Origin of the sequence: Allobosea sp., assembly GCF_051860145.1 — a bacterium.
Taxonomy (GTDB): domain Bacteria; phylum Pseudomonadota; class Alphaproteobacteria; order Rhizobiales; family Beijerinckiaceae; genus Allobosea.
In genome coordinates this window covers 1-54,487 of the sequence record NZ_JBHYEM010000009.1, presented here as the reverse complement: position 1 = coordinate 54,487, position 54,487 = coordinate 1, and the positions used below count along the sequence as shown (strand labels likewise).

The 54,487-nt window shown below is 67.2% G+C and carries 58 protein-coding genes (1 of these 58 cut by a window edge); 19 read left to right on the top strand and 39 right to left on the bottom strand.

Annotated elements, in window-relative coordinates:
- From ACTIF2_RS16165 to ACTIF2_RS16135, 7 genes are all read right to left on the bottom strand, one after another.
- Nucleotides 1-237: the beginning of a FecR family protein gene (locus ACTIF2_RS16165; protein WP_439498116.1), read on the bottom strand. It extends 717 nt beyond the left edge of the window; only the first 237 of its 954 coding nucleotides appear in the window; its start codon is at nucleotides 235-237; its stop codon lies beyond the left edge, outside the window.
- 137 nt (nucleotides 238-374) lie between these two features.
- The gene (locus tag ACTIF2_RS16160) at nucleotides 375-896 is read right to left on the bottom strand and encodes an RNA polymerase sigma factor (RefSeq protein ID WP_439498115.1); all 522 of its coding nucleotides are present in this window, start codon (nucleotides 894-896) and stop codon (nucleotides 375-377) included.
- A gap of 245 nt (nucleotides 897-1,141) precedes the next feature.
- Entirely contained in the window at nucleotides 1,142-3,175 is a 2,034-nt protein-coding gene (locus ACTIF2_RS16155; RefSeq protein WP_439498114.1) for a M10 family metallopeptidase, read from the bottom strand.
- 392 nt (nucleotides 3,176-3,567) lie between these two features.
- Complete coding sequence (locus tag ACTIF2_RS16150) at nucleotides 3,568-3,987, bottom strand: MerR family transcriptional regulator (protein WP_439498248.1); 420 nt, start codon at nucleotides 3,985-3,987, stop codon at nucleotides 3,568-3,570.
- A gap of 189 nt (nucleotides 3,988-4,176) precedes the next feature.
- On the bottom strand, nucleotides 4,177-7,362 hold the full coding sequence (locus ACTIF2_RS16145) for an efflux RND transporter permease subunit (RefSeq protein WP_439498113.1): 3,186 nt from the start codon (nucleotides 7,360-7,362) through the stop codon (nucleotides 4,177-4,179).
- Between the two features lie 94 nt (nucleotides 7,363-7,456).
- Nucleotides 7,457-8,698: an efflux RND transporter periplasmic adaptor subunit gene (locus tag ACTIF2_RS16140; protein ID WP_439498112.1), complete on the bottom strand. Its 1,242-nt coding sequence runs from the start codon at nucleotides 8,696-8,698 to the stop codon at nucleotides 7,457-7,459.
- A gap of 53 nt (nucleotides 8,699-8,751) precedes the next feature.
- On the bottom strand, nucleotides 8,752-9,588 hold the full coding sequence (locus tag ACTIF2_RS16135; RefSeq protein WP_439498111.1) for an alpha/beta hydrolase fold domain-containing protein: 837 nt from the start codon (nucleotides 9,586-9,588) through the stop codon (nucleotides 8,752-8,754).
- A gap of 125 nt (nucleotides 9,589-9,713) precedes the next feature.
- On the opposite strand from ACTIF2_RS16135, the gene ACTIF2_RS16130 reads away from it, so the two are divergent.
- A complete protein-coding gene (locus ACTIF2_RS16130) occupies nucleotides 9,714-10,655 on the top strand; it encodes a LysR family transcriptional regulator (RefSeq protein ID WP_439498110.1) in 942 nt (313 codons plus the stop codon).
- Between the two features lie 14 nt (nucleotides 10,656-10,669).
- On the opposite strand, the gene ACTIF2_RS16125 is transcribed toward ACTIF2_RS16130, so the two are convergent.
- From ACTIF2_RS16125 to ACTIF2_RS16110, 4 genes are all read right to left on the bottom strand, one after another.
- Complete coding sequence (locus ACTIF2_RS16125; RefSeq protein WP_439498109.1) at nucleotides 10,670-11,971, bottom strand: NAD(P)/FAD-dependent oxidoreductase; 1,302 nt, start codon at nucleotides 11,969-11,971, stop codon at nucleotides 10,670-10,672.
- A gap of 12 nt (nucleotides 11,972-11,983) precedes the next feature.
- Nucleotides 11,984-12,715 (bottom strand): amino acid ABC transporter ATP-binding protein, encoded by a 732-nt coding sequence (locus tag ACTIF2_RS16120; RefSeq protein WP_439498108.1) that lies wholly within the window; start codon nucleotides 12,713-12,715, stop codon nucleotides 11,984-11,986.
- Between the two features lie 8 nt (nucleotides 12,716-12,723).
- On the bottom strand, nucleotides 12,724-13,386 hold the full coding sequence (locus tag ACTIF2_RS16115) for an amino acid ABC transporter permease (RefSeq protein WP_439498107.1): 663 nt from the start codon (nucleotides 13,384-13,386) through the stop codon (nucleotides 12,724-12,726).
- Nucleotides 13,387-13,469: 83 nt separating this feature from the next.
- A complete protein-coding gene (locus ACTIF2_RS16110) occupies nucleotides 13,470-14,225 on the bottom strand; it encodes an ABC transporter substrate-binding protein (RefSeq protein WP_439498106.1) in 756 nt (251 codons plus the stop codon).
- A gap of 139 nt (nucleotides 14,226-14,364) precedes the next feature.
- Between ACTIF2_RS16110 and ACTIF2_RS16105 the strand changes: the two genes are divergently transcribed.
- Complete coding sequence (locus ACTIF2_RS16105; RefSeq protein ID WP_439498105.1) at nucleotides 14,365-14,952, top strand: helix-turn-helix domain-containing protein; 588 nt, start codon at nucleotides 14,365-14,367, stop codon at nucleotides 14,950-14,952.
- A gap of 17 nt (nucleotides 14,953-14,969) precedes the next feature.
- Here ACTIF2_RS16105 and ACTIF2_RS16100 read toward each other — a convergent pair whose 3' ends face one another.
- The gene (locus tag ACTIF2_RS16100) at nucleotides 14,970-15,698 is read right to left on the bottom strand and encodes a CerR family C-terminal domain-containing protein (RefSeq protein WP_439498104.1); all 729 of its coding nucleotides are present in this window, start codon (nucleotides 15,696-15,698) and stop codon (nucleotides 14,970-14,972) included.
- Between the two features lie 89 nt (nucleotides 15,699-15,787).
- On the opposite strand from ACTIF2_RS16100, the gene ACTIF2_RS16095 reads away from it, so the two are divergent.
- Genes ACTIF2_RS16095 through ACTIF2_RS16080 form a run of 4 tightly spaced genes read left to right on the top strand, consistent with a single transcriptional unit; the run spans nucleotide 15,788 to nucleotide 20,851 of the window.
- Nucleotides 15,788-16,819, top strand: coding sequence for an HlyD family secretion protein (locus ACTIF2_RS16095; protein ID WP_439498103.1), 1,032 nt, complete (start codon nucleotides 15,788-15,790; stop codon nucleotides 16,817-16,819).
- Entirely contained in the window at nucleotides 16,816-18,588 is a 1,773-nt protein-coding gene (locus tag ACTIF2_RS16090) for an ATP-binding cassette domain-containing protein (protein WP_439498102.1), read from the top strand. The genes ACTIF2_RS16095 and ACTIF2_RS16090 overlap by 4 nt, the downstream gene beginning before the upstream one ends.
- Nucleotides 18,585-19,724 carry an ABC transporter permease gene (locus ACTIF2_RS16085; protein WP_439498101.1) on the top strand — a complete coding sequence of 380 codons (1,140 nt, stop codon included), beginning with the start codon at nucleotides 18,585-18,587 and terminating at the stop codon, nucleotides 19,722-19,724. The genes ACTIF2_RS16090 and ACTIF2_RS16085 overlap by 4 nt, the downstream gene beginning before the upstream one ends.
- Nucleotides 19,725-19,732: 8 nt before the next feature.
- Nucleotides 19,733-20,851, top strand: a complete 1,119-nt coding sequence (locus ACTIF2_RS16080) for an ABC transporter permease (RefSeq protein ID WP_439498100.1) — start codon at nucleotides 19,733-19,735, stop codon at nucleotides 20,849-20,851.
- 96 nt (nucleotides 20,852-20,947) lie between these two features.
- On the opposite strand, the gene nagA is transcribed toward ACTIF2_RS16080, so the two are convergent.
- From nagA to ACTIF2_RS16060, 4 genes are all read right to left on the bottom strand, one after another.
- Nucleotides 20,948-22,063: an N-acetylglucosamine-6-phosphate deacetylase gene (gene nagA, locus ACTIF2_RS16075; RefSeq protein ID WP_439498099.1), complete on the bottom strand. Its 1,116-nt coding sequence runs from the start codon at nucleotides 22,061-22,063 to the stop codon at nucleotides 20,948-20,950.
- A complete protein-coding gene (locus tag ACTIF2_RS16070; protein ID WP_439498098.1) occupies nucleotides 22,060-22,884 on the bottom strand; it encodes a GntR family transcriptional regulator in 825 nt (274 codons plus the stop codon). The genes nagA and ACTIF2_RS16070 overlap by 4 nt, the downstream gene beginning before the upstream one ends.
- On the bottom strand, nucleotides 22,881-23,795 hold the full coding sequence (locus tag ACTIF2_RS16065; protein WP_439498097.1) for an N-acetylmuramic acid 6-phosphate etherase: 915 nt from the start codon (nucleotides 23,793-23,795) through the stop codon (nucleotides 22,881-22,883). The genes ACTIF2_RS16070 and ACTIF2_RS16065 overlap by 4 nt, the downstream gene beginning before the upstream one ends.
- Nucleotides 23,796-23,865: 70 nt before the next feature.
- Nucleotides 23,866-24,972, bottom strand: a complete 1,107-nt coding sequence (locus ACTIF2_RS16060; RefSeq protein WP_439498096.1) for an anhydro-N-acetylmuramic acid kinase — start codon at nucleotides 24,970-24,972, stop codon at nucleotides 23,866-23,868.
- Nucleotides 24,973-25,130: 158 nt separating this feature from the next.
- On the opposite strand from ACTIF2_RS16060, the gene ACTIF2_RS16055 reads away from it, so the two are divergent.
- From ACTIF2_RS16055 to ACTIF2_RS16030, 6 genes are read left to right on the top strand one after another with little or no spacing between them, the layout of a single operon-like run.
- Nucleotides 25,131-26,660 (top strand): ABC transporter substrate-binding protein, encoded by a 1,530-nt coding sequence (locus ACTIF2_RS16055; RefSeq protein ID WP_439498095.1) that lies wholly within the window; start codon nucleotides 25,131-25,133, stop codon nucleotides 26,658-26,660.
- A gap of 17 nt (nucleotides 26,661-26,677) precedes the next feature.
- Nucleotides 26,678-27,628, top strand: coding sequence for an ABC transporter permease (locus tag ACTIF2_RS16050; RefSeq protein WP_439498094.1), 951 nt, complete (start codon nucleotides 26,678-26,680; stop codon nucleotides 27,626-27,628).
- Entirely contained in the window at nucleotides 27,628-28,446 is an 819-nt protein-coding gene (locus ACTIF2_RS16045) for an ABC transporter permease (protein ID WP_439498093.1), read from the top strand. The genes ACTIF2_RS16050 and ACTIF2_RS16045 overlap by 1 nt, the downstream gene beginning before the upstream one ends.
- Nucleotides 28,443-28,892, top strand: a complete 450-nt coding sequence (locus ACTIF2_RS16040; RefSeq protein ID WP_439498092.1) for a GNAT family N-acetyltransferase — start codon at nucleotides 28,443-28,445, stop codon at nucleotides 28,890-28,892. Before ACTIF2_RS16045 ends, ACTIF2_RS16040 begins: the two co-directional genes overlap by 4 nt.
- Entirely contained in the window at nucleotides 28,892-30,151 is a 1,260-nt protein-coding gene (gene murA, locus ACTIF2_RS16035) for a UDP-N-acetylglucosamine 1-carboxyvinyltransferase (RefSeq protein WP_439498091.1), read from the top strand. Before ACTIF2_RS16040 ends, murA begins: the two co-directional genes overlap by 1 nt.
- A gap of 2 nt (nucleotides 30,152-30,153) precedes the next feature.
- Nucleotides 30,154-31,041: a glucosamine kinase nucleotide-binding domain-containing protein gene (locus ACTIF2_RS16030; protein WP_439498090.1), complete on the top strand. Its 888-nt coding sequence runs from the start codon at nucleotides 30,154-30,156 to the stop codon at nucleotides 31,039-31,041.
- Here the strand turns inward: ACTIF2_RS16030 and ACTIF2_RS16025 are convergent.
- From ACTIF2_RS16025 to ACTIF2_RS15980, 10 genes are all read right to left on the bottom strand, one after another.
- Entirely contained in the window at nucleotides 31,014-31,322 is a 309-nt protein-coding gene (locus tag ACTIF2_RS16025; RefSeq protein WP_439498089.1) for a DUF1330 domain-containing protein, read from the bottom strand. The genes ACTIF2_RS16030 and ACTIF2_RS16025 overlap by 28 nt on opposite strands.
- 3 nt (nucleotides 31,323-31,325) lie before the next feature.
- Complete coding sequence (locus ACTIF2_RS16020; protein WP_439498088.1) at nucleotides 31,326-31,613, bottom strand: DUF1330 domain-containing protein; 288 nt, start codon at nucleotides 31,611-31,613, stop codon at nucleotides 31,326-31,328.
- Between the two features lie 39 nt (nucleotides 31,614-31,652).
- Nucleotides 31,653-32,357 carry an orotidine-5'-phosphate decarboxylase gene (gene pyrF, locus ACTIF2_RS16015; protein ID WP_439498247.1) on the bottom strand — a complete coding sequence of 235 codons (705 nt, stop codon included), beginning with the start codon at nucleotides 32,355-32,357 and terminating at the stop codon, nucleotides 31,653-31,655.
- Between the two features lie 5 nt (nucleotides 32,358-32,362).
- Nucleotides 32,363-32,947: a histidine phosphatase family protein gene (locus tag ACTIF2_RS16010; RefSeq protein WP_439498087.1), complete on the bottom strand. Its 585-nt coding sequence runs from the start codon at nucleotides 32,945-32,947 to the stop codon at nucleotides 32,363-32,365.
- A gap of 18 nt (nucleotides 32,948-32,965) precedes the next feature.
- Nucleotides 32,966-33,673: a hypothetical protein gene (locus ACTIF2_RS16005; RefSeq protein WP_439498086.1), complete on the bottom strand. Its 708-nt coding sequence runs from the start codon at nucleotides 33,671-33,673 to the stop codon at nucleotides 32,966-32,968.
- Between the two features lie 112 nt (nucleotides 33,674-33,785).
- Complete coding sequence (locus ACTIF2_RS16000; protein WP_439498085.1) at nucleotides 33,786-34,439, bottom strand: DsbA family oxidoreductase; 654 nt, start codon at nucleotides 34,437-34,439, stop codon at nucleotides 33,786-33,788.
- 31 nt (nucleotides 34,440-34,470) lie between these two features.
- A complete protein-coding gene (locus tag ACTIF2_RS15995) occupies nucleotides 34,471-35,523 on the bottom strand; it encodes a lysine-2,3-aminomutase-like protein (protein WP_439498084.1) in 1,053 nt (350 codons plus the stop codon).
- Nucleotides 35,520-36,584: an EF-P lysine aminoacylase EpmA gene (epmA, locus tag ACTIF2_RS15990; protein WP_439498083.1), complete on the bottom strand. Its 1,065-nt coding sequence runs from the start codon at nucleotides 36,582-36,584 to the stop codon at nucleotides 35,520-35,522. Before epmA ends, ACTIF2_RS15995 begins: the two co-directional genes overlap by 4 nt.
- Before the next feature lie 10 nt (nucleotides 36,585-36,594).
- A complete protein-coding gene (locus ACTIF2_RS15985) occupies nucleotides 36,595-36,906 on the bottom strand; it encodes a BrnA antitoxin family protein (protein WP_439498082.1) in 312 nt (103 codons plus the stop codon).
- Entirely contained in the window at nucleotides 36,866-37,141 is a 276-nt protein-coding gene (locus ACTIF2_RS15980; protein ID WP_439498081.1) for a BrnT family toxin, read from the bottom strand. The genes ACTIF2_RS15985 and ACTIF2_RS15980 overlap by 41 nt, the downstream gene beginning before the upstream one ends.
- Before the next feature lie 99 nt (nucleotides 37,142-37,240).
- Here ACTIF2_RS15980 and efp point away from each other — a divergent pair, with 99 nt between their 5' ends.
- The 3 genes from efp (at nucleotide 37,241) to ACTIF2_RS15965 (ending at nucleotide 38,934) form a co-directional block, all read left to right on the top strand.
- Entirely contained in the window at nucleotides 37,241-37,849 is a 609-nt protein-coding gene (gene efp / locus ACTIF2_RS15975) for an elongation factor P (RefSeq protein ID WP_439498080.1), read from the top strand.
- Nucleotides 37,850-37,942: 93 nt separating this feature from the next.
- Nucleotides 37,943-38,458, top strand: coding sequence for a DUF1993 domain-containing protein (locus ACTIF2_RS15970; protein ID WP_439498079.1), 516 nt, complete (start codon nucleotides 37,943-37,945; stop codon nucleotides 38,456-38,458).
- Entirely contained in the window at nucleotides 38,455-38,934 is a 480-nt protein-coding gene (locus ACTIF2_RS15965) for a GNAT family N-acetyltransferase (protein ID WP_439498078.1), read from the top strand. Before ACTIF2_RS15970 ends, ACTIF2_RS15965 begins: the two co-directional genes overlap by 4 nt.
- A 256-nt stretch (nucleotides 38,935-39,190) precedes the next feature.
- Here ACTIF2_RS15965 and ACTIF2_RS15960 read toward each other — a convergent pair whose 3' ends face one another.
- The 10 genes from ACTIF2_RS15960 to ACTIF2_RS15915 all read right to left on the bottom strand — a co-directional run bounded on the left by ACTIF2_RS15960 (nucleotide 39,191) and on the right by ACTIF2_RS15915 (nucleotide 48,214).
- Nucleotides 39,191-39,847: an MBL fold metallo-hydrolase gene (locus ACTIF2_RS15960; protein WP_439498077.1), complete on the bottom strand. Its 657-nt coding sequence runs from the start codon at nucleotides 39,845-39,847 to the stop codon at nucleotides 39,191-39,193.
- Between the two features lie 34 nt (nucleotides 39,848-39,881).
- On the bottom strand, nucleotides 39,882-40,223 hold the full coding sequence (locus tag ACTIF2_RS15955; protein ID WP_439498076.1) for a hypothetical protein: 342 nt from the start codon (nucleotides 40,221-40,223) through the stop codon (nucleotides 39,882-39,884).
- Complete coding sequence (locus ACTIF2_RS15950; RefSeq protein ID WP_439498075.1) at nucleotides 40,220-41,848, bottom strand: fumarate hydratase; 1,629 nt, start codon at nucleotides 41,846-41,848, stop codon at nucleotides 40,220-40,222. Before ACTIF2_RS15950 ends, ACTIF2_RS15955 begins: the two co-directional genes overlap by 4 nt.
- Before the next feature lie 116 nt (nucleotides 41,849-41,964).
- Nucleotides 41,965-42,426 carry a PTS IIA-like nitrogen regulatory protein PtsN gene (gene ptsN, locus ACTIF2_RS15945; RefSeq protein WP_439498074.1) on the bottom strand — a complete coding sequence of 154 codons (462 nt, stop codon included), beginning with the start codon at nucleotides 42,424-42,426 and terminating at the stop codon, nucleotides 41,965-41,967.
- An 87-nt stretch (nucleotides 42,427-42,513) separates the two neighbouring features.
- On the bottom strand, nucleotides 42,514-43,101 hold the full coding sequence (gene hpf / locus ACTIF2_RS15940; RefSeq protein WP_439498073.1) for a ribosome hibernation-promoting factor, HPF/YfiA family: 588 nt from the start codon (nucleotides 43,099-43,101) through the stop codon (nucleotides 42,514-42,516).
- Between the two features lie 155 nt (nucleotides 43,102-43,256).
- Nucleotides 43,257-44,786, bottom strand: coding sequence for an RNA polymerase factor sigma-54 (gene rpoN / locus ACTIF2_RS15935; RefSeq protein WP_439498072.1), 1,530 nt, complete (start codon nucleotides 44,784-44,786; stop codon nucleotides 43,257-43,259).
- Between the two features lie 164 nt (nucleotides 44,787-44,950).
- On the bottom strand, nucleotides 44,951-45,799 hold the full coding sequence (gene lptB / locus ACTIF2_RS15930; protein WP_439498071.1) for an LPS export ABC transporter ATP-binding protein: 849 nt from the start codon (nucleotides 45,797-45,799) through the stop codon (nucleotides 44,951-44,953).
- 110 nt (nucleotides 45,800-45,909) lie between these two features.
- Nucleotides 45,910-46,683, bottom strand: coding sequence for an LptA/OstA family protein (locus ACTIF2_RS15925; protein ID WP_439498070.1), 774 nt, complete (start codon nucleotides 46,681-46,683; stop codon nucleotides 45,910-45,912).
- Between the two features lies 1 nt (nucleotide 46,684).
- Nucleotides 46,685-47,476: an LPS export ABC transporter periplasmic protein LptC gene (locus ACTIF2_RS15920; protein WP_439498069.1), complete on the bottom strand. Its 792-nt coding sequence runs from the start codon at nucleotides 47,474-47,476 to the stop codon at nucleotides 46,685-46,687.
- Nucleotides 47,477-47,599: 123 nt separating this feature from the next.
- Nucleotides 47,600-48,214 (bottom strand): ribonuclease D, encoded by a 615-nt coding sequence (locus ACTIF2_RS15915; RefSeq protein WP_439498068.1) that lies wholly within the window; start codon nucleotides 48,212-48,214, stop codon nucleotides 47,600-47,602.
- 184 nt (nucleotides 48,215-48,398) lie between these two features.
- Between ACTIF2_RS15915 and ACTIF2_RS15910 the strand changes: the two genes are divergently transcribed.
- From ACTIF2_RS15910 to ACTIF2_RS15900, 3 genes are all read left to right on the top strand, one after another.
- Nucleotides 48,399-48,830: a DUF805 domain-containing protein gene (locus tag ACTIF2_RS15910; RefSeq protein ID WP_439498067.1), complete on the top strand. Its 432-nt coding sequence runs from the start codon at nucleotides 48,399-48,401 to the stop codon at nucleotides 48,828-48,830.
- The gene (dapE, locus tag ACTIF2_RS15905; RefSeq protein ID WP_439498066.1) at nucleotides 48,827-50,032 is read left to right on the top strand and encodes a succinyl-diaminopimelate desuccinylase; all 1,206 of its coding nucleotides are present in this window, start codon (nucleotides 48,827-48,829) and stop codon (nucleotides 50,030-50,032) included. Before ACTIF2_RS15910 ends, dapE begins: the two co-directional genes overlap by 4 nt.
- A gap of 69 nt (nucleotides 50,033-50,101) precedes the next feature.
- Nucleotides 50,102-50,689, top strand: coding sequence for a hypothetical protein (locus ACTIF2_RS15900; RefSeq protein WP_439498065.1), 588 nt, complete (start codon nucleotides 50,102-50,104; stop codon nucleotides 50,687-50,689).
- A 132-nt stretch (nucleotides 50,690-50,821) separates the two neighbouring features.
- Here ACTIF2_RS15900 and truA read toward each other — a convergent pair whose 3' ends face one another.
- The 3 genes from truA to ACTIF2_RS15885 are packed head-to-tail and all read right to left on the bottom strand — an operon-like array spanning nucleotide 50,822 to nucleotide 53,042.
- The gene (gene truA / locus ACTIF2_RS15895; protein WP_439498064.1) at nucleotides 50,822-51,559 is read right to left on the bottom strand and encodes a tRNA pseudouridine(38-40) synthase TruA; all 738 of its coding nucleotides are present in this window, start codon (nucleotides 51,557-51,559) and stop codon (nucleotides 50,822-50,824) included.
- Entirely contained in the window at nucleotides 51,559-52,488 is a 930-nt protein-coding gene (fmt, locus tag ACTIF2_RS15890; protein ID WP_439498063.1) for a methionyl-tRNA formyltransferase, read from the bottom strand. The genes truA and fmt overlap by 1 nt, the downstream gene beginning before the upstream one ends.
- 35 nt (nucleotides 52,489-52,523) lie before the next feature.
- Nucleotides 52,524-53,042 (bottom strand): peptide deformylase, encoded by a 519-nt coding sequence (locus ACTIF2_RS15885; RefSeq protein ID WP_439498062.1) that lies wholly within the window; start codon nucleotides 53,040-53,042, stop codon nucleotides 52,524-52,526.
- Between the two features lie 116 nt (nucleotides 53,043-53,158).
- Here ACTIF2_RS15885 and ACTIF2_RS15880 point away from each other — a divergent pair, with 116 nt between their 5' ends.
- On the top strand, nucleotides 53,159-54,340 hold the full coding sequence (locus ACTIF2_RS15880) for a DNA recombination protein RmuC (RefSeq protein WP_439498061.1): 1,182 nt from the start codon (nucleotides 53,159-53,161) through the stop codon (nucleotides 54,338-54,340).
- Nucleotides 54,341-54,487: the final 147 nt, after the last annotated feature.

Below are 54,487 nucleotides of genomic sequence, written 5' to 3'. Positions count from 1 at the left end.
GCGGAAGCGAGACCGCATCGCGACCGGGCGTTCACGGGCCGGCGCGTGATCCGGGGCGACGGCATCCAGCGCCCCCCAGATGCCTTCCAGCTCGCGCCAGGCGCGCTCGTGGCGAGGGTCGGCATGCAGCCAGGCCTCGAAGGCGTGACGGTCCCCGGCCGTGACCTGCTCGTCCCGCAGCCTGACGAACCAGGCGAGCGCGGCGTCGTCGGCCGATTCGGGAATGGGAGCGCCCATCAACACCCTCGACCGGGCCAGGCGACCGGTTTCTGCTGTCCCCTCACGCGATGAGGCTCCGTTGATGCATGGGCGCCGATGCCGGCCAACCGGCTGCGCCGTCCTGATTCTCTAGACGATCCCGACCGGAAAACTAATTAGGCCTGCGGCGGATTATTCTCGCGCAGACGCTTCCGCAAGCCGCTCATCGCGTTGGCAAGATGCACCATCACGGTGTTCCGGGCGATGCCGAGGCGCTCCGCGATCTCGATATAGCTCAGCCCCTCGAACTTATGGAGCAGCAGGACTTCGCGGCAGCGTTCGGGCAGGTCCCGAATGGCGTCTTGCAGAGCGGCGCGTTCTTCCCGCGCGATCAGGGCGGCATCGGCCGGGGGCGAAAGATCCGGCACGTCGTCATCGGCCGTGGAAGCAGGGTCGATGACCGCCGCGGCACGGCCCTGCTGGCGCCAGGCATCGATCGCGACGGTCTCGGCCGTGCGGTGCAAATAGCCGCGAATGTCGCGGATATCGGCGCTCGGCACACGCAGCAGGCGCAGGAACGCCTCCTGTACGGCATCGGCGGCAGCCGGCGCCGAGAGGCCGCGCCTCACCAGATGACGCTGCAAGCGAAGCTGCTCTTGTGCATAGAGCGCCGCGATGCTGATTGGATTGCCCGACATTCCTTACGATGCTGCGCCATGACGAGGCGGCCGACCGCGCCCGACGACGGACGTATCGAAAGAAAAATTCCTTTTCAAGTCCAATGATTTAGAGAGATTCCAGGCAACGCGTCCGCGGTATCACTACTTTCGGCATGGGTCCGGCTCGAACAGCTGTGATCCGACGGAATCGAAAACGCCGTCATCCCGGCGCAGCGAAGCGGAGTGCCGGGATGACGCGCGTTTCAGTCTGAAACAGCCGGAGTCTAGACGAAGGCCAGCTGATCCTGGAGCTGCGCAGCGCTGAAGTTCTGGATCACGATGCCGCCGCCATAGGCCAGGCTGACGGGGGTGATGTAGACGCTGCCGCCATAGTCGAAAATATTGACCTGGCCGGCGGTCAGCCCGGCGATGCGGAGGATATCGAGATTGCCGGCGCTCTCGCCGAAATCGGCGATGGTATCCCAGACGCCGGTGGCGAAATCCGCCAGATTAAAGGCGAAGGTGTCGTTGCCGGTGCCGCCGCTCAGGTAGTCGCTGCCAGCGCCGCCCAGGATGTAGTCGTTGCCCCAGCCGGCGAAGATCGAGTCATTGCCAGCCAAGCCGGAGAGGACGTTGTTGCCGGCGTCGCCGACGAGCGTATCGGCATGGGAACTGCCATAGGCCGCCTCGATGCCGACCAGGGCATCGACACCGCCAAGCCCGTCATTCGCCGTGCCGTTGGTGAGATCGACAAGAACTCCGGCCGTCGAGGTCGAATAATCCGCCGAATCGAAACCGGCGCCGCCGATGATCGTATCGTAGCCGCCATCGCCATTGATGACGTCATCGCCGTCGCCACCGGTCAGGTAGTCGTGGCCCAGGCCGCCATAGATGATGTCATTGCCGCCCTGGCCGGCGAGGGCGTTGTCGAAACCGTCGCCGATGATGGTGTCGTTATAGCCACTGCCCTCGACCCATTCGATGCCGACCAGGGTGTCGATCGTGCCGAAACCGTCAGCCGCCGCATTGCTGTAGAGAGCGACGTAGATGGCGGCGGTGGAGTTGGCGTAGTTGGCGTTGTCGAGACCTGAGCCGCCGTCGAGATAATCGGCGCCCTGGTGGCCGTTCAGCACATCGTTGCCGTCGCCGCCGCTGAGCGTGTCGTTGCCGCCGCCCCCCCACAGGCCATCATTGCCGGAGGCGCCGTAAAGCGCGTTGGCAAAGCCGTCTCCCGTCAGGGCGTCGTTATAGAAGCTGCCATAGACATTCTCGATGCTCGACAGGGTATCGACCGTGCCGAAGCCATCGTTCGCACTATTGTTCCACAATCCGACCGACACGCCGGTGGTGGAGGTGTGGTAATAGGCGAAATCGGAGCCGGCACCGCCATTGAGCGTATCGGCGCCCGCGCCGCCGATCAGGACGTCATTGCCCTCGTTGCCGTTGAGCGTGTCGGCACCGGCGCCACCGTCGAGCTGATTGCTGGCCTGATTGCCGGTGAGCGTATCATTGCCCGAGCCGCCGATCGCATTCTCGATCAGCGAGCGCAGGTCCCCGTTGAACTGCAAGGCGTTGTAGATGTTGCCCAGGGCGACCTTGCCGTCCCCGAGGTTGGCGCGCTGCGTCGTCGAGAACAGGCTCTCTTCGCCCGGCCGGAGATCGACCTGCACGCCGGTCGTGTAGCTCGACAGATCATAGGTATCGATGCCGTTGCCGTCCCAGATCGTCGCGAAGATGCGGTTGCCGCCGGCGTCGATCGCGACCTGGCCGTTGATCAGCGTGTCGCCCGAATTGGGATTCCATTTGTAGATGGTGTTGCCGCTATTGGTGGTGAAATCGGCGCCGTACATGGTCTGCAGGGCGGCGATGTCGAGCATCATATAGGTCTGGGCGTAGCTAAACTGCTCGTTGCTGTAGCCGCCGGAGAGCGGATCGCCGACATAGCTGCGATAGGTCATGATCGTGTATTCCATCGCGTCCCGGTTCGCCGGAACCGCGCCATACACGTCAGTCTCCTGACCGTGCTTCAGGCCGAGCGAATGGCCGAGCTCGTGCAGCATCGTGTGCCAGGCATAAGTTCCGGCCACGGGATTGGTGTAGGGGAATGCCCGGCCGAACCAGACGTCGCCCGCCTCGTCGTAGTTGGTGCCAGGGTAATAAGCGAAGGCCGTGGGCGGCGTGTTGGACTGCGCAAGACGAATGGTCGCCTTCGTGGCCGTCGTCTCGGTGATCGAAAGATTTGTGAACGCCTCGACGGAGAACGAGGCACCTCCAAGTCCAGACCCTGCGTCGAGAGCAAAGCGCGCAGCGACCTTCATCTGATCTGTTACCGCGGCGAAGCCGTTGGTCGGAGCGGTACTACCATAAGTAGAAGAATATTCGCTGTTCGAAGTCGGAAAGCTGAACGTTATTTCGGTGTGACCCCATTTCCTCCCCGTGAGGACGCCATCGATATTCTGATTGCCTGTCTGGACTTGCGTGACCATCGTACGCCCGATGCCCGACATCTGCTCCCCCCAAGATCAACGAGCGTGGCATCGAAGCCGATGCCCATGAGTAAGTTTTGGAACGCTTGCGTCAAATGGAGAAATCTAGCAAGTCAATTTTATATTTGCCCCCTAATCAAAGGAGCTACCTCTAGGGCGCGGCCGCATTGACGGACAGATGACGGGGTCCCGGCCAGCGGCTCCGGCACGAGCCGGAGGCCAACTCAGTGGTCAGCGTGGCTGCACCGACTGTGATCGGCCAGGGCCTCGATGATGGCGCAATCGCAGGCCGTGACGCCGCCCGAGCAGGTGGTGGCGATGCGGGCGAGCTCGGTTTCCAGCGAGCGCAGCCGAGCGATCTTGTGGCGCACCTCGTCGAGATGGCTGACCGCGATCGCATGCGCCTCGTCGCAGGCCATGCTCTGGTTGTCCGAGAGGCGCAGCAGCGTGCGGATGCCGTCGATGGGAAAACCGAGATCGCGCGCGTGCTTGATGAAGGCGAGGCGCTCGACATGGGCGCGGCCGTAGCGCCGCTGATTGCCCTCGGAGCGCTCGGCGGGCGGCAGCAGGCCGACCTGCTCGTAATAGCGGATCGTCTCGACCTTCACGCCGGTGCGCTCCGAAAGCCCCCCGATCGGAACCACGCGTTCGAGCGCCTTCGCCGTCCCCACCGCTTGCATGCCTCTCTCCTGAACCTGTAGCGACTACAGCTTGTAGATGGGAAATACGGCATGGCCTTCAAGACGCAAAGCGCCCTCCCCCTTGCAGCACATAAAAAACGCGCCGGGGACCAGCCCGGCGCGTTTCTCAACGGCAAAGGTCGTGCGGAGACCTCAGGCCGCCTTCGGCAGGTCGTGCTGCGCCAGTTCCTGCTCGACATTCTTCAGCGGCCTGTTGCCGGTCAAAGCCCGCATCAGCACGTAGAAGACCGGCGTCAGAAAGATGCCGAAAGCGGTGACGCCGATCATGCCGGCGAAGACCGCGATGCCCATCGCCTGGCGCATCTCGGCACCGGCGCCGGTCGAGGTCACCAGCGGCACCACGCCCATGATGAAGGCGAGCGAGGTCATCAGGATGGGCCTGAGGCGCAGGCGGCTGGCCTCGATCGCGGCCGCGACCGGCGTCTTGCCCTCGAATTCGAGCTCGCGGGCGAATTCGACGATCAGGATCGCGTTCTTCGCCGATAGTCCGACCAACACGACCAAGCCGATCTGGGTGAAGACATTGTTGTCACCACCGCTCCACCAGACGCCGGTCATCGCGGCGAGCAGGCCCATCGGGATGATCAGGATGATCGCGATCGGCAAGGTCAGGCTCTCATACTGGGCGGCGAGCACCAGGAAGACGAGCAGGATCGCCAGCGGGAAGACGAGCAAAGAGGAATTGCCCGCCAGGATCTCCTGATAGGTCAGCTCGGTCCATTCGAAGGCGAAGCCCTTGGGCAAGGTCTCATTGGCGATGCGCTCGGCCGCCGCCTGCGCCTGGCCCGAGGAATAGCCCGGCGCCGGACCGGCATTGATGTCCGAGGCCAGGAAGCCGTTATAGCGCATGGCCCGCTCCGGACCGGAGTCGGTGCGCACGTTCATCACCGCGCTGAGCGGCACCATCTCGCCGGAATTCGCCCGCACGCGCAGCTTGCCGATATCCTCCTGATGGGCGCGGAAGGGCGCATCGGCCTGGACCCGGACCGTGTAGGTGCGGCCGAACTTGTTGAAGTCGTTCACATAGGACGAGCCGAGATAGATCTGCAGCGTCTCGAAGACATCGGTCACCGGCACGCCGAGCTGGCGCGCCTTGGTGCGATCGATATCGGCATAGAGCTGCGGGACATTGACCTGGAAGCTCGAGAACATGCCGGTGAGCTCCGGGGCGGTCGCGGCCTTGGCCATGAAGGCCTTGGTCGCCTCGTCAAGCGCCTTGTAGCCGAGGCCGGCGCGGTCCTCGATCTGCAGCTTGAAGCCGCCGATCGTGCCCAGCCCCTGGACGGGCGGCGGCGGAAAGATGGCGATGAAGGCTTCCTTGATGCCGGCGAACTCCTTGTTGAGCTGCATGGCGATGGCGTTGCCGGAGAGCGAGGGGTCCTTGCGCTGGTCGAAGGACTTCAGGCCGAGGAAGACGATGCCGGCATTGGAGGAGTTGGTGAAGCCGTTGATCGACAGGCCCGGGAAGGAGATCGCGTTCTCGACGCCGGGATGCTTCAGCGCGATCGCGTCCATCTTGCGGATGACGTCCTCGGTGCGGTCGAGCGTCGCGGCGTCGGGCAATTGCGCGAAACCGACGAGATACTGCTTGTCCTGACCCGGCACGAAGCCGCTCGGGACCGTGCGGAACAGCACGGCGGTGAGGCCGACCAGGACCAGATAGACCGCCATCATCGCGGTCTTGCGGGTCAGGATACGGCGCACGCCGCCGCCATAGGCCTCAGAAGAACGGCTGAAGAAGCGGTTGAAGCCGCGGAAGAACCAGCCGAACAGCTTGTCCATGAAGCGGGTCAGCGCGTCCTTGGGGGCATCATGCCCGCGCAGCAGCAGCGCCGCCAGTGCCGGCGAGAGGGTCAGCGAGTTGATCGCCGAGATCACCGTCGAGATCGCGATGGTGAGCGCGAACTGGCGGTAGAACTGGCCGGTCAGGCCCGAGATGAAGGCGAGTGGCACGAAGACCGCGACCAGCACCAGCGCGATCGCGATGATCGGGCCGGAGACCTCGCGCATCGCCTTGTAGGTCGCCTCGCGGGGCGAGAGCCCATTCTCGATGTTGCGCTCGACATTCTCGACCACGACGATGGCGTCGTCGACGACGATGCCGATCGCCAGCACGAGCCCGAACAGGCTGAGCGCGTTGATCGAGAAGCCGAAGAGATACATCACCGCGAAGGTGCCGACGACCGAGACCGGCACGGCGACCAGCGGGATGATCGAGGCGCGCCAGGTCTGCAGGAAAATGATGACGACGAGCACGACCAGCGCGATCGCCTCGAGCAGGGTCGCGATCACCGCCTTGATCGAGGCGCGGACGAACTGGGTGGTGTCGTAGACGATCGCGTAGTCCACGCCTTCCGGCATGTTCTGCTTGATCTCCTTCATCACCGCCTGGACCTGGTCGGCGATGGCGATGGCGTTGGAATTCGGCGCCTGGAAGACCGGAACGGCGACCGCCGACTTGCCGTTGAGCAGCGAACGCAGCGCGTAGTCGGCGGCACCGAGCTCGATGCGGGCGACGTCGCGCAGGCGCGTCACCGCGCCTGTCGGGCTGGTCTTGACGATGATGTCGCCGAACTCCTCCTCGCTCGCCAGACGCCCCTGCGCGTTGACCGAGAGCTGCAGGTCGAGGCCCGGCGCATTCGGCGAGGAGCCGATGACGCCGGCGGCGGCCTGGACGTTCTGGGCGCGGATCTCGTTGACGACGTCGCTCGGCGAGAGGCCGTGCTCGGCGACCTTCTGCGGATCGAGCCAGACGCGCAGCGAATAGTCGCCCGAGCCGAAGAGCTGGACCTGGCCGACGCCGTCGATCCGCGCCAGCCGGTCCTTGACGTTGAGGACCGCGTAATTGCGCAAATAGGTCATGTCGTAGCGGTCGTTCGGCGAGGTGATGTGCACCACCATCGTCAGGTCCGGCGAGCTCTTGATCGTGGTGACGCCGAGGCGGCGCACCTCCTCCGGCAGCCGCGGCTCGGCCTGGCTGACGCGGTTCTGGACGAGCTGCTGGGCCTTGTCCGGGTCGGTGCCGAGCTTGAAGGTGACGTTCAGCGTCATCACGCCGTCGGTCGTCGCCTGGCTCGACATGTAGAGCATGCCCTCCACGCCGTTGATCTGCTCCTCGATCGGCGTCGCCACGGTCTCGGCGATGACACGGGGATTGGCGCCCGGATATTGCGCGCGGACCACCACCGTCGGCGGCACGACTTCGGGATATTCCGAGATCGGCAGGACGCGCAGCGAGAGCAGGCCGGCGACCAGGATGAGGACGGAGAGAACGCCCGCGAAGATCGGGCGATCGATGAAGAATTTTGAGAGATTCATGACAGGCCCCCTTCGGGCGGACCCCGGGCATTGCCGCGGGGCCAGGAGGCTCCGCGGCCGCTAATGGCCGGGTCTTGGTTTGCGGGTCACGGCGTCAGCGCTGGGCGACGTCCGTGCTCCCTTCACTTTGGTTCGACTTGGCGAGCTGCCGGCGCAGTTCAGTCTTCTCGGCCATCGGCACTTGTTCGGGCGCGACGGTCGCTCCTGGACGGATGCGCTGCAGGCCGTTGACGACGATGCGTTCGCCGGCGGTGAGGCCGCTGGTCACGATGCGCAGGCCCTGGCTGCCGGCGCCGAGCGTGATCTCGCGCCAGACCGCCTTGCTGTCCTCGCCGACGACGAAGACGAACTTCTTGTTCTGGTCGGTGCCGACCGCCCGCTCATTGACGACCAGCGCAGGCTCGGAGCGCGCCTGGCCCATGCGCAGCCGCACGAACTGGCCGGGCATCAGCGTGCCGTCGGGATTGTCGAAGACCGCCCGGACGCGAACGGTGCCGCTGCCGGCATCGATCGCGTTGTCGACGAACTGGAGACGACCGGTGAGAGGCGTGCCCTCGCTGGTCATCGTGCCCATCTCGACCGGGATGCGCTCCAGAGCGCGCGGTGCGTCTGCCGGCAGGGAGGCGAGCGCCTGGAGCACCGTCTTCTCGTCGGCGTTGAAGCTCGCATAGATCGGATCGACCGAGACCAGCGTGGTCAGCAGCGAGGCGCCGGCGCCGGCCGCGACCAGATTGCCGACCGTCACCTCCAGCCGCCCGATCCGGCCGCTGATCGGCGCCCTGATCTGGGTGTAGTCGAGATTGAGCCGGGCGGTCTGCAATGCGGCCTGGGCGGCGCGCTGGTTGGCCTGGGCCTCGCGCAGCGCATTCAGCCGCGCATCGAGATCGCGCTGCGAGACGTTCTGCGTCGACATCAGCCTCTGGCCGCGCTCGTGCTCGTTGGCGGCGAGCGCCACGCGCGCCTCGGTGGCCAAGACCTGTGCCTGCGCTCGCTCGAATTCGGCCTGGTAGGGCGCCTGGTCGATGCTGACGAGCAGATCGCCCTGCTTGACGAGATTGCCCTGCTTGAAATGCACGGCCTCGACGATGCCGGCGACGCGCGAGCGCAGTTCGACGCGCTCGATCGCCTCGAGCCGGCCGGAGAACTCGGCCCAGTTGACGAGGTCGCGCTGTTCGACCAGCGCGACCGAGACCGGGGTCGCCGGCGGCGCGGCCTGGGCGGTATCGCCCTGGGCGGTGTTGCCGTTGCCGTTCATCACGAGCAGGACGGCGGCGAGCGAGATGGTGGCGGCCAGGCTGCCGCCCAGCAAGCCGCGACGGATCGTTCCCTGAATCATGGGTTCATTCCTTGCTAGAAAAAGAAAATCGGATCGGGACGCGCCGGCCGGGATCAGGACGGGGCGGTCGAGATGAAGAACTGGCTTACATGGTCACAGGCCAGACAGAGGCAGGAGCCTTCCTCGGGAGCCTCGGCATAAGCGCCGGGCCAATTGCTGGGTGCAGACTGCACGTGGTGGCTGACCGCGACACCCGCTTCCTGCAGCCGGCAGGCATAGCTGGCGCATTCGTCGCGCATCGGATCGTCCTCCGCCGTGATCAGCAGAGCGGGCGCGAGGCCGGAGAGGCGCGAGGCGCCGAGCGGCGCCGCGTAGGGATGGGCCGCCTTGTCCGGAGAGCCGAGATAATCATGCCAGCCATCGGCCCAGCGGCAGCCGACCGGCCCGGCGGAAGCCTCGCGCAACGAATAGGTGCCGACGCAGGAATCGAGCATCGGTGACAGCAGGATCTGGCCCGCAAGCGGAGGGCCCTGGCGGTCGCGCGCCATCATGGCCAGCGCCGCGGCGAGATTGCCGCCGGCCTCCTCGCCTGCGACATAGAGCGGGGCGGATTTCGAGACCCAGCGCCCGCGCGTCTTGTAGAGCGCCAGCAGCCCACCAAATACGGCTTCCAGCACATCGGGGAAGCGATGCTCGGGGGCCAAAGGGTAATCGACCGAGACCACCACCGCCCCGGCACGCGCCAGGATGGTGGCCACCGCCTCGCCGCTCGCCAGCGACCCGTCATTGAAGGTGCCGCCATGCAGATGCATGACCAGCGCGTGGCCCTTGCCGGCGCCCTCCACCGCGTAGACGCGGACGGGCAGCGCGGCGGGCTTGGCCGCGATGACGTCATCACGCCGCGTGACGGCGATCTGGCGTTCGGTGGTGGCGATCTGGGAAGCGAACATGACGCGGCCCGGCGGTTGTGTTGCGGTGCAATATGATTTAGGTGAGGTTGATCAGGCAATAAACAGCCGATCCGCTCATTCATTATTTCCATATGGAAACAATAACGACCTTGTGAGGACAGACCATGGACCAGCTCGGCGCCATGCGCGCTTTCGTCCGCGTCGTCGAAGCTGGCAATTTCACGCGCGCGGCGGATCTGCTCGACATCCCCAAGCCGACGGTGACGAAGCAGATCCAACAGCTCGAAGCGCATCTGCGCGCCAAGCTGCTGAACCGGACGACGCGCCGCGTCACGGTCACCATGGATGGCGCGGCCTATTACGAGCGCGCCCTGCGCGTCCTCAACGAGATCGACGAGCTCGACGGCAGCATCGCGCTGTCGCAAGCCAGGCCGAGCGGCCGCTTGCGCGTCGATGTCAGCGCGCCGCTGGCCGTCCAGGTGATCATCCCGGCGCTGCCGGGCTTCCATGCGCGCTATCCCGAGATTCAACTCGACCTCGGCCTGAGCGACCGCCCGGCCGACCTGCTCGCCGAGAATCTCGATTGCGCGATCCGGGCCGGCGAGATCGCCGACCAGAGCCTGATCGCAAGGCGCATCGGCGAGATGTATCTCGTGACCTGCGCCGCGCCGTCCTATCTGGAGCGCCACGGCGCGCCGCAGCACCCGACCGATCTCGAGGGCGACCACTTCATCGTCGGCTATCGCTATTCAGGAACGAGCCGGACCGCGCCTTTCACCTATGCGGACGGGAAAGAGGACCATGAGATCAGGGGCCGCGCGATCGTCACTCTCAACGAGGGCACGGGCTATGTCGCGGCCGCGCTGGCCGGGCTCGGCGTCGTCCAGGCACCGACCTTCATGGTCCAGGACGACATCACCGCCGGGCGGCTGGTGCCGCTGCTGACCAATTGGTGCTCGACGCCCAAGCCGCTCCATATCGTCTACCCGCCCAATCGCCATCTCAGCAACAAGGTGCGGGTCTTCGTCGACTGGCTGGCCGAGCTTTTCGCCAAGGACGACCTGATCCAGCGGCGCTCCAGCCTGACGCCCTGCGACGACAAGTAGTTCAGCTCCGCCGCTCAGGCGGCCTTGTCCTTCATGCCGCCGTCGGTCAGGCGGTACCAGGCGATGATCGCCGAGACATAGAGCTCGTTGAGCGCGTGCAGCGGCAGCGGCGTGATCGGCACCACCGGGAAAGGCAGCCTCGCCCGGTCGCCGCTGACGAGATAATCCGCCATCGCCTTGCCCATGGCGCTCTGCAGGCCGACGCCGCGGCCCATGCAGCCGATATCGACCAGCAGCCCGGGCTCCGGCTCGTGCAGATGCGGCAGGAAATCGCGCGTCAGGGCCACGCGCCCGCACCAGCGATAATCGACGCGCAGGCCCTTGGCCTGCGGATACATCTTGCCGACGACGCGCTCGAGATGGGCCCAATCGGCCGCATCGCGCGGCTCGCGGAACGGCCCGCGCCCGCCCATCAGCAGGCGGTTGGTGTGGTCCTTGCGGAAATAGAGCAGGAGCTGGCGCGTGTCGGAGGTGACCTGGCCCTCGGGCAGGATCGTGCCGGCCAGATTGTCCGAGAGCGGCTCGGTCGCGATGATGAAGGAATTCGGCCGGATCACCGTCTGGCGCAATTTTGGGATCAGGTCGCCGGTGTAGCCGTTGGTCGCCACCACCACGCGCCCGGCGGTGACGCTGGCGCCTTGCGCGGTGCGCACGATCCAGCCACCGCCGGCCTGCGACAGGCCGACGACCGGGCTTTGGCCGTGGATCGCCGCGCCTGCAGCCTGCGCCGCTTTTGCGAGGCCGCGGGCATAGGCGAGAGGCTGCACGCCACCGCCGCGCGGATCGAGCCAGCCGCCGAGATAGCGATCGGTTCCCAGCAGGCGGGCGGCCGCGGCCGCATCGAGGAATTTCGCATCGACGCCGCGCGCGGCCCATTCCCCGGAGCGGCGCTTCACCGTTTCGAGCATGGCGGGCGTATGCGCGCCCTGGATCCAGCCGGCGCGCTTGTACGGCACGTCCATCTTGTGCCTGTCGATCAGGCCGAAGACCAGATCGGCGGTCGAGCCGACGAAGCGGGTCAGCGCCTCGCCGGCCTCGCTCCCGTATTTGGCGGCGATCTCGCTCGGATCGTATTTGATGCCGGGGATGACCTGGCCGCCATTGCGGCCCGAGGCTCCCCAGCCCGGCTCGCGTGCCTCGAGCACGACGACCGAGAGACCGGCCTCGGCGAGATGCAGCGCGGTCGACAGCCCGGCATAGCCGGCCCCGACGATACAGATATCGGCGCTGGCGTCGCGATCGAGCGGCGGGGTCTGCGGCGCGGCCGGCGCCGTCGCGTGCCAGAGCGAGGGTTGCAGCGGAAAGGGCTCGGCCATGGCGGCTATCCTTCAGATCGGCCGCAGGACGCGACGCAGGAAATCCTGGGTGCGGGGGTTGCGCGGCGCGGTCAGGAGGTCGCGCGCCGCGCCCTGCTCGACGATGACGCCGCCATCGAGGAAGAGCACGCGGTCGGCGACCTCGCGGGCGAAACCCATCTCGTGGGTGACGACGAGCATGGTCATCCCCTCCTCGGCGAGGCTCTTCATGACCTCGAGCACCTCGCCGACCAGTTCGGGATCGAGCGCCGAGGTCGGCTCGTCGAAGAGGATCGCCTTGGGCTGCATGGCGAGCGCGCGGGCGATCGCGACGCGCTGCATCTGGCCGCCGGAGAGCTGGGCCGGATAGGCCTCGGTCTTGTCGGCCAATCCGACACGCGCGAGCAGCTCGCGGCCACGCGCGCGGGCCTCGGCCGGCGGCTCCTTCTTCACATAGATCGGGCCTTCGACGACGTTCTCCAGCGCCGTGCGATGCGGGAACAGGTTGAAGCGCTGGAAGACCATCGCCATCGCGGTGCGGACCCCGACGATCGAGGGATCGTTGCGCTCGACCCTGACGCCGTCGATCAGGACATGGCCGCCATCATAGGCCTCCAGCCCGTTGATGCAGCGCAGGATGGTCGACTTGCCGGAGCCGGACGGGCCGATCAGGCAGACGACCTCGCCCTTGTCGACGCTCGCGGTGATGCCCTTGAGCACCTGATGCGTGCCAAAGCTCTTGGTGACGGAGCCGAGTTCGATCATGGCGGGGCTCATCGCTGCGTGCCCTTGCCGAAGCGCCGCTCGAGCCAGCCGACAAGGCCGATCAGCGGCAGGCTCATCGACAGATAGAGCAGCGCCACCAGCGTGTAGACTGTCATGTTCTTGAAGGTCGAGGAGGCGATGATCTGGCCCTGCAGGGTGAGCTCCGCGACCGTGATCGTCGAGGCCTGCGAGGAATCCTTCAGCATCATGATCATGATGTTCCCGTAAGGCGGTAGCATGATCTTGATCGCCTGGGGCAGGACGACACGGCGCATCATCAGCCCCCAACCCATGCCGATCGACTGCGCGGCCTCGATCTGGCCGTGGTCGATCGCCTCGATGCCGGCCCGGAAGTTCTCGGAATGATAGGCGGAATAAGCGACGCCGAGCCCGATGATCCCGGCCTCCAGCGCGCTCAGCCGGATCCCGAGCTCGGGCATGACGAAATAGAGATAGAAGAGCTGCACCAGGATCGGGATGCCGCGCAGCGTGTTGACGATCACCTTCGCGATCATCGCCAGCCAGGGAACCCCCGACACGCGCATCAGCGCCCAGACCAGGCCGAGCACGGTCGAGAGCAGCAGCGAGCCGAGGCTGACGAGAATGGTGAACTTCACCCCCAGCAGCAGCAGGGGCATGAATTCGGCGGCGTCGCGCAGGAAATTCTGCATGAGGCTATGGCGGTCCCGGATCTCTGGAAGCTACGACGCCGGAGCGGCCGGGAGCCCAAGCGCCCCGGTCGCGGAAGGCCGGACTATTCGAGGCCCCATTTTCCAAGGATCTTGCCGACGCTGCCATCGGCCTTGAGCTTGGCGAGCGCGGTGTTGACCTTCTTGAGCAGCTCGCCATCGCTCTTGCGCACGCCGATGCCGACCGAGCCGGTGAACATCGGCTCGTAGGACTTGACCAGCCTGACCTGAGGGAACAGGCCCTGCTGCAGGTTATAGGCGACGATCGGCAGGTCGGCGAAGCCGGCCTGGATGCGCCCGGCATTCACGTCGGCGAGGATGTCGGGGATGGTCTTGTAGATCTTGACCTCGGCGACGACGCCGCCCTTCTGCAAGGGCTCGACATAGGCCGTGCCGACCTGGGCGCCGACGGTGTAGCCCTTCAGCTCGGCGATCGTCTTGTAGTCCTTGGCGTCCGTCTTCGGCACCATCAGGCCTTCGCCATAGGTGTAGATCGGATCGGAGAAATCGATCGCCTCCTTGCGGACGGGGGTGATGTACATCGCCGCCGCGATCAAATCGATCTTGCTGGTGGTCAACCCGGCGATCAGCGTCGAGAACTGCATGCCCTCGACCTCGACCTTGAAGCCGGCCTCCTTGCCGATCTCCTTGATCAGGTCGACCATCACGCCCTCGATCGTGTTGGTCTTGGTATCGAGGAAGGTGAACGGGACGCCGGTCGCGGTCGAGCCGACCTTCAGCACCGACTGGGCCTGCGCCGGCGAGACACCCGCAGCCAGGGCGCTGCCGGCCAGGATGGACAGGAAGGTCCGACGTTCCATCGCGATATCCCCTTTTTATATGGCCGCCTGATGAGCGTTCCGGTCAGCCATTTTCATGATGGTGAAGATACGAGCATAGGACGAACTTGCCCGCAAGCGATTTTCATGTGCATGAAATAACGCCAACCATGGAGAACTCATGAGCGCGCCTCCCACCGATACGCGCCGCCCGGATGTCGATCAGGAGGTCGGCGTCGGGCTGCGCCGGCTCAGGCGGGAACGCCGCCTGTCGCTCGAGGAGCTGGCGAGCCGCACGTCGCTGTCGATCGGCTTCCTCAGCCAGATCGAACGCGGGTTGTCCTCGCCGACGCTGCGGGCGCTTGCCGGCGTCGCCGACGCGCTCGGTGTCGGCCTTGCCGACCTCTTCCCCAATGGCGAGGCATCGCCCGACCAGGCCGCGACCATCGTCAGGGCCGGCGGCCGCAGCGAATTGCAGCTCTGGCGCTCCGGCATCCGCAAGCAATTGCTGACGCCGCATTCTGATGCCTCCCGGCTCAACATCTTCATGGTCGAGATGGAGCCCGGCGCCAGCACGGGCGACGAGCTCTACACCCACAAGGGCGAGGAAGCCGGGCTCGTCATGGCCGGCACGATGCTGCTCAGCGTCGAGAAGGAGCACTGGACCCTGCAGGAGGGCGACAGCTTCCGCTTCCTGTCCTCGCGGCCCCACCGCTTCGCCAATGGCCATGACGGCGTCACGCAGGTTCTCTGGGTCAACAGCCTGTAGCGACCCTCCTCGCGCCGTCAGGGCGAGCGCGCCGGCCGCTTTGTTGCGGCTTTCGATGACCCGCTCGCCGGCGCCGAGGCGAGCTCCGCCGCGACCGCCGCGATTCCACCGAAGGCGAAGCGCTGGAAATGCGCGACGGTGTCCTCGACCGCCGCCGAATCCGAGGCCATGCCCGGGAAGATCTGCGTGAGGACCTGCCGGTTGCCGACGAGCATCATCACGAAGGGCGCGATGATGTTGAGGCAGCAGCGCGCGACGATCGGGTCGTCATGCGACAGCCCGAGAATCTCGCCGACGATGCCTGTGACGATGCGCTTCTTGGGCAGGATCTCGCGATCCCTCAAGGTCGCGAAAGCCGGCGACGGCGCCAGGATCTCGCGGCTCAGGACGCGCAAGGCCCAGGTCGAGGAGGCCGACCCCATCACGGTACGGACGATCATGCCGATCAGCGTGCGGAGCTTCTCCTCCGGCTGGCCCGGCGCCTGCGCGAGCGAGAGCAGCCTGTCATAGGTCAGCAACCGCCGATGGGCCTCCACGAGCACCTCGGCATAAAGGCCTTCGATGCCGCCATAATAATAGTTCACCGCGGCCGAGTTGCTGCCGGCCCGCTCGGCGATTTCCTTGCCGGTGGCGCGATCGAAGCCCTTCTCGGCGAAGACCTCGCCCGCCGCCTCCAGGATCTGGGCCTTGGTCGCCGCGCCGTCCTCGCGACGGCCGGGCAGCTTGCGAGGTGTCTTCCGCTTCATTCCCCAACCTTATCGCTTTGCGCGATCATATGAAAGTATAAATTCAAATCCTGATTTGACATATCGCATAGGAGGCCTATCCTGCGAGCATGAGCAAGGCTCTTCGCATCGTCGTGGTTCTCGCTATCCTCGCTGGCGGCGGCGCTGCCGCCTGGTGGTACACGCATCGGCCGGCCGCGACCGACGAGCTCGCCCTTTACGGCAATGTCGACCTGCGGCAGGCCGCCCTCGCCTTCAACGGCAGCGAGCGCATCGCCACGATCCTGGTCGAGGAGGGAAATGTCGTTCGCGCCGGGCAGGTCCTGGCGAAGCTGGACACCGCGCGCCTGCAGCCGCAGATCGACCAGATGGAGGCGACGGTCGCCGCGCAGAAGGCCGCGCTCGACCGGCTGCGGAACGGCAGCCGCCCCGAAGAGATCGCCCAGGCCCGGGCCAACCTGACCTCGGCCAGGGCCGATTCCGTCAATGCCGCCGCGCAATACGAGCGTCGCCGCGCCTTGTCGGCCAACGCCGTCAGCCAGCAGGATCTCGACGCGGCCAAGGCCGCCTCCGAGGTCGCCAAGGCCAAGGTCGATGTCGCCAAGAGCGCGCTCGACCTGGCGCTCGCCGGCCCGCGCGACGAGGATATCAGGCAGGCCGAGGCGCAGCTGCGCGGCGGCGAGGCGCAGCTCGCGCTTGCCCGCCGGCAACTGGCCGATGCCGAGCTCTTCGCGCCGTTCGATGGCGTCGTCCGTTCGCGGCTGATGGAGCCCGGCGAAATGGCGATGCCGAGCCGCCCCGTCCTCTCGCTGGCGATGACGGGCGTGAAATGGGTGCGCACCTATGTCCCGGAGCCGAAGCTCGGACATATCCGCTCCGGCATGCGCACATATGTCGTCTCCGACAGTTTCCCTGACCGCCCGCTCGAGGGCTGGATCGGCTTCATCTCGCCGGTCGCCGAGTTCACGCCCAAGACCGTGCAGACCGAGGATCTGCGCACGAGCCTGGTCTATGAGGTCCGCGTCTTCGTCGAGGATCCGGACGACCGGCTTCGCCTCGGCATGCCGGCGACCGTCCGGCTGCGGCCCGATGCCGAGCCTCATCCCCTGGCGCAAGGCGACGGCCGAAAGCCGCAGCCATGACCGCGGCCGCGCCAACGTCCCCCGTCACGGCGCGGAACCTGCACAAGACCTTCCGCCGCGCCACCGGCGAAACGGTCAAGGCGCTCGACGACGTCTCCTTCGAGGCCAGGGCGGGAACCCTGACGGCCCTGGTCGGGCCGGACGGCGCCGGAAAGACGACGCTGCTGCGCCTGATCGCCGGGCTGATGACGGCGGATGGCGGCGAGCTGGAGGTGGTCGGCGTCAAGGTGGCGACCGATCCGCAGGCCGTGCAGGACCGCATCGGCTACATGCCGCAGAAATTCGGGCTTTACGAGGACCTGAGCGTCCAGGAGAATCTCGACCTCTATGCCGACCTGCACGGGATCGCGCCCGAGCAGCGCCGCGAGATCTATCCCCGCCTCTACGAGATGACGCAGCTCGGCCGCTTTCGCGAAAGGCTCGCCGGCAAGCTTTCGGGCGGGATGAAGCAGAAGCTCGGCCTCGCCTGCACGCTGGTGCGTGCGCCCGAGCTGCTGCTGCTCGACGAGCCGACGGTCGGCGTCGACCCGCTCTCGCGCCGGGAACTCTGGGAGATCGTCACCAAGCTGGTGCGCGAGGACGGGCTCACCGTCGTCGTCAGCACCTCCTATCTCGACGAGGCGGAGCTCTGCGACCATGCGGTCGTGATGCATGCCGGCAAGGTGCTGGCGCAGGGCAAGCCGGACGAGATCACGGCGGAGGCGAAGGGTCGCGTCTTCATCGTCGAAACGCCCGCCGACATGCCGGCACGCTCGCTACAAGCCAGGCTCTTCCAGCAACCCGGCGTGATCGACGCGGTGCCCGAGGCCGGACAGGTGCGCGTCGTGCTGGCATCGGCCGGCGACACCGCGCCCTTGACGATCGACGGCGCCAATGCCGAGCACAAGCCGGCGCCGCCACGCTTCGAGGACGGCTTCATGGTGCTGTTCGCTGCAGTCGCCGAACGCGCGCAGCGCAACACCATGACCCTCGACCATCCCAGGACGGATAGCCGCCGCGAGGTCGCGGTCGAGGTCCATGACCTCGTCCGCATGTTCGGCGACTTCACGGCGGTCGACCATGTCAGCTTCCAGGTGCGCGAGGGCGAGATCTATGGCCTGCTCGGCCCCAACGGCGCCGGCAAGAGCACGACCTTCCGGATGCTGTGCGGCCTCCTGCCCGCGACGCAGGGAACGCTGAAGGTCGCCGGCGCGGATCTGAGGACCTCGCGCGCCGAAGCGCGCCGCAAGCTCGGCTATGTCGCCCAGAAATTCTCGCTCTACGGGCAGTTGAGCGTCGATGAGAATCTCGACTTCTTCGCCAGCGCCTATGGCCTGCGCGGCCGGCGCAAGGCCGAGCGGATCGCCTGGGCGAAGCAGCAATTCGAGCTGGAGCAGTTCTCGGCGCTGCCGAGCGGACAGCTTCCCGGCGGCTACAAGCAGCGGCTCGCGATGGGCTGCGCGCTGCTGCACGAGCCGGAGATCCTGTTCCTCGACGAGGCGACGAGCGGCGCCGACCCGATGGCGCGGCGCGAGTTCTGGGGCCGCATCACCGCGCTGTCCGAGCAGGGCGTCACCGTGATCGTGACGACCCATTTCATGGAAGAGGCCGAATATTGCGACCGGATCATCATCCTCGATGCCGGACGCAATCTGGCCGAAGGCACGCCGGCCGAAATTCGAAGCCACGCCAGGCCGCAGGACGGGCGCGAAGCGACGATGGAGGAGGCCTTCATCGCCATCGTCGAGGAGGCGCGCGGCGATAACGGACAACGGAAGCCGGCCGCATGATCGCCGCCGCCCATAGCGGCGCGGGCCGCCTGCGCCGGATCATGGCCCTGATCCGCAAGGAGAGCTGGCAGGTGCTGCGCGACCCGAGCAGCGTCGCGATCGGCATCGTCATGCCGATGCTGCTGCTCGTGCTGTTCGGCTACGGACTGTCCTTCGACGTCAAGAACGTCCCGGTCGCGATCGTGATGGAGGAGAACTCGGCGGAGGCGCGCGGCGCCGCCTCGGGCTTCGAGCTCTCGGAGTATTTCGACGCCCGCCAGGTCAAGACCATGGCGGAGGCCGAGAGACTGCTGCTCGACAAGACCGTCAACGCCATCGTGCGCATCCCGCCCGATTTCGCGCGCCGGATCGCGCAGGGCAATGCCGAGATCCAGGTCGTGGTCCATGGCACCGACGCCAATACCGCCCGGATCTCGCTCGGCTATGCGCAGGGCGCGATCGCCACCTGGCTGGCGCGCGAGGCGGCGTCCGGCCGCGTGATCGGGGCGGCGCCGGTCGCGGTCGAGAACCGGATGTGGTTCAACGACGCCAATAACAGCAGCTATTTCCTCGTGCCCGGCCTGATCGTGCTGGTCATGACCCTGATCGGCGCGCTGCTGACCGCGCTCGTCGTCGCCCGGGAATGGGAGCGCGGCACCTTCGAGGCGCTGTTCGTGACGCCGGTCAGGCCCGGCGAGATCCTGCTCGGCAAGACCGTGCCCTATTTCATCCTCGGCCTGATGGGGCTCGCGCTCTCGATCGTCGGCGCCAAGCTTCTGTTCCATGTGCCGATCAGAGGCTCGCTCGCGATCCTGGTCATCGTCTCGATGCTCTATCTCGTCGTGGCGCTCGGCATCGGGCTCCTGATCTCCTCGGTGACGAAGAGCCAGTTCGTGGCGAGCCAGATCACTATCATCGCGACCTTCCTGCCGGCGATGATGCTGTCGGGCTTCATGTTCGACATCCGCAGCATGCCGGTCGCGATCCAGGCGATCACGCATATCTTCCCGGCGCGCTATTTCGTCAGCGTCCTGCAGACCCTGTTCCTGGCCGGCGACATCTGGGCGGTGATCCTGCCCAACGCCGCGGTCCTCGCCTTCATGGCGGCGGTGCTGATCGCGCTCGCGATCCGCGCCACGCGCAAGACGATCGGCTGAGGCGCGCCATGCTCGATTCCCTGCTGCGCATCCTCGCCCTGATCCGCAAGGAGCTGCTCGCGATCCTGAAGGATCCCAAGAGCCGGATCAGCCTGATCGGCCCGCCGATCATCCAGTGCCTGATCTTCGGCTATGCCGCGACCTACGACCTCAACAACGTCTCCTACGCCCTGCTCGACCACGATCGCAGCGCCGCCTCGCGCGCGCTCATTGCCCGGCTCGACGGCTCGGGCACCTTCACGCGCGCCGCGACATTGGGCCGGGAAGGGCAGATCGCGGAATATATCGACGACGGGCGGGCGCTATTGGTCATCACCATCCCACAGGATTTCGAGCGGAAGCTGCAGGCCGGCGCGGCCGCACCGGTGCAGGTGATCGCCGACGGGCGCAATTCCAACACCGCCGGCACCGCCCAGGGCTATGTCGGGCAACTCGCCACCGCCTTCGGCGCGGAATGGCGGGCGTCGCAAGGCCTGCCGGGCCCGCCGATCCAGGTGACGACGCGGGCCTGGTACAATCCGAGCCTCGAGACGCGCTGGAACATGATCCCCTCGATGATCGGCACGATCACGATGATGATGACCATGATGCTGACGGCGATGTCGGTGGCGCGCGAGCGCGAGGAAGGCACGTTCGACCAGCTCCTGGTGACGCCGTTCCGGCCCTCCGAGATCATGATCGGCAAGGCGATCCCGGCCATGCTGGTCGGCCTGACGCAGGCGACGATGATCCTGCTGGTGGCGCAGCTCTGGTTCCAGATTCCTTTCGCCGGCACCTTCCCGATGCTCTATCTCGGCCTGTCGCTCTTCCTGGCAGCCTCCGTCGGCATCGGCCTGTTCATCTCCTCCATCGCCGGCAACATGCAGCAGGCGATGATCGGCTCCTTCGTGCTGCTGATGCCCTTCATGCTGCTCTCGGGCCTGACCGCGCCGATCGGCAACATGCCGGAGGTCCTGCAATATTTCACGCTGATCAACCCGCTGCGCTACGCGATCAGCATCACGCATCAGGTCTATCTCGAAGGCGCGGGTATCAGGCAGCTCCTGCCGGAGATGCTGGCGCTGGTCGCCATCGCGGCCGTGACCCTGCCGGTCGCGGCCTGGATGTTCAGGAACAGGCTGAACTGAGCGCAGGGCCCGTCATTGCGAGCGCAGCGAAGCAATCCAGGGGCCTCACGCACTCCCCCTGGATTGCTTCGTCGTTTTGCTCCTCGCAATGATGGGCTAACCGCCAATCCGCAGCATCGAGAATTCCGCGCGCCGGCCGGGCGCGATCTGGCCGTGGCTGTCCGCCAGGCCGAGGAACGCGGCCGGTGTCGTCGTCGCCATCGCGAGCGCCTCGGCGAGCGACGCGCCGCCATGACGATGCGCGTTGGCGACGGCGCTCGCCATGTCGAGATGCGCGCCGGCGAGACGGCCCTCGCGATTGACCAACCGCCCCTCGCTGACCCGGATCGTCTCGCCGAACAGGGAGAAAGCGTCCGCAGGCCCGCCGACCGTCGCCATCGCGTCGGTGACCAGCATCATCCTCTCCGCCCCGATGGCGCGAAAGGCGGCCTGGAAGGATGGCCAGGCGACATGATGGCCATCGGCGATGATGCCGGCGGCCAGATGCGGATCGGACATCGCCGCCCCGACCACGCCCGGCTCGCGCGAGCCCAGTTGCGACATGGCGTTGAACAGATGCGTGACGCCGCTCAGACCCTCCGCCCGCGCCGCCGCCATTTGCGCCGCGCTGGCATTGGAATGGCCGGCACAGACCCTGACGCCACGCTTCACCAACGCGCGGACGAAGCCGGGCGGCACGCATTCGGGCGCGAGCGTCACCAGCGTCACGCCAGCGGGCCCGAGCGAGGCGAGCAGATCGACATCCTCCGGCTCCGGCCGCAGCAGCTTCGCGACCGGGTGCGCGCCGTGGCGCTCGGGATTGAGGAACGGGCCTTCCAGATGCAGGCCGAGCACGCCCGGCACGCCGCCGGCAATCGCAGCGCGCGCGGCGGCGATCGCGGCGGCGATCTCGTCACGGCTGCCGCTGATCAGCGTCGGCAGCAGCCCGCGCGTGCCGAAACGGGCATGGGCCGCGGCGATCGCAGCGATACCCTCCGCGTCGAGCGCATCGTTGAACATGACGCCGCCACCGCCATTGACCTGGATATCGATGAAGCCCGGCGCCAGCACGGCATCGTCGGGCAAATCCTCGACCGGACAGTCCGGCTGGGACGAGGCCGGAAGCAAGGCGGTGACGACACCATCCTCCGCGACGACCAGCCTGTCCTGCCAGAGCGTCCGGCCATCGAACAGGCGCGGCGCGCGCCAGGCGCGCCGGTCCGGCGGCCTCACGGCTGCGGCCCCATCGCCTCGCCTCTCAGGGTCGCGACGAAATCATAGCGATCGCCGCGATAGGCCGAGACGGTGAACTCCACCGGCTTGCCATTGCCGAGAAAGGCGCGCCGCTCGATCCGCAAAAGCGCGCTGCCCGGCGGGATGCCGAGATGCCGCGCCTCCTCCAATGTGGCAAGGCCGGCATGGATGCGCTGCACGCCATGCGCCGGAACCGCGCCCTGCGTCGCCAGCGCGGCATAGAGCGACGTGTCGATGAGATCGGGCGATGGCAGGATCGCTGCGGGGACGACGGCGCATTCGATCGCCAGCGGCTCGCCATCGGCCGTCCTGACCCGCGTGAGCCGGATGACGCTGTCGGTGGCGCCCAGGCCCAGCGCCATCGATTCCTGCGGCTTGGGCCGCGCCAGCTCGCGCGACAGCCAGATCGAGCCCGGCTGACCGCCGCGGCTTTCGATATCGGCGGAGAAGCTCGCCAGGACCGAGAGCGGCTGCTCTATGCGCGAGGCGACGAAGGTGCCGGAGCCATGGCGACGGGACAGCGTGCCGCTGCGGATGAGCTCGTCGATGGCGTTGCGCACCGTGACGCGGGCATAGCCCGTCAGCTGCGCGAGATCGCGCTCGGACGGCACGGCGTCGCCGGGCAGGAAGACCTCCGTCTCGATCAACCGGGCCAGCGCTCCGGCGAGCCTGAGATAGCGCGGCGTCGGGTCGTCTCCGGCCAGCGCCCGGACGATGGCCTGCTGCTTGGCCGGGACCGCGCCATCGGCAGCGCCCTCGCGCGGCCGGCGCGCGCTGCGCCCCGCGGCGGCCTCGCTCACGGCGCCGCCCTTGCCTGCTCGGCCGGCCGGACACCGAGATCGAGCAGGGCCAGACGCAGGTTGCCGCGATGGCGCACCAGCAGCATCTCGGCCAGCGCGCCGTCCGCACCGCTGGCGAGGAGCACGGCGCGTTTCACTTCGCCGCCGCCATGGTCGAGATGGCGGGCGGCCGCCTCCATGCCGCAGCCGGTGATCATGTCGACCATCTGGGCTGCCCTGAGCCGGAGCTTCGCGTTGGTCGCGCGCATATGGACCATCAGCCCGCGATAGACCCGGCCGAGCCGGATCATCAGCAGGGTCGAGAACAGGTTGAGCACGATCTTCTGCGCGGTGCCCGCCTTCATGCGGGTGGAGCCGGCGACGACCTCCTCGCCGGTCTCGGTCAGGATGCCATGGTCGGCGGTGCGCAGCAGCGCCGAGCCGCGATTATTGGCGATGCCGATCGTCAGGGCGCCGCGGGCCTTGGCCTCGCCGATCGCCGCAAGCGTGTAGGGCGTGCGGCCGCTGGCGGCGATCCCGATGACCACATCGTCGGGACCGACCGCGGTGCGCCGCATAGCACCGGCTCCGTCATCGACCGAGTCCTCGGCGTTCTCGACGGCATGGAGGATGGCGCCGTCGCCGCCGGCGATGGCAAAGGCGAGCCGGCTCTCCGGCCAGTCGAAGGTCGGCGTCAGCTCGGCCCCGTCCTGCACGCCGATGCGCCCGGACGTGCCCGCGCCGGCATAGATCAGCCGGCCGCCGGCCTCGAGCCGCGGCAGGGCGGCGGCGACGGCCTCGGCGATCGCCGGAAGCGAGGACGCGACGGCCGCGGCAGCGGCAAGCTGCCCCTCATAGAGCGCCTTCAGGATGTCGAGGTCACCCCAGGCGTCGAGGTCTCGAAAGCGTGCGCTGACGTCTTCGGTCGGCATTGATGACCCCTTGTGACCAGACCAAAATAAGTCCACTTCAGCCCGGTAGCAAGCGCCCCTGCGTCGCGGCCTATTGGCCCGGCAGGTTGAGCCGGCCGCCGGTCAGGGGCTCCGGCACGCCGGTCGTTCCCGGCAGGCTCAAGGGCAGGCCCTTGACCGAGCGGATCGCGAGATAGCCGAAGGTCTGCGCCTCGATGACGTCGCCGGCCCAGCCGGCGGCCTCGACGGGCTCGACCGGCACGCCGAGCCGCTCGCGCAGCCGCGTCATGAAATGATCGTTGAGGCGGCCGCCGCCGGTGACCAGCCAGCGCTTCGGCACCTTCGGCACATGGCGCAAAGCCGCGACCACGCTCTCGACCGTGAAAGCGGCAAGCGTCGCGGCGCCGTCGGCGTCGGAGAGCGGCTCCACAACCTTGGCGCGGCGGTGAAAGTCGTTTCGATCGAGCGATTTCGGCGCAGGCCGGTCGAAGAACGGGTTCGTCATGAACTCCGCCACGAGATCGTCCCGCACCTGCCCGCTCGCCGCCAGGGCGCCGCCGGCGTCGTAGTCGCGACCCAGCCGCCGGAGCACGAAATCGTCGAGAATGGCGCTGGCCGGGCCGGTATCGAAAGCGATCACGTCCTCGCCGTCGATATAGGTGACATTGCCGACGCCGCCGAGATTGAGGACCATCACCGGCTGCTCGAGCCCCTGCGCCAGGGCGCGGTGATAGAGCGGGGCGAAGGGCGCGCCCTCCCCGCCCGCCGCGACATCGGCGTAACGGAAGCGATCGACGGTCGGGACGCCGAGCGCCTTGGCGACCGCCGGCCCGTCGATGAGCTGGCGCGTGAAGCGGATCTCCGGGCGGTGATAGACCGTCTGGCCATGCAGGCCGACCAGATCGATGCTGTCGGGGTCGAGCGCCTGCTCGGCGATGAAGCGGCGAACGGCGCCAAGATGAGCGGCCGTGACGGCGGCTTCGAGCGCCTCGAGCGGCTCCTTCACCGCGCGCTCGGCCTCGGCGATCAGGGCCTGCAGCTCGCGCCTTGTCTCCGCCGGATAGGGATAGGAGGCACCTGGGCCGAAGCGCAGGCCTTCGCGGCCGTCGCTTTCGACGATCGAGACATCGATCGCGTCCATCGAGGTGCCACTGATCACGCCGATCGCGGTCAGGGTTTGCTTGGCCAGATCACGCATGCTCTGCTCCGCTTCCAATGACTGACAACGCGCTTCAAGCTTGCACTGGCTCTAGGCGATCGGCTAAGCCTTGTCCAGATTGGTCCTTAAGTGGTCCATATGCGGGAATGTTACACGAGCGCAGCCGAATGCGCCGTCTTGATGAGGAGGGGTGGATCATGCATCGCGCCATGAAACGGGTTTCGGGATTGCGCCGCGCGCTGCGCACCGGCGTTGCGGCCGCCGCCTTCGCGCTGATCGCCGGGACGGCCTCGGCCCAGGTTCTCGAGGTTGCCGTCGAGGCCTCGCCCGCCGGCCTCGATCCGCATATCGTCACGGCATTCGCCTCGTCACAGCTCGTACTCGGGCCGATCTATGAAGGGCTGACCGCGCTCGACAAGGACCTCAACATCATCCCAGGCCTGGCCCAGTCCTGGACGGCCTCCGCCGACGGCAAGACCGTGACCTTCAAGCTGCGGCCGGGCGTGACCTTCCATGACGGCAAGCCGATGGAGGCGGAGGATGCAGCCTCGTCGCTCCGGCGCGTGCTCTCCAAGGATGTCGGCTCGCCGCTCGCCAGCCGCCTTGCCGCGCTCGAAAGCGCGACTGCGACCGACGCCACCACGCTCGAGCTCAAGCTCAAGGAGCCGTCCGCGCCGCTGCTCGCCTCGCTGACCGGCATCGCCATCGTGCCCCGCGGGCTCGAAGGCAACAAGGATGCGCTGCAGCGCGCGCCAATGGGCACCGGCCCGTTCAAGTTCGAGGAATGGCAGCCGAACGGCTTCATCCGGCTGGCCAAGCATGCCGGCTACTGGAACGCCGCCGAGGTCAAGCTCGCCGGCGTCAAGTTCAACTTCGTGCCGGAAGCGGCGACGCGGCAGGTCGGCATCGGCAACGGCCAGTTCGCGCTGCTGCCCCATATCGACGCCGCGACCGCGCTGCAGCTCAAGGGCAAGCCGAATGTCGCCGTCAAGGAGACGATGGAGCTGGCCTATACGCTGATCGGCATGAACGTCTCGAAGCCGCCCTTCGACAATCCGAAGGTGCGCGAGGCGCTCAACTACGCGCTGAACCGCAAGGAGATCATCGACGCCGCCCTGTTCGGCAGTGGCGCGCCGGCCGCGCCCCTGCCGCCGGTGCTGAAGGACTGGGCGGTCGATGTGAAGGACCTGCCCTGCTATGCGCATGATCCGGCCAAGGCGCAGGCACTCATCAAGGAAGCCGGCATCGCGACCCCGATCTCAGTCAGCATGACGATCCTGCCGCGGCAGGACATCCGCGACATCGCCCAGGTGGTGCAGCAGCAGCTCGGCAAGGCCGGGTTCAAGGTGGAGCTGAAGAATCCCGAGCTCGGCCAGTTCGTGCAGGACTGGCGGAACTCGAATTTCGACCTCTTCGCCTCGACCAATGCCGGCAGCATCGAGCCCGACGATTATTTCTACCGGACCTTCCGGACCGGCGGCTCGACCAATGTCTTCAAATACAGCAATCCCGAGCTCGACGCCCTGCTCGACAAGGGCCGCGCCACGCTCGACAAGGCCGCGCGTCAGGCCGCCTATCGCGACGCCCAGACAATCCTCGGCTGCTCGGGGCCGGCGGCGCATATCGCCTATCCGACGCTGTTCAGCGCCGTGCGCGGCAACCTCCAGGGCTACGACATCTACGCCAACCGCTCGCTGGTCTCGCTCGGCCGCGCCAGCTTGCGCTGAGCCGGCACGGTCGAGGCATGCTCCGCCATCTGGTTCAGCGCGGCCTCGACCTCGCGATCGTGCTGTTCGGGATCTCGGTGATCGTCTTCCTGATGATCCGGCTGATCCCCGGAGACGCCGTGGCGATCATGCTCGGCGCCAATACCGAGGTGACGCCGGAGCGGATCGCGGCGATGCGCAGCGAGCTTGGGCTCGACCGGCCGCTGATCGAGCAATACCTGACCTGGCTCGGGCGCGCCGTGACCGGCGATTTCGGCACCTCGATCTGGACCGGCCGGCCGGTGCTGCAGGAGATCACCGCGCAGATCTGGCCGACCCTGCAGCTCACCCTGTTCGCGCTCGTCATCGGCGCCGGGCTCGCCGTCCCCATCGGCTGCCTGATGGCGCATTGGCGCGGCAAGCGGGCCGACCTGATCCTGCGGATCGGCGCGATCGCCGGACTGACCATCCCCTCCTTCTGGCTCGGCATCGTCATGCTGATCGCGGTCGCGAGCCTTGCGCCCAGCTTCGCCTCGCTCGGCTATGTGCCGTTCAGCGAGGACCCGCTCGGCAACCTGCAGCGGCTGCTGCTGCCGGCGCTCGCGCTCGCATTGCCGATCCTCGCCAATCTCTCGCGGCTGGTGCGCACCGCGATGCTGGATGCGCTCGGCCAGGATTATATCCGCACCGCCCGCGCCAAGGGGCTCTCCGAAACCGCGGTGCTCTACCGGCATGCCCTGCGCAACGCGCTGATCCCCTTCGTCACCAGCGTCGGGATCATGACGGGTTACCTGCTCGGCGGCGCCATCGTGGTCGAGCAGGTCTTCTCGATCCCGGGGCTCGGCCGGCTGATCCTCGGCGCGATTTCCGAACGGAACTACCCGCTGGTCCAGGCCACGATCCTGATCGTCACGGTCGGTTTCGTGCTGGTGAACGCGCTGGTCGATCTCGCCTATGCGCTGATCGATCCCAGGCTGAGGGCCGGCTGATGAGCCAGAGCCGCCGCATCGCCATCACGGCGGCCATCGTCGTGGCGCTGCAGATCGTGCTGGCGCTCGCCGCGCCGCTGGTCGCACCCTATGACCCGCTGGCGCAGGACATCGTCGCCAGGCTGAAGGGGCCCAGCCTCGCGCACTGGCTCGGCACCGACCATCTGGGGCGCGATATCCTGGCGCGCATCCTCTATGGTTATCGCACCGCGCTGATCGCCTGCGGCATCGCCGTCGGGCTCGCGCTCCTGATCGGCGGCAGCCTCGGCCTGCTCTCCGCCTATTATCGCGGCTGGCTGGAGCGCATCGCCATGCGAATGATGGACATCCTCTTCGCCTTCCCGGTGATGCTGCTGGCGATCGGCATCATCGCGATGCTCGGCCCCCGCACGGAAAGCGCCGCCATCGCCATCGCCGTGGTCTATGTGCCGATCTTCGCGCGGCTGATCCGCGGGCCCGCGCTCGTCCTGGCCGAGAGCGATTTCGTGACGGGGGCCCGGTCGATCGGCGCCTCCGACCTGCGCATCATGCTCCGGCACATCCTGCCCAACCTGACCTCGGTCATCCTGGTGCAGACCTCGCTGCTGCTCTCGGCCGCGATCCTGGTCGAGGCCTCGCTCTCCTTCCTCGGGCTCGGCACGCAACCGCCGACGCCCTCGCTCGGGCTAATGCTGGCCGAGGGACGCAATTTCGTGCTGCTCTCACCCTGGAACGCGGTCTTCGCCGGGCTCGGCATCCTCTTCCTCTCGCTCGGCTTCAACCTGCTCGGCGATGCGTTGCGCGACGAGCTCGACCCCCGGCTGCGGGGTCAATCGTGATCGTCCGGCAGGCCACGGAAGCCGATATCCCGCCGGCGGCGGCGATCGTGGCGCAGGCCTATCGCACGAGCTTCCGGCCGATCCTCGGCGAGGCGGCGCTGGCCTATGACGCGGCTCATTTCCAGGAGCGGTTCGAGACGGACCTAGAGCGATTGACGGTGCTGGACGATGGCGGCGTCAAGGGCGTGCTGCTCGTCACGGAAGGGCACATCGCCATGCTGTTCATCGACGAAAGCGGTCGCGGCAAGGGCCATGGCGCAGCCCTGCTCGCTCATGCCGAAGCGCAGGGCGCGCATTCGCTCGAGGTCTTCGCCGCCAATGCCGGGGCACGCCGGTTCTACGAGCGGGCGGGCTGGCTTGCCGTTGGCGAATACGCCCGCGACTTCGCCGGGGCGGCGCGCGAATTCGTGCGATACGAGAAATGGCCGGAAGGGGAGACCGCCTGATGGACAAGCTCCGGATCCGTGGCGGGCAGCGACTATCCGGCACCGTCGATATTCGCGGCGCCAAGAACGCGGCACTGCCGGCTTTCGCGGCGGCGCTTCTGTCCGACCAGCCGCTGACCCTGCGCAACCTGCCGGACGTGGTCGACCTCCAGACGATGCAGGCCTTGCTGGAAGGCTACGGCGTCGTCGTTTCCGGCCGCGCCGGCGATGCGCTGACCTTCGACGCCAGCAAGGCCGAGCCGCGCGAGGCGAGCTACGACATCGTCCGCAAGATGCGGGCGACGTTCCTGGTGCTCGGCCCGCTCGTCGCCCGCTTCGGCCGCGCCCGCGTCTCGCTGCCCGGCGGCTGCGCCATCGGCGCGCGCCCGGTCGACCTGCATCTCAAGGCGCTGGAGGCGCTCGGCGCCGAGATCGCCGTCGCCGGCGGCTATATCGAGGGCAAGGCGCCGAGCGGCCTGAAAGGCGCGCGAATCGTCTTCCCCTTCTCTTCCGTGGGCGCGACCGAGACGGCGCTGCTGGCGGCGAGCCTCGCCAAGGGTGAAACCGAGATCGTCAATGCCGCCAAGGAGCCGGAGGTGCTCGATCTGGCGCGCTGCCTCGTCGCGATGGGCGTGACGATCGAGGGCATCGGCGGCCACCGGCTGCTGGTCCAGGGCGTCGAGCGCTTCACGCCCGCGACGCATGAGATCGTCGCCGACCGCATCGAGGCTGGGACCTATGCGGTGGCGGCGGCGATCACAGGCGGCGAGCTCGAACTGGTCGGCGCGCGGCTCGAGCATCTCGCGGCGGTCGGCGAGGCGCTGGAAGCCGCCGGCGTCAGGCTCTGGCCGACCGATCGCGGGCTGATGGTGACGCGGCCGGGCCGTCTCACCGGCATCGACATCATGACCCAGGCCTATCCCGGCTTCTCGACCGACCTGCAGGCGCAGTTCATGGCGCTGATGAGCGTCGCGGACGGCACCTCGCTGATCCGCGAGACGGTGTTCGAGAACCGCTTCATGCATGTGCCCGAGCTGGTCCGCCTCGGCGCCGACATCACGCTGAAGGGCACGAGCGCGACGGTGCACGGCGTGGCAGGGCTGAAGGCGGCGCCGGTGATGGCGACGGACCTGCGCGCCTCGGTCAGCCTCGTCCTCGCCGGGCTCGCGGCGGAGGGCGAGACGGTGATCAGCCGGATCTACCATCTCGACCGCGGCTATGAGACGCTCGATCGCAAGCTCCAGCGCTGCGGCGCCGATATCGAGCGGATCGGAAGCTGATCATGGCCGAACCGCTCTATCTCGGCATCGATGGCGGCGGCACCGGCTGCCGCTGCCGGCTGGAGACCGCGCAGGGCGACGTGCTCGGCTCAGGCATTGCCGGCCCGGCTTCGCTCCGGCTCGGGCTCGAAACCTCGCTCGCCGCCGTGATGCAGGCCGCGCGCGGCGCATTGGCCGAGGCAGACCTCGACGAGGCTCAGTTTAGGCGCATCCATGCCGGCATCTGCCTCGCCGGGATCGGCCGCAAGGGCATGCAGGAGAGCCTCGCGGCCTGGCGGAGTCCCTTCGCCACCACGCGGTTCGAGAGCGACGGGCTCGGCGCCTGCCTCGGCGCCCATGCGGGCGAGGATGGCGGCATCGTCATCGTCGGCACCGGCTCGATCGGGCTCGCGCGGCTCTGCGGGCAGGAGCTGCGCATCGGCGGATACGGGTTCCCGGTCGGAGACGAGGGTAGCGGCGCCGATCTCGGGCTGGCGGCGATCCGGGTCTCGCTGCGCGCCCATGACCGGCGCGAGCCGCGGACGCGCTTCACCCGGGATGTGCTGGCGCGCTTCGAGGGCGATCCGTTCGAGGTCGTCGCCTGGATGGACAAGGCGAGCGCCACCGATTACGCGACGCTCGCGCCGCTCGTCCTGCGCCATGCTGATCTCGGCGATGCCCATGCCCGCGCGATCATGCAGCACGGCGCCGCCCTGATCGACGCGATGGTCCGGACCCTGTTCGAGCGCGGCGTGCCGCGCGTCGCGCTGATCGGCGGCCTGTCCACTGCGATGGAGGCCTGGCTCGCCCCCGATGTCAGGCGCAGGCTCTCGCCGGTGAAGGGCGATGCGATCGCCGGCGCATTGTCTCTGGTGCGGCCGGCTCAGGCGCCCGGCTGGGGCCCCTCATAGCCGCCGATGATGACGAGGTCGGTCGGGCCGACATTGGCGAGATGCTTCACCGCCGCCTGGTATTCGGGCGATTCGTAGCAGGCGCGCGCCGTCGCCTCGTCCTTGAACTCGATGACCACGTTGTGCTTGCGGCCGGTGCCGCGGGCGAGCTTGTATTCGCCGCCGCGCACGATGAAGCGCCCGCCATATTTGGCGAAGGCGACCGCGTTCAGGGCGCGGTATTTGGCGTATTCCTCCTCGTTCTCGACATCGACGCGGGCGACCCAATAACCCTTCGGCACGGCTCAGACTCCCTCGACGACGACGATGTCGATCTCGCCTGCGCCCTCGCGCTCCTTGCGGGCGGCGGCATATTCCGGCGAGTTCACATAGGCCTTGGCGGATTCGAAATCCTTGAACTCGATGACGACGTTGCGGGCGCGCCCCTCGCCTTCGGCGATGGTGTTCTGGCCGCCGCGCACCAAGGGCGTGCCGCCATATTGCTTGATCGCTTCCGACGCCTTGGCGGCATAATTCGCCCACAGGGTCGGGTTGGTGACCTTGGCGCGAGCGACGACATATCCCTTGGGCATTTCAGGCATCCGTTTGTGATCGACAGAAGAGGCGCGAGCTTAAGAGGCGGCGGCGATCTCGTCCATGATCGCGGCAGCCGCGCCACGCGGATCGTCCGCGCGAATGATGGGGCGGCCGATGACGAGATGGTCGACCCCGGCGCGGATCGCCTCGCCGGGAGTGAGCGTGCGCTTCTGATCGCCGACAGCGGCCCCGGCGGGCCTGATGCCGGGCGTGACGATGACCATGTCGGAGCCGATGACGTCGCGGACGATCTCGGTCTCGGCTGCCGAGCAGACGATACCGTCGATGCCGCTGGTCCGGGCCTGCTCGGCGCGCAGGCGCACCAGATCGCGCACCGCCAGGCCGTAGCCCGCGTCGCGCAGGTCGCCGTCGTCATAGGAGGTCAGCGCCGTCACGGCGAGCAGCTTCAGGTCGGCCTCGCCGCGTCCCTCGACCGCGCCGCGCATGGTCTGCGGATAGGCATGGACGGTGAGGAAGGTGACGCCGAGCCGGGTCAGTGAGTCGACGCCTTCGGTGACGGTGTTGCCGATATCGTGGAGCTTGAGGTCGAGGAAGACCTTCTTGCCCTCCGAGATGAGCTGGCGGGAGAGGTCGAGCCCCCCGGCGAAGGCGAGCCGATAACCGATCTTGTAGAAGGTCGCGCCGTCGCCGAGTTCGGAGACGATGCGATAGGCGTCCCAGATCGTCGGCACATCGAGCGCCACGATCATGCGGTCGCGCAGGTCGTTGATCTTCATCATGGCGTTCATGATCCGATGACCTCCTCGATCGAGCGCCAGCCGTGGTGCACGATTCGGCTCGTGGCGTCGAACGCAAAAAGATTGCCACCGCCCGGTGGCTGATCGCGCAGACGCATGATCGCATGACGCGACAGCGCACATAACAGCAAAGTGCCGACGCCGCCATGGCCGACGAGCAGGATGTCACCGTCGCCGGGCACTGCCAGCACCGCCTCGGTCTCGCGCAGGATTCGCGCCTGCGCATCGACGGCCCGCTCCCAGCCGCGCACGCTCTCCAGCGGCCGCGCGAAGAAGGCGTCCGCCATCGTCTCGAACTCGGGTGGCGGCAAGTAGCCGGTCGCGCTGCGGTCGTTCTCGTGCATGGCCTCGCGAATCTCGACGGTCAGTCGAAGCGCGTCTGCCACGCATTGCGCCGTCTCGACCGCCTTGCGCTCGGCCGAGGAGACGATGCGGCGTGTTCCGCTCAGGATTGGCGCAGCGGCGAAGGCTTGCGCGCGCGCCAGCCCAACAGCCGAGAGGCCCCAGTCGGGCACCGGCACGGCCGGATCGATCGCGACTTGCGGGTGGCTCAAATAGCGGACCGTCGCCATGAGCTAACCTTGCAGTCGCTATTTGAAGGCGATGACGAACATGATCGCGATCAGCACAATCACCAGGTTCATCAGCCAGCGGCTGATCCCCCTCAATTGCCGCAGCTTGCGTTCCTCGACCGGCTCGTCCTCCTCATCCGAAGGATGCTCGGCGGCATGAAAAATGGCGGGCTGCGCATCCTTTGTCGGCCGCGTCGTCCAGGTCAGGCTCTGGACCAGGCCCTTGGCCTCGGTCGTGGCCTGGCCCTCGGCATCGATGCCGAGATGCCACGACACCGGAAAGCCGGGGCGCGCCTCGTGATCGGCCTCGGCGAGCCACAGGCTGGTCGCCGCGCCGACCGAAAGCCGCTCCGCTTCACCATTGCGCAAGTCGCTCCGCAGCTCGGCATAGACGGCGGCCGGAACCACGATCTCGCCGAAAAAGGCGGCCGGCTCCTCGCGCTGCTCATCCGCCTCGGTGAAACCAAGCCTGAGCAGCATGCGGTTCTCGGCATCCGCCGGCAGGGCCACGATCGAAAGCGCGAACTCGTCGGTCCGCTCGTCGAAGCCGGCGCGGCCGAGCTGGGCCTCCACGATGCGGGCCCGACCCTGAATCCGTGCGAGCGAGCTGACCCCACCCTGGCGGCTGCCGAAACCGGCAATCGAGGAAAGCTCCGTCACTTCGAGCGTCAGCGGCCGCGCCGGGCTTTGCCGGAAGCGCCCCGGCACGCCCTCAATCGTCAGCACGCCATCGACAACGGAAACAGCGCGTCTCGTCGAATCAGCTCGCATCATCCCCCCGAAAGCCGACGAGCCGTTCTAGCCCAGCATGGCGGCGAGGGAAACGAGGGCGGAACCGTCAACGCGCGTCCGTGCCGGTCTGCGCCAGTTGCGCGAAGACCTGGGCCCAGACATCGGGCGTCTGCGCGCCGGAAACCGCGAGCTTGCCGTCGACAATGAAGAAGGGCACGCCGGTGACGCCGACCTTCTGCGCATGCGCCTCGAGCCCGATGATGGTCTCGCGGAGCTCGTCATTGGCGAGCTCGTCACGCACGGCGGTCTCCTCGAAGCCGAGCTCGGTCGCGATCGCGACCAGCGTCTCGAGATCGCCGATATCGCGCCCGTCCTGGAAATAGGCCTTGAACAGCGCCGCCTTCATCTCGGTGCCGCGCTGCACGGTGGCGGCGGCCGCGACCAGCATATGGGCCATGCGCGTGTTGACGCTCCTGGTGACCTTCGGCCAGTTGAAGGTGACGCCGCTTTCGAGCGCCGCCTCGGATAGCCTCGTCTCGATCTCCTTGCGCTTGCCCGGCCCGAACTTGGTGTTGAGATAGGTGGTGCGGTCCATCCCCTCGGCCGGCATCTCCGGATTGAGCTCATAGGGCAGCCAGGTGATCGCGACCTTGTCCGTCAGGCCATGGTCGGCCAGGGCCGTCTCCAGCCTCGCCTTGCCGATGAAGCACCAGGGGCAGACGATGTCCGACACGATCGCGATGGGCAGTTTCTCTTGCATGATCGCTCCTTGGCGATGATCCGCAGGCCTTTCAACCCGGCGGATAGGGATGGCGCTCGCCGAAACGATCCTCGACCGCGCCCTCAGTGCCCGGCGTCTCGCAGCCCGACAGGAAACCGGGGCCGACCGGCACCTTGCCGGCGCCTCCGGGGATGTCGAGGATATAGGTCGGCTGGCACAGGCCCGAAAGGTGGCCGCGCAGGCTTTTGACGAGCGCCTGCCCCTCCGCCAGCGACAACCGGAAATGCGAGGTGCCGGGCGCCAGATCGGGGTGATGCAGGTAATAGGGCTTCACCCGGTTCTCGACGAAGGCGCGCATCAGGGCCGCGAGCGTCGCGACATCGGCGTTGACGCCCCGGAGCAGCACGCTCTGGCTGAGCAGGACATGGCCGGCATCGGCGAGGCGTGCGATCGCAGCGCGCGCCGCAGGCGTGAACTCACGCGGGTGGTTGGCGTGGATGGCGATGTAGCTCGCCTTGCCGGGCACGCGCAAAGCGCGGGCATAGTCCGCAGTGATGCGCTCGGGATCGACTACGGGCACGCGGGTATGCCAGCGCGCGACCTTGATATGCGGGATGGCGGCCAGCCGCTTCGCGACCTCACGGACCCGGCGGGCCGAGAGGATCAAGGGATCGCCCCCGGTCATGATCACCTCCCAGATTTCGGGACGGGAGGCGAGATAGGCGAGCGCCGCATCGAGCTTTTCGCCCGAGAGCGACGCACCGCCCGGCCCGACCATCTCGCGGCGGAAGCAGAAGCGGCAATAGACCGGGCAGGCATGGACGAGCTTGAGCAAGGCGCGGTCGGGATAGCGATGGACCACGCCTTCGACCGGCGAATGCGCATCGTCGCCGATCGGGTCGACCAGTTCCTGCGGCAGCGTCACGAGTTCGGCCGCATCGGGAATGAACTGCCGCGCGATCGGGTCGGCGGCGTCGGCCGGGTCGATCAGCGCGGCCAGCGCCGGCGTGAGCGAGACGGCGTAGCGGGCCGCGACCGCCTCCAGCGCCTCGCGCCGATCGGGCGCGACGAGGCCGCGAGCGACGAGCGCGTCGATGCTGCGAAGAGGGGTATGGGCCGTCATGCCGGTGTCCTGCCCGGTTCCGCGACCGGCGTCCAGAGCACGTCCTCGATCCGGCGCGCGCCGGTGCAGAGCATCACCAGCCTGTCGAAGCCGAGCGCGATACCCGATGCCGGAGGCATCGCGGCCAAGGCCGCGAGGAAATCCTCGTCGAGCGGATAGCGTTCGCCATAGATGCGCTGCTTCTCGTCCATGTCCGCCTCGAAGCGCCGGCGCTGCTCGACCGGATCGGTCAATTCACCGAAGGCATTGGCGAGCTCGACACCGCAAGCATAAAGCTCGAAGCGTTCGGCCACGCGCGGATCGCCGGGCTTCGGCCGGGCCAAGGCCGCTTCCGAGATCGGATAGTCGCACAGGATAGTGGCGCGGCCGCGGCCGAGATGCGGCTCGATCCGCTCGGACAGGATTCGGCTGAAGATGTCCGACCAGCCGTCATCCTCGGCCAGCCGGACGCCTGCCGCGCGTGCAGCAGCGGCAAAGGCCGGGCGATCCGTCGCTCCATCCACTGCGACCGTCGCAAGCAGATCGATGCCGGCATGGCGGGCAAAGGCGTCATGCAGGGTCAGCCGCTCAGGCTCGGCGAAGGGATCGACCGCGATGCCGCGCCATTCCAGCCGGGCCGCCCCGGAAGCGCCAGCCGCCTCGGCGAGCAGAGCGGCGCAGTCGGCCATCAGCGCCTGGTAATCCTCGCCGGCCCGATACCATTCCAGCATCGTGAATTCGGGATGATGCAGCGCCGTGCGCTCGCGGTTGCGGAAGACGCGGGCGAAATCGAAGATGCGGCGCTCGCCGGCCGCGAGCAGCTTCTTGGCGGCGAATTCCGGCGAGGTGTGCAGATAGTAGGGGTGCGCCGCACCGGCATCGTCGATCAGGGCCGTGGCAAAGCCGTGCAGATGCGTCTCGTTCCCCGGAGAGACCTGCAGGATCGCGGCCTCGACCTCGACAAAATCGCGCGCCTCGAACCAGCGCCGCAGCGCCGCCCTGATGCGTCCGCGCGCCAGCAAGGCCGGCCGACGATCGGCGTGAATGTCCGGCCGCCAGAAGGGCGGGGAAATGTCGCTCATGATGGTCGTGTCAGCCCGTCTTCTTGAACAGAGCTTCGCGCAAGATGTCGTTGATGCGGGTCTGCCAGCCGGCGCCGCCGGCCTTGGCACGCTCCAGCACATCCTGATCGAGCCTGATGCTGACGAGCTTTTTGGTCGGCGCCTTTTGCGCGCCGCGCGCCGCGCGATGCCGGCGCATCGCTGCGAGAAACTCCGCCGGCAGAAACTCCGAGGCAGGCCGCATCTCGGCAAAGTCTTCGGCCGTGAGCTCCCGCACTTCGCCTTCGGCATCGGTCAGAGGTTCACGAGACTTCCTGCTCATGTTTCCTGATCTCCCTGTCATTGGCCTTCCGAAAGCTGATTACGCGAATGCCGCCCGCGGTGGGCGTATAGCAGAGCACGTGCAGCCGACCCTCGACGAATCCCGTCGCGATGAAGCGCCGTTCCGGATAGGCGAAACGCTTGTCCTCCTTGATCACCGCCCGATCGAAATCAAAATCATAAACACGATCGAACGGCAGCCCGCGCTCCCGCGCATTGCGCTCGCTCTTCACCGGATCGTAGGTGATCTCCACCATTTAATTGTAGCTACACCGCCGCAATGTCAATGAATCGCGACGTGATTTCGGACAGCGTGCTTCCGTTTCGCCGCGCGATGCGGTAGTTGCGCGCAACGAATGAGAGCCCTGCGGGGCGCTATCCAGGGACATTTTCACGTGGTCAAGGTCATCGCCAGCTCCGTCCGCAAGGGCAACGTTCTCGAGCTCGACGGGCATCTCTGCTCGGTGCTGTCGGCGGAGAGCTTCTTCCCCGGCAAGGGCACGCCGACGACGCAGATCGACATGCGCCGCATCTCCGACGGCGTGAAGATGACGCAGCGCTACAAGACGACCGAGCAGGTCGAGCGCGCCTATGTCGAGGATCGCGACTTCACCTATCTCTACCAGGACGGCGAGCAGTACGTTTTCATGAATCCGGAGACCTTCGACCAGATCAATGTCGATGGCGACGTCGTCGGCACGATGTCGCCCTATCTCCAGGAAGGCATGAAGGTCTCGCTCTCCGTCTTCGACGACAAGGCCGTGGCGATCGAGCTGCCGCAGCGCGTCACCGTCGAAGTCGCCGAGACGGAGCCGGTGACGAAGGGCCAGACGGCCTCGTCGTCCTACAAGCCCGCCATCCTGGTGAATGGCGTGCGCACCGCGGTGCCGCCACATATCGGACCGGGCACCCGCATCGTCGTGATGACCGCCGACGGCTCCTATGTCGAGCGCGCGAAAGATTGATCTCTATTCGCCGCCCATAATGGCAGGCGATGCTCTATACCGATGCATAGCGGGCCCATCCGGGCCCGTTGTCATCTGCAGGATGCTTCCGCCATGCCGCTCTCCGCTTACGCCGCAGCTTTCCCCGGGTTCATCCAGACCTTGACCGCGCTCAGCGCCGTCATCGACAAGGCGCTGGCGCAGGCCGAAACCCGCAAGATCCAGCCGGAGGTGCTGCTCTCGAGCCGCCTCGCCCCGGACATGCTGCCCTTCACGCGCCAGATCCAGCTCGCCTGCGACTTCGTCAAGAACGCGGCGGCGCGCGTCAGCGGCGGCGAGAACCCGAAATTCCCCGATGAAGAGAAGACCTTCGAGGAGCTGAAGGAGCGGATCGCCAAGACGCTCGCCTTCGTCCGCAGCGTCGATCAGGCGGCCCTCGACAGTGGCGTCGGCAAGGACGTCACCTTTCCGCGCGGCCAGGGTCAGGCCGTCATGAAGGGCGAGGTCTATCTCACCCGCTTCGCCGTGCCGAATTTCTATTTCCACGCCACGACCGCCTACGCGATCCTGCGCGAGAACGGCTTCGATATCGGCAAGCGCGACTTTCTCGGCGACGTCTTCGAGGCGTGACGGCGCAGGGCGGCCTCAGCATCGCACGCGCGGCGCCTGACGACGGCGCCGCGATCGCCGAACTCTATCTGGCCACCCGCACCGATGCCCTGCCCTTCCTGCGCCGCGTCCATAGCGACGCGGCGGTACGCGACTGGATCATCCATGACCGGCTGGGTCGCGGCGAAATCTGGACGGCTCGGCTGGATGGCCAGATCGTCGGCTTCCTGGCGCTCGATGGCGATGAGCTCGACCAGCTCTATCTCAGGCCGGGTCACTATCGGCGAGGCATCGGCTCGCTTTTGCTAGACAAGGCGAAGGAGCGCAGTCCGGAGCGGCTGCGCCTCTTCACCTTCCAGCGCAATGCGCGCGCCCGCGCCTTCTACGAGGCGCATGGCTTCCGGATCGTCGATCTGAACGACGGCGAGCGCAACGAAGAGGGCGAGCCCGACATTCTCTTCGAATGGCGGCCGGGCGGTTCGCAGGCGCCCTTGTAATCGACGGATGTCGTTCCCATTTCAGCCTCACGGCGATGTCGAGGGCGTTCCACTGTCCTCCATCTCCGGTGAAGACGGCCATGAGCCGAACGTGTGACGCCGGATGTACGCGCGCCCGTTCTGGACATGGCCGTTGGCTTGTCTGGACCCCGCACAGCGTCATGCTCGGGCTTGCCCCGAGCATCTCTTGCCAGAGTTTCACGCGTCCAGAGATTCTCGGGTCTGCGCTTCGCTTCGCCCGAGAATGACGACTGTCTCAATCCTGCAGGAACTGGTTGCTGCGCCGCTCCTCGCCGAGCGTGCTCGCGGGCCCGTGGCCCGGCAGGAACTGCACGTCATCGCCGAGCGGCAGCAGCTTGCCCTTGATGCCGGCGATCAGCGTGTCGTGATCGCCATAGGGGAAATCCGTACGCCCGACGGAGCCTGCAAAGACCGTGTCGCCCGCCAGCAGGAACATCGCCTCCTTGTTGAAGAAGGTGACATGGCCGGGCGTATGGCCAGGAACATGCTGCACGGAAAAGGTCGCCTGCCCGATCTGCACCGTCTCGCCCTCGGTCAGCCAGCGCTCCGGCGTGACCGCCTTGACGCCGCGCATCTCGAAACGAAGCCCCTGTTCCGGCAACGCGTCGAGCAGCATCTTGTCCGCCTCATGCGGCCCGACGATCGGCAACGCGAGTGCTTCCGCGAGATCGGTGGCGCCGCCGGCATGATCGATATGGCCATGGGTCAGCCAGATCGCGACCGGCTTGACGCCGAGCTCCTTCAACGCCGCCTGGATGCGCTCGACATCGCCGCCCGGATCGACGATCGCCGCTTCCTTGGTCAGCGTGCACCAGACGATCGAGCAGTTCTGCTGGAAGGGCGTCACCGGCACGACGGCGACGTTCAGGGGCGCGGCGGATTGTTCGGCCATGGCATCCTTGCCTTTCGGGATTGAACGGGCTGCCTCAGCGCCCCTTGCAGCGATCGGCGAGCAGCACGCGGTATTCGGCGAGCGACTGATCCATCTGGCCGACATTCTGCTCGCGCTGCCGCCCGGTCTGGCAGGTGGCGAAGACGGAGCGCGCCCGCTGCAGGAAGCTGACATGCTCGCGCCAGACGCGGCATTGCGTGGCCTGGTCGGCGGTGCCGGATGCCTGCAGCCGCGTCAGTTCGCGGCGCATGCCGCCTTCGTTCTGGAAAAGGTCGCGCTCGCATGTCGCGGGTGCGCCGGCGCGCGCTTGCGCGAGGGCGGGCTCGGCCGGGAGGGCGGCGAGCAACAGAGCCAGGCCGGCAGCAAGACGCATCATCCGAGATTCAGCTCCTTGAAGAAGTCGTTGCCCTTGTCGTCGATGACGATGAAGGCGGGAAAATCCTCGACCTCGATGCGCCAGACGGCCTCCATGCCGAGCTCCGGATATTCCAGCACCTCGACCTTGCGGATGCAGTCCTGGGCAAGGCGCGCAGCCGGGCCGCCGATCGAGCCGAGATAGAAGCCGCCATGGCGGGCGCAGGCCTCGCGGACGGCCGACGAGCGGTTGCCCTTGGCGAGCATCACCATCGAGCCGCCGAAGGACTGGAACTGGTCGACGAAGGAATCCATCCGGCCGGCCGTGGTCGGCCCGAAGGAGCCCGACGCCATGCCATCCGGCGTCTTGGCCGGGCCGGCATAATAGACCGGGTGGTTCTTCAGGTAATCCGGCATGCCCTGGCCGTTCTCCAGACGCTCGCGGATCTTCGCATGGGCGGAGTCGCGCGCGACGATGATCGTCCCGGTCAGCGAGAGCCGGGTCTTGACCGGGTACCTGCTCAGTGTGGCGAGAATCTCGCTCATCGGCCGGTCGAGGTCGACCTTGACGACGTCGCCGCCGAGCTTGGCCTCGTCGATCTCGGGCAGGTATTTCGACGGATCGGTCTCGAGGGCCTCGAGGAAGATGCCGTCCTTCGTGATCTTGCCCTTGGCCTGGCGGTCGGCCGAGCAGGAGACGCCGAGCCCGATCGGCAGCGAGGCGCCGTGGCGCGGCAGGCGGATGACGCGCACGTCATGGCAGAAATACTTGCCGCCGAACTGCGCGCCGACGCCGAGCGCCTGCGTCAGCTTGTGGACCTCCTCCTCCATCTCCAGATCGCGGAAGGCATGGCCGCTGGCCGAGCCCTCGGTCGGCAGCGCGTCGAGATATTTGGTCGAGGCGAGCTTGACCGTCTTGAGGTTCTGCTCGGCCGAAGTACCGCCGATCACGATCGCGAGGTGATAGGGCGGGCAGGCGGCCGTGCCGAGCGTCAGGATCTTCTCCTTCAGGAACGCCATCATGCGGTCCCTGGTCAGGAGCGACGGCGTCGCCTGGAACAGGAAGGTCTTGTTGGCGGAGCCGCCGCCCTTGGCCACGAAGAGGAATTTGTAGGCGGAGTCGTTCGGACCTTGACCCTCGGCATAGATGTCGATCTGCGCCGGCAAGTTGGTCGCGGTGTTCTTCTCCTCGAACATGGACAGCGGCGCGACCTGCGAATAGCGCAGGTTGCGCTTGAAATAGGCATCGGCCACGCCCTCGCCGAGCGCCGCCTCGTCGTCGCCGTCGGTCCAGACCTTGCGGCCGCGCTTGCCCATGATGATCGCCGTGCCGGTATCCTGGCACATCGGCAGCACGCCGCCGGCAGCGATATTGGCGTTCTTCAGCAAGTCATAGGCGACGAACTTGTCGTTCGAGGTCGCCTCGGGGTCGTCGAGGATCTTCGCGAGCTGGGCGAGATGGCCGGGCCGCAGCAAATGGTTGATGTCGATGAAGGCCTGCTCGCTCAACCGGCGAATCGCCTCGCGCGATACGCTCAGGATCTCGCGATCGCCGAGCTTCTCGACGGTGACGCCCTCGCTGCCGAGCTTGCGATAGGGTGTCTTGTCCTCGCCGAGCGGGAAGAGATCGACATGGGTATAGGCCATGAGGGGCGTGGCTCCGAAGCAGGATGGACGCCTCGCGCTACGCGTGACGCCGGTCATGGTCCGGGGTCATAGCGGCTCGCGCGCCTCAGTCCAAGCCCAGCCTCGAACAGTTCCAGTCAGGCTGCCTTCGCGGCGGTTTCGGCCAGAATCGCGTAGATCGCGGCGGGATCATAGGCGTGGCGGACCTGTTCCAGCACGGCCTGGTTGCGCAAGACGCGGGCAACCCGGGCCAGCGCCTTGAGATGATCAGCGCCCGCGCCCTCGGGCGCGATCAGGACGAAGATGATGTCGACCGGCTGACCATCCAGCGCCTCGAAATCGATCGGTCGCTCGGCGCGGGCGAAAAGCCCGACGAGACGGTCGATGCCCGGCATGCGCCCATGCGGGATGGCGATGCCATCGCCGATGCCGGTCGAGCCGAGCCGCTCGCGCTGGAGCAGCGCCTCGAACAGCTCGCGCTCGGGCAGGCCGGTCAGCAAGGCGGCGTGCTGCGCGAGTTCCTGCAGCGCCTGTTTCTTGCCGTTTGCGCGGAGCGGGGAAATCACCGCCGCAGGCGCCAGAAGATCGGTGAGCGTCATGGGCCAGTCCATGCATGTCCCGTGCCGGATTTACCATCCAGCGCTACGGGTCAGGAGTGATAACCGGGGGTACGCCTTCCCGGGGGCTCAAGACAGCGTGGCGGGCGGGTCGATCCAACCGATATTGCCATCGCGCCGGCGGTATACGACGTTCATCCGACCATTGCCAGCATGGCGGAAGATGACAACGGGCGCGCCGGTCAGATCAAGCTCGGCCACGGCATCGCCAACCGTCATGACATGGAAGGATTTGGTCGATTCCGCCACGATAACCGGGTTATCGCCGGTGGAACCGAGGTCGATCTCCTCGATCTCCTCAGCCGGAGCCGCGATCACATAGCTGGGGATTTCCATCACGGGTTCACGACCATTGGTCGCAGCGGAGCGATCCTTCAACCTTCGCTTGTAGCGACGAAGCCGCTTCTCGATGCGTTCCGCCATCTTGTCGAGGCTGGCATAGGCGTCATGCGCGGTGCCCGAGGCCTCGAGCGTTATTCCAGAGGAGAGGTGCAGCACGCCGTCGGTCTTGAAGGCCGAGCCATCCTTGCCGACGGTGACATGCCCCTGAAACCCGCCCTCGTAATACTTGCCGAGAGCGGCGGCGACCCTTTCCTCGGCCTGGCCCCGGAGGGCTTCGCCGACATCGAGATTCCTGCCGGAGATTCGCAAGCTCATGGAGTGCTTCCCCTTCTTGTCGCCATGGTCCGTGTTCGACCATCCTAGGGAGGTAAGGACGGGGGTGCGGCGTTGTCAATGTGCGCAGAGGGATGCTGGCCGGTTCTTCTGCGGCACCGAATCCGGCGCCCGCCAGGTCTGCCGGCCGGCCTCGCTCAGCGCCCGCCCGCCGCCATCGCGACCTTCTCGCGCCGCCGCTCCATCGAGGAGGGAATGCGTAGCGACTCGCGGTATTTCGCCACGGTGCGGCGGGCGATGTCGATGCCGCCATCCTTCAGCCTGGACACAATCGCGTCGTCGGACAGCACCTCGCTCGGCGCCTCGTCGTCGATCATCTGCTTGATCCGGAAGCGCACGGCCTCGGCCGAATGCGCCTCGCCATAGCCGGTCGCGGCGATCGCGGCCGAGAAGAAATATTTCATCTCGAAGACGCCGCGCGAGCAGATCAGGTACTTGTTCGAGGTCACCCGCGACACGGTCGATTCGTGCATGCCGATGGCGTCGGCGACGGTCTTCAGGTTGAGCGGCCGCAAATGCTCGACGCCATGGGCGAAGAATCCGTCCTGCTGGCGCACGATTTCGCTGGCGACCTTCAGGATCGTGCGGGCGCGCTGCTCGAGGCTGCGGGTCAGCCAGTTCGCCGTCTGCAGGCATTCGGCGATGAAGGCCTTGTCCTCGTCGTTGCGCGCCGCCTTCGAGACGCGGGCATGATAGGTCTGGTTGATCAGGACGCGCGGCAGCGTGTCCGGATTGAGATCGACCAGCCAGGATCCGTCGGGCGCGGGCCGGATGAAGACATCCGGCACCACGGTCTCGGCCGCCGCGCCGCCGAAGACCCGCCCCGGCTTGGGATCGAGCCGGCGGATCTCGGCGACCATGTCGGCGATGTCCTCGTCATCGACGCCGCAGATGCGCTTGAGCGCGGCGAAATCGCGCTTGGCGACGAGATGGAGGTTCGCGACCAGCGCCTGCATCGCCGGGTCGAAGCGGTCGCGGTCGCGCAGCTGGATCGACAGGCACTCGCGAACATCGCGCGCCGCGACACCCGAGGGATCGAAACCCTGGACGATTCCGAGAACCTGCTCGACCCTGGCGACGGGCACCCCGAGCCGCTCCGCGATCTCGGCGACGGGCTCGCAGAGATAGCCCGAATCGTCGACCGCATCGATCAGATGGCTGCCGATCAGCCTGTCGGCCGGGTCGGTCACGGCGAGGTCGAGCTGGGCACCGAGATGATCGCGCAGCGACGCTTCCGCCGTCAGGCTGGTCTCGAAACCCTCCGGCCCGTCCTCGAAAGACCCGCCCGACCCGCCATAGGCGCCGCCAATGATCGGCAGGCTGTCGGCGCCGCGCGTGTCGAGCCGGGCGACGGTCGGCTGCTCGCCCTGGAAGACATTGTCGAGCCCGGTGCCGAGCCGGTTTTCCATGCCGTCCTGGGTGTTCAGGCTCTCGGCGCGGGCAAAACTCTCGGCATCGGCCGCCAGCGGCCCGTCCCCGCCATTCGCCTGGAGCGGGCCCTCGGGGGCGTCGTTGCGCTCCAGCAGCGGGTTGCGCTCGAGCTCGCCCTCGACGAAGCTCTGCAGCTCGAGATGCGACAATTGCAGGAGCTTGATCGCCTGCAGCAATTGCGGCGTCATCACCAGGGACTGACCCTGGCGCAGCTCCATGCGCGGCATCATCGCCATTGCGCGATCGACCTCACTCTCGTTTCGGCACGCTTCTTGCTTTGCGAGAGAGCCTAGCCTTGCGAGTCGAGCGCGTCAAAGCCCCCGGAGGGGCTTTCGGCAGCGAAGTTAATGCAGTGCAGCATTATGCCGCGCCGACAGCATCGCGTGCCGCGCGACAGGCGTCAGAGCCTGAAATCCTCGCCGAGATAGACCCGGCGCACATCGGGATTGGCGATGATGTCGGCCGGCGAACCCTCGGTCAGGACCCGGCCGGTATGGATGATATAGGCGCGGTCGACCAGGCCCAGCGTCTCGCGCACGTTATGGTCCGTGATCAGCACGCCGATGCCGCGATCGGTCAGCTGCCGGACCAGCGCCTGGATGTCACCGACGGCGATCGGGTCGATGCCGGCGAAGGGCTCGTCGAGCAGGATGAAGGAGGGACGGCCGGCCAAAGCCCGCGCGATTTCGCAGCGCCGCCGTTCGCCGCCCGAAAGCGCGATCGAGGGCGCCTTGCGCAGGCGCGCGATGTTGAATTCCTCGAGCAAGGTGTCGAGCTGGCGCTCACGGCTCTTGCGGTTCGGCTCCACGACCTCGAGCACGGCGCGGATATTGTCCTCGACGCTCAGGCCGCGGAAGATCGAGGCCTCCTGCGGCAGGTAGCCGATGCCGAGCCGGGCACGCTGGTACATCGGCAGGCTGGTGATGTCGTGGCCTTCGAGCGAGATCACGCCGAGATCAGCCGCGACCAGCCCGGTGATCATGTAGAAGATCGTGGTCTTGCCGGCGCCGTTGGGGCCGAGCAGCCCGACCGCCTCGCCCTGGCGGACGAACAGGCTGGCCTCGCTGACGACGTTTCGCCCGCCATAGCTCTTGCGCAGGCCGCTGACGGCGAGAATGCCCGGCCCGCCAATGGCGGCGGCGGAGAAAGAGGACGGGGCAGCCTCGTCCGCCGCTTCAGGCGCCTTCCTGCCGAAGAGATCGCGCAGTCGCCCGAACACGCCCTCGGGCCGACGGCCGCCTGCGCGCATTGCGGCCCCCTGGGGAAGGATCGAACTGTCGGATTGCGGCATGGAATGGGCTGTCACTGAGAGTGATGCTCGCTTGATGGGAGATGGCCGGGGCGCAGCCTGGCCTACGGCTAATTGGTGCGCGGCGGCGCCGGGCGGGCCGGAGCCGCGCCGGGCTTGGGCGGGTTGGTCTTGCCGGCCTCGCCGGAATTGGGAACGAAGAAGCCCTGGACGCGGCCGCCTTCGACATTGGCGATGCCGGTCTGCGTGTCATAGACCAGCCTGTCGCCGCGGGTGATGTTCGGGCCGTCGTTCAGCGCGACGTTGCCGGTCATCGTGACCTTGTTGTTGGCCCTGTCGAAGACGGCATTGTCGGAGGTCGCGGCTTGTGTCTTCGACACCACCGTGACCGGGCCCTTGCACTCGATGCGCCTGATGCTGCTGTCATTGGACTGCGCACCGCCGGCGGCCGGCGCCGGAGGAGGGGTCGCGGGCCGCGCGGCTCCGGCCGCCCCGCCGCCGCCACGGCCTTCGTAGAACACCGTCATGACCGAGCAGCGCACCGTCGTCTCGCCCTGGACCGCGACCACATTGCCGGTGAAGACCGCCCGGTTCTCCTTGTCGAGCACGTCGAGCTTGTCGGCGTCGATCTTGATCGGCTCCTTGCTGTCGCCGCCCAGACCGCCGAGGGACGAACTGGCGCCTCCGCCCCGTGCCGGCTTGGCCTTGCCATTCGCGGGCTGGTTCGCCTGCGCGACCTGGACGGCGCCTGCGCGCGGCTTGGCCGTCTGCGCCGTGGCTTCGGCGAAGGGCATCAGAACGAGCGCCGCCGCGAGCAGCCATGCGGGCTGTCGAGCCATCGCCAGGGCAGCGTTCACGGAAGCAGTCTCGATGGCGGGCAGCATGTCACTGTCTCGTTCCAGTTGCGGGGGCATCGCCCGGAGAACCGCCTTCGGCCTTCCCCGGTTCCCGGCCCGTCGTTCCGACCGGGCCAAGCAGCTCGGGGGCCGGCGTGCTGCCCTCGCGCTCCGGACCGGCAAGCGCGCGCGCCGGCGCATTCTCGATCACGACCCTGACACGGCCGTCGAAGACGATAAGGGCGCCATTGTCCTTCACGTCAAGAGTATCCGCCGCGACCGTGGTCGAGCCGAGATTGACGGTGACAGGATCGCGCGACACGACGGTGCCGGCCTTGAAATTGATATCGGCCGTGCGCATGCGCATGTCATAGCCGGTTTCGGTGCGGATCTTGATGTCGTCGACGAGCCGCAGCTTCTCGTTTTGCGAGTCGAACAGGCCGGTGCGGGAATTGACCGTGACCCAGCCCTCCCGCTCCATCAGGATACGTGCCGTCATGGTCGACAGCTCGATCTCCGTCGGCTTGCGGATATCCTGCAGCGCCGCCTCCGCCGTGACTTCGTAGGGACGGTTGTCCTTGCGATAGCCGGTGAGGCGGGGCGCTTCCATCTTGACCTTGCCGCCGGAAATCCCGACCGAGCTGATCGACACGCCGCTCACGCCGGAGAGCGGGTGCAGGAACGGCGTCACGATCAGGCCGATGACCGCGACGGCCGCGCCGACCGGAATGGCGCGCCGCAGGAAGCGCACGACAAAGGTGTGCCGCTGCGCAGCCTTGAACGCTGCGCGACGACGGATCGCACGTTTCGATTCGGGGGCGACCCAGTCGCCCGATGTCATCGCCACAGTCATGGCCCCGCGCAATGGCAGTCGCTAACGGCTTTTTCGTGTCAGCCAGCGGGCGGCCTGAAGCCCCTATGCCATCCGCTTGCGGGAGACTGACGCAAGAAGACTTAGAATTTGTCAAGCATGCGCGAAAATGTCGTTCTCCGCCCAGCCGGCAAGATCGAGCTCGGCGCGGAAGGGCAGGAAATCGAAGCAGGCCCGGGCGAGATGGACGCGGCCCTCGCGCGCCAGCATCGCATCGAGCCTCTCGCGCAGCGCGTGCAGGTGCAGGACGTCGGAGGCGGCATAAGTGAGCTGGGCCTCGGACAGCGTGTCCGCGCCCCAGTCGGACGATTGCTGCTGCTTGGAGAGCTCGACGCCGAGCAGCTCCCTGACCAGATCCTTGAGCCCGTGCCGGTCGGTATAGGTGCGCACCAGCTTGGAGGCGATCTTGGTGCAATAGACCGGCCCGGTGACGATGCCGAAGGCATGCCGCAGCACGGCGACGTCGAAACGGGCGAAATGGAACAGTTTCAGCACGGCCGGATCGGTGAGGAGGCGGATCAGATTGGCCGGCGCCGGACCGTCGCGCAGAATCTGGACGACATCGGCCGAGCCGTCGCCGCGCGAGAGCTGGACGACGCAGAGCCGGTCGCGATGGGGATTGAGACCGAGCGTCTCGGTGTCGATCGCAATGACCGGGCCGGCCTGGAAATCGTCCGGCAGATCGCCGCGATGCAGACGGATGGTCATGGCGAGAACCTCACTGGGCCAGAAAACGCGGGACAGGGCCCTCGCCGCAGCTAGCGGGCGGCGGGTTCCGGTTCAAGCCTTTTCTGTGCCCGCGGGCGGCATTAGGCCGCGCTGGTTAACCCTTTCTTCACCATAAGCTTCGGCCACGCTGCCCGGCATGAGAGAACGAGATGGAACGGGAATCATGCCCTTGCCGCTCCTGCACCTCCTCACCGCCTTCGACGGCCGCATAGGGCGCACGGCCTTCTGGTTCGGAAACCTGCTGGTCGCGCTCACCCTCCTCCTGACGGAAGCGATGGCGACGCGCCATGCCGGCGCCTATTCGGAACAGGTCATCGCCTTCGCCGGCGCCTTCGCGCTCTTTCCCTGGTCTGCGCTCGCCGCCAAGCGTGGCTCCGACCGCGGGCGGCCACGGCTCTACGGCACGTTGCTGGTGGCCGCGATCGTGCTGCTCGGGCTGGGCGCGCGGCTCGCCGACGCATCCATGGTGCGAGCCTTGGACAGCCTCGCCCTCCTGCTCTGGCTGATCGCGCTGATCGATCTCGGGCTGTTGCCGGCCGGCGATGCATCCAGGCCGGTTGCGGAGCTGGAGGCCGGTGCTAAACGGGCGGGATGAACCAGCTTCCGACCACTCCCCTCGCCTTCGACCCGCTCGATCCCGTCGCCCTGACCCAGGCGCTGGTGCGCTGCCCCTCAGTGACGCCGGCGGAGGGCGGCGCACTTGCCCTGCTCGACGCAGTCCTGAGCGCGGAGGGCTACACGGTCCAGCGCCCGGTCTTCAGCGAGCTCGGCATGCCGGATATCGAGAACCTTTATGCCCGGATCGGCAGCGAAGGCCCGGTCTTCGTGATCGCAGGCCATACCGACGTCGTCCCGCCCGGCGACGCGGCGCGCTGGTCGCGCGATCCGTTCAGCGGCCTGGTCGAAGACGGCGTCCTGCATGGCCGCGGCGCCTGCGACATGAAGGGCGGGCTCGCCGCGATGATCTCGGCCGCCTTGCGCTTCCGGCGCGAGAGCCCGGACGCTCCGGGCTCGATCGCCTTCCTGGTCACCGGAGACGAGGAAGGGCCGGCGGTCAACGGCACCGTCAAGCTGCTCGACTGGGCGCGGTCGCGCGGCGAACGCTTCGACCATTGCCTGCTCGGCGAGCCGACCAATCCGGCAACGATGAGCGACATGGTCAAGATCGGCCGGCGCGGTTCGCTGACCGGGGTTTTGACGGTCGAGGGCAAGCAGGGGCATGTCGGCTACCCGCATCTGGCCGATAACCCGATCCGCGGCATGGTGCGCCTGCTCGCCGCGCTCGACGCCACGCCGCTCGATGCCGGCACCCAATATTTCGACCCTAGCAATCTCGAGGTGACGACGCTGGATGTCGGCAATCCCGCGACCAACGTCATCCCGGGTGAGGCCAGGGCCGTGTTCAACATCCGCTTCAACGATCTCTGGACGCCCGAAACGCTGGCGGCCGAGATCGACCGGAGGCTGCGCGAGGCCGCCGGCAACAGCGTGCGCTACGCGCTCGACATCCGGCCGACCAATGCCGTCGCCTTCCTGACCGAGCCCGGCCCCTTCGTGGCGATGGTCACTGAGGCGGTCGCTGCCGAGACCGGCAAGCGCCCTGCCCTGTCGACGACGGGCGGCACCTCGGATGCGCGCTTCATCAAGAGCCATTGCCCCGTCGTCGAATACGGCGTCGTCGGACAGACGATGCATCAGGTCGACGAATGCGTTGCGGTCGACGACCTGCTGACGCTGGAGCGGGTCACGCACCGGCTGCTGGCATCGTATTTTGCTGCGCCGCAACAAAAGCCTTGACGAGCCGGAACAATGCGCTCTTAATCCCGTTAGACGAAAGTCTAATAGGGGGCGTCGGAGTATCCGGCCATGGCGCTTGCCGCCGATGATGTCGTGCGTTCGCTGCGCGGTTCCTGGCACCTGATGACACGGGGCGCCGAGGCGCTGAAAGAGCTCGATCTCAGCCGCGACGGGTTCTGGCGTTCCTTCGCCGCCTTCGTGCTGCTGCTGCCCGCGATGGTCGCGATCCTGGCGGCGGAGCGGCAGATCGCGGGACTGTCCAACGCCGGAAGCCTGTTCGATTCACCATGGCTCGTCGCCAGCGTGATCGGCGCGGAATGCCTGGCCGTGATCGCCGTGCCGCTCATGCTGATCGGGCTTGTCCCGAATCTGACGCAGTCGCCGCGCCTGACCAGCTTCGTCATCGCCTGGAACTGGGCCGGCATCGTCTCGGCCAGCCTGATGGCGGTCCCGGCCACGGTCTTCGCGATCGGCTGGTCCAATCCGGGCGTCGCGACCCTGCAGGCGCTGGCTTTCGCCTCGATCGTGCTCAGGCTGCGCTATTGCGTGGCGCGGGCGGCCTTTGGCGCGGATAACGGGATCGCGCCGCTCATCCTGCTCGCCAGCGTGATCGCCGATTATTCCGTGATCCGTCTGTTCGGGCTGGCCGGCTTCTGAGCCTGCCTTAGAGCCGGATGACTTCAGTTGGAATCGCTTTGCGGTTCCAACTGAAGTCTGAATCCGTCTCTCACTATTAAGTTAGAGCAGGATCGATGCGAAAAACCGGTTCCCACTTTTTCGCATCCTGCTCTAATAATCCACCCCGGCGAGATAAAGCCCGGAAGACGGGGCGAGCGCGGCGCATTGCGAGCGGTCGCGCGCCGCCAGCACCTTGCCGACCTTGTTTTCCGGCCAACGTCCCGCCCCGACCATCTTCAGGCAGCCGACCATCGAGCGGACCTGATGGTGCAGGAAGGAGCGGGCATGGGCGTAGACCACGATCTCGGCGCCCTCGCGGCTGACATCGAGCCGGTCGAGCGTGCGGACCGGGCCGTTGGCCTGGCACTCGGCGGCGCGGAAGGTGGTGAAGTCGTGATGGCCGACCAGCGCCTTGGCGGCGCGGTCCATGGCCTCGTGGTCGAGCTTCACCGGCACATGCCAGACGCGGTTGACATCGAGCGCCGGCTGGGCCCGCCGGTCGAGGATGCGATAGATGTAATAGCGTCGCCTCGCCGAGATCCGGGCGTCGAAGGTCTCTGCTACCTGCTCGGCGCTCAGCACCGCGACCGGCAGATGCTTCAGGCGCGCGTTGCTGGCGTCGCGCACGACATCGCTGCGCCAGTCCTTGCCGAGATCGACATGGGCGACCTGATGCGTCGCGTGGACGCCCGCATCGGTGCGGCCGGCGCAATGCAGCCTGACGGCGTGGCCGCAGAAGGCCTCGACCGCCTCCTCGACGCTCTGCTGCACGGACGGCCCGTTGAGCTGGCGCTGCCAGCCCGAGAACGGCGTGCCGTCATATTCGATGACGAGCTTGTAGCGCGGCATCAGAACCGATGGCCGGGCTGCAGCCGCGCCCCGCGCAGGAACTCGGCGCCGCTCATCGGCCCGCGCCCGGCGCGCTGGACCTGCAAGAGCTTCACCGCGCCTTCGGCGCAGGCAACGGTGCCATCCTCGTCGAGCAAGGTACCGGGCTCGGCCGCGCCGCCGGCGAGCGCCGTGCGCAGGACCTTGAGACGCTCGGGCCCCTTGCCGAGATCGACCTCGGCGAAAGCGCCGGGAAAGGGCGAGAGCCCGCGCACCAGATCGTGCACCTGCCGCGCCGGACGGGCCCAGCGCAATTGCGCCTCGGCATTGGCGATCTTGGCGGCGTAGGTCGTGCCCTCCTCCGGCTGCGGCGTGAATTGCAGGGCGCCGCGGCCGAGCGCCGCGAGCGCGCGCACCATCAGGTCGGCGCCGAGCGTGGCGAGCCGGTCATGCAGCTCCCCCGCCGTCAGATCGGGACCGATGCCGAGCTTCTCGACCATGCCGACCGGGCCGGTATCGAGTCCGGCCTCCATCTTCATGACGCAGACGCCGCTTTCCGCGTCGCCGGCCATGATCGCGCGCTGGATCGGCGCCGCGCCGCGCCAGCGCGGCAGCAGGGAGGCATGCAGATTGAGGCAGCCGAGATCCGGCAGGTCGAGGATCGCCTGCGGCAGGATCATGCCATAGGCGACGACGACGGCGACATCGGCCTCCTGCGAGGCGATGATCCCGGCTTCCTCGTCGCTCTTCAGCGTCTTCGGCGTGAAGACCGGAATGCCGAAGCGCTCGGCCGCGCGCTGGACCGGCGACGGCTTCAGCTCAAGACCGCGACCGGCCTGGGCCGGGGCCCGCGTATAGCAGCTCACGACCTCGTGGCCCTGCCCGACGATCTCGGTCAGGGTCGGCACGGCGAAATCCGGCGTGCCCATGAAGATGACGCGCAAGCTCATAGGACGGACGCTGCTCCGCTGCCGATGCGCTTCATTCAGGCCGCGCTCTCGCGGCGGGCGGCCTTGGCGAAGCGCTTGGTGACGCGCTCGCGCTTCAGCCGCGACAGGTAGTCGATGAAGAGGACGCCGTTGAGATGGTCGATCTCATGCTGCAGGCAGGTGGCGAGCAGGCCCTCGGCCTCGACCTCCTGCTGCTTGCCGTCGAGATCGAGATAGCGGACCTTCACGCGCGCTGGCCGCTCGACCTCCTCGTAATATTCCGGAATCGAGAGACAGCCTTCCTCGTGGATGCTCGTCTCGTCCGAAGACCAGGTGACCTCCGGATTGACGAAGACCATGGGCTGCTTCTCCTCGTCCTGCTTGGCAAGGTCGATCGTGACGATACGTTTCGGCACGCCGACCTGGATGGCCGCAAGACCGATGCCGGGCGCGTCGTACATGGTCTCCAGCATCTCGGCTGCGAGGGTCTTGATTTCGGGCGTGATCGCCTGGACTGGGTCGGAGACCTGACGCAGGACGGAATCGGGCAGGATAACGAGAGGGCGGATGGCCATTGAGGGGCTCGGACATGAATTTCGCGATGAGCGGGCGACATAAGCACTTGTGCACGGCCGGTCAAACTGTTCCGCTTTCGTTCGCAATGTCGGCTCGAATCGGCTAATCTGCGGCGATGAACGAGATCGCCTTCATCCTGCTCGAGCGTCCCGTCACCTGGAGCGAGGCGGCGCTCGCCTTCGCCGGCAGCAGCCTTCTGCTGCTCGCGCTCGTCGCCATCTCGCTCTGGCGCGGCTCGCGGCGGCGCGAGATCGACGCCGCGATGAGCGCCGAGCGCGCCCGCGAGATGGACGACAAGGTCGCCGAGATGAACCGGCTGCAGTCGGAGCTGACCGGCCGGATGCAGAGCATGGCCGAGATCCTCTCGACGCGGCAGGGCGACCTCGCTCGCCTCGTCGCCGACCGGATGGACGGATTGCGCCAGCAGGTCGGCAGCGGGCTCGAACAGAACGTCAAGCAGACCACGGAGAGCCTCGGCAAGCTGCAGGAGCGGCTCGCCGTCATCGACGCCGCCCAGAAGAACCTGACCGACCTGACCAGCGAGGTGGTGACGCTGAAGGACGTGCTCTCCAACAAGCAGGCGCGCGGCGCCTATGGCCAGGGGCGCATGGAAGCGATCATCCGCGATGGGCTGCCCAGCGCGTTCTTCACCTTCCAGCCCACGCTCTCCAACCGCAACCGGCCGGACTGCATGGTGACCCTGCCGGGCGACGGGCGCGGGCTGGTGATCGACGCCAAGTTCCCGCTGGAGAGCTTCACCATGTTGCGCGAGGCGCGTGGCGAGGAGGCCAAGAAGGTCGCCAGCGCCCGCGTGCGCGGCGATGTCGGCCAACATGTCAAGGACATCTCCGAGCGCTATTTCCTGCCCGGCGAGACTCAGGACATGGCGCTGCTCTTCGTGCCGTCGGAATCGATCTATGCCGATCTGCACGAGCATTTCGACGACGTCATCCAGAAGGCGCATCGCGCCCGCGTCATGGTCGTCTCGCCCTCGCTGCTGGCGCTGGCAATCCAGCTCATGCAGTCGCTGATCCGCGACGCGCGCATGCGCGAGGAGGCGCAGGTGATCCAGAGCGAGGTCGGCAAGCTGCTCGCCGATGTCCGCCGGCTCGGCGAGCGGGCCGAAAAGCTCGACCAGCATTTCCGCCAGGCGCAGGAGGACGTCGCCGGCATCCGCACCTCGGCCGGCAAGGTCACCAGCCGGGGCGAGAAGATCGGCGCGCTCGAGTTCGACGACGCCAAGAGCGAGCCTGCCCTGCCCTTTGCGAAGGGGCTGCCGCTGAAGGCGGCGGAGTAGGCACGGCCGAAGGCGCGGCGAGCCGGAACCGCGGCGCCTTCCCCCAAGGAGAGAAGGGATCGCGCCTCCCCACGCGCGTCATGCTCGGGCTCGACCCGAGCATCTCGGGCCGGATGCGGCTCCAACCAGCGCCTTCTCGTCCTGAGA

Bases quoted from the DNA above. Each gene is read 5' to 3' on its own strand.
- efp (WP_439498080.1), top strand. From the start codon at position 37,241: ATGAGAGCCCTGCGGGGCGCTATCCAGGGACATTTTCACGTGGTCAAG.
- ACTIF2_RS16130 (WP_439498110.1), top strand. From the start codon at position 9,714: ATGGACCAGCTCGGCGCCATGCGCGCTTTCGTCCGCGTCGTCGAAGCT.
- ACTIF2_RS15920 (WP_439498069.1), bottom strand. From the start codon at position 47,476: ATGACATCGGGCGACTGGGTCGCCCCCGAATCGAAACGTGCGATCCGT.
- ACTIF2_RS16125 (WP_439498109.1), bottom strand. From the start codon at position 11,971: ATGGCCGAGCCCTTTCCGCTGCAACCCTCGCTCTGGCACGCGACGGCG.
- ACTIF2_RS15955 (WP_439498076.1), bottom strand. From the start codon at position 40,223: ATGATGCGTCTTGCTGCCGGCCTGGCTCTGTTGCTCGCCGCCCTCCCG.
- truA (WP_439498064.1), bottom strand. From the start codon at position 51,559: ATGCCGCGCTACAAGCTCGTCATCGAATATGACGGCACGCCGTTCTCG.
- ACTIF2_RS16010 (WP_439498087.1), bottom strand. From the start codon at position 32,947: ATGGCGACGGTCCGCTATTTGAGCCACCCGCAAGTCGCGATCGATCCG.
- ACTIF2_RS16120 (WP_439498108.1), bottom strand. From the start codon at position 12,715: ATGATCGAACTCGGCTCCGTCACCAAGAGCTTTGGCACGCATCAGGTG.
- pyrF (WP_439498247.1), bottom strand. From the start codon at position 32,357: ATGATGAAGATCAACGACCTGCGCGACCGCATGATCGTGGCGCTCGAT.
- ACTIF2_RS15950 (WP_439498075.1), bottom strand. From the start codon at position 41,848: ATGGCCTATACCCATGTCGATCTCTTCCCGCTCGGCGAGGACAAGACA.
- ACTIF2_RS15900 (WP_439498065.1), top strand. From the start codon at position 50,102: ATGGCGCTTGCCGCCGATGATGTCGTGCGTTCGCTGCGCGGTTCCTGG.
- fmt (WP_439498063.1), bottom strand. From the start codon at position 52,488: ATGAGCTTGCGCGTCATCTTCATGGGCACGCCGGATTTCGCCGTGCCG.
- ACTIF2_RS15985 (WP_439498082.1), bottom strand. From the start codon at position 36,906: ATGACAGGGAGATCAGGAAACATGAGCAGGAAGTCTCGTGAACCTCTG.
- ACTIF2_RS16105 (WP_439498105.1), top strand. From the start codon at position 14,365: ATGAGCGCGCCTCCCACCGATACGCGCCGCCCGGATGTCGATCAGGAG.
- ACTIF2_RS15960 (WP_439498077.1), bottom strand. From the start codon at position 39,847: ATGGCCGAACAATCCGCCGCGCCCCTGAACGTCGCCGTCGTGCCGGTG.
- ACTIF2_RS16085 (WP_439498101.1), top strand. From the start codon at position 18,585: ATGATCGCCGCCGCCCATAGCGGCGCGGGCCGCCTGCGCCGGATCATG.
- rpoN (WP_439498072.1), bottom strand. From the start codon at position 44,786: ATGGCGATGATGCCGCGCATGGAGCTGCGCCAGGGTCAGTCCCTGGTG.
- ACTIF2_RS16045 (WP_439498093.1), top strand. From the start codon at position 27,628: ATGAGCCAGAGCCGCCGCATCGCCATCACGGCGGCCATCGTCGTGGCG.
- ACTIF2_RS15980 (WP_439498081.1), bottom strand. From the start codon at position 37,141: ATGGTGGAGATCACCTACGATCCGGTGAAGAGCGAGCGCAATGCGCGG.
- ACTIF2_RS16145 (WP_439498113.1), bottom strand. From the start codon at position 7,362: ATGAATCTCTCAAAATTCTTCATCGATCGCCCGATCTTCGCGGGCGTT.
- ACTIF2_RS16065 (WP_439498097.1), bottom strand. From the start codon at position 23,795: ATGCCGACCGAAGACGTCAGCGCACGCTTTCGAGACCTCGACGCCTGG.
- ACTIF2_RS16000 (WP_439498085.1), bottom strand. From the start codon at position 34,439: ATGCAAGAGAAACTGCCCATCGCGATCGTGTCGGACATCGTCTGCCCC.
- ACTIF2_RS16030 (WP_439498090.1), top strand. From the start codon at position 30,154: ATGGCCGAACCGCTCTATCTCGGCATCGATGGCGGCGGCACCGGCTGC.
- ACTIF2_RS16100 (WP_439498104.1), bottom strand. From the start codon at position 15,698: ATGAAGCGGAAGACACCTCGCAAGCTGCCCGGCCGTCGCGAGGACGGC.
- ACTIF2_RS16115 (WP_439498107.1), bottom strand. From the start codon at position 13,386: ATGCAGAATTTCCTGCGCGACGCCGCCGAATTCATGCCCCTGCTGCTG.
- epmA (WP_439498083.1), bottom strand. From the start codon at position 36,584: ATGAGCGACATTTCCCCGCCCTTCTGGCGGCCGGACATTCACGCCGAT.
- ACTIF2_RS15880 (WP_439498061.1), top strand. From the start codon at position 53,159: ATGAACGAGATCGCCTTCATCCTGCTCGAGCGTCCCGTCACCTGGAGC.
- ACTIF2_RS15915 (WP_439498068.1), bottom strand. From the start codon at position 48,214: ATGACCATCCGTCTGCATCGCGGCGATCTGCCGGACGATTTCCAGGCC.
- ACTIF2_RS15925 (WP_439498070.1), bottom strand. From the start codon at position 46,683: ATGCTGCCCGCCATCGAGACTGCTTCCGTGAACGCTGCCCTGGCGATG.
- ACTIF2_RS15885 (WP_439498062.1), bottom strand. From the start codon at position 53,042: ATGGCCATCCGCCCTCTCGTTATCCTGCCCGATTCCGTCCTGCGTCAG.
- dapE (WP_439498066.1), top strand. From the start codon at position 48,827: ATGAACCAGCTTCCGACCACTCCCCTCGCCTTCGACCCGCTCGATCCC.
- murA (WP_439498091.1), top strand. From the start codon at position 28,892: ATGGACAAGCTCCGGATCCGTGGCGGGCAGCGACTATCCGGCACCGTC.
- ptsN (WP_439498074.1), bottom strand. From the start codon at position 42,426: ATGACGCTCACCGATCTTCTGGCGCCTGCGGCGGTGATTTCCCCGCTC.
- ACTIF2_RS16140 (WP_439498112.1), bottom strand. From the start codon at position 8,698: ATGATTCAGGGAACGATCCGTCGCGGCTTGCTGGGCGGCAGCCTGGCC.
- lptB (WP_439498071.1), bottom strand. From the start codon at position 45,799: ATGCGCGCAGGCGGCCGTCGGCCCGAGGGCGTGTTCGGGCGACTGCGC.
- ACTIF2_RS16090 (WP_439498102.1), top strand. From the start codon at position 16,816: ATGACCGCGGCCGCGCCAACGTCCCCCGTCACGGCGCGGAACCTGCAC.
- ACTIF2_RS16020 (WP_439498088.1), bottom strand. From the start codon at position 31,613: ATGCCCAAGGGATATGTCGTCGCTCGCGCCAAGGTCACCAACCCGACC.
- hpf (WP_439498073.1), bottom strand. From the start codon at position 43,101: ATGAGCTTGCGAATCTCCGGCAGGAATCTCGATGTCGGCGAAGCCCTC.
- ACTIF2_RS16080 (WP_439498100.1), top strand. From the start codon at position 19,733: ATGCTCGATTCCCTGCTGCGCATCCTCGCCCTGATCCGCAAGGAGCTG.
- ACTIF2_RS16160 (WP_439498115.1), bottom strand. From the start codon at position 896: ATGTCGGGCAATCCAATCAGCATCGCGGCGCTCTATGCACAAGAGCAG.
- ACTIF2_RS15970 (WP_439498079.1), top strand. From the start codon at position 37,943: ATGCCGCTCTCCGCTTACGCCGCAGCTTTCCCCGGGTTCATCCAGACC.
- ACTIF2_RS16155 (WP_439498114.1), bottom strand. From the start codon at position 3,175: ATGAAGGTCGCTGCGCGCTTTGCTCTCGACGCAGGGTCTGGACTTGGA.
- ACTIF2_RS16110 (WP_439498106.1), bottom strand. From the start codon at position 14,225: ATGGAACGTCGGACCTTCCTGTCCATCCTGGCCGGCAGCGCCCTGGCT.
- ACTIF2_RS16095 (WP_439498103.1), top strand. From the start codon at position 15,788: ATGAGCAAGGCTCTTCGCATCGTCGTGGTTCTCGCTATCCTCGCTGGC.
- ACTIF2_RS15995 (WP_439498084.1), bottom strand. From the start codon at position 35,523: ATGACGGCCCATACCCCTCTTCGCAGCATCGACGCGCTCGTCGCTCGC.
- ACTIF2_RS16055 (WP_439498095.1), top strand. From the start codon at position 25,131: ATGCATCGCGCCATGAAACGGGTTTCGGGATTGCGCCGCGCGCTGCGC.
- ACTIF2_RS16050 (WP_439498094.1), top strand. From the start codon at position 26,678: ATGCTCCGCCATCTGGTTCAGCGCGGCCTCGACCTCGCGATCGTGCTG.
- ACTIF2_RS16135 (WP_439498111.1), bottom strand. From the start codon at position 9,588: ATGTTCGCTTCCCAGATCGCCACCACCGAACGCCAGATCGCCGTCACG.
- ACTIF2_RS16060 (WP_439498096.1), bottom strand. From the start codon at position 24,972: ATGCGTGATCTGGCCAAGCAAACCCTGACCGCGATCGGCGTGATCAGT.
- ACTIF2_RS15910 (WP_439498067.1), top strand. From the start codon at position 48,399: ATGCCCTTGCCGCTCCTGCACCTCCTCACCGCCTTCGACGGCCGCATA.